Annotated in this window: 52 protein-coding genes and 1 pseudogene (2 of these 53 running past the window's edge); 23 read left to right on the forward strand and 30 right to left on the reverse strand. The window is 74.3% G+C overall.

The features are described 5' to 3' along the window. Together AMK24_RS01445 and AMK24_RS01450 are read left to right on the forward strand one after the other, a co-directional pair. A protein-coding gene (locus AMK24_RS01445; protein ID WP_073764121.1) for a lysylphosphatidylglycerol synthase domain-containing protein crosses the window boundary here: on the forward strand, positions 1-801 show its end. Its footprint begins 2103 nt before the window's first position; the window shows 801 of its 2904 coding nt (coding positions 2104-2904); its start codon lies off the left edge, out of view; the stop codon is at positions 799-801. A 154-nt stretch (positions 802-955) separates the two neighbouring features. After that, complete coding sequence (locus AMK24_RS01450; RefSeq protein ID WP_073765585.1) at positions 956-2548, forward strand: alpha/beta hydrolase; 1593 nt, start codon at positions 956-958, stop codon at positions 2546-2548. A gap of 156 nt (positions 2549-2704) precedes the next feature. On the opposite strand, the gene moeZ is transcribed toward AMK24_RS01450, so the two are convergent. From moeZ to AMK24_RS01490, 7 genes are all read right to left on the reverse strand, one after another. Further along, positions 2705-3883, reverse strand: coding sequence for an adenylyltransferase/sulfurtransferase MoeZ (moeZ, locus tag AMK24_RS01455; protein WP_073764123.1), 1179 nt, complete (start codon positions 3881-3883; stop codon positions 2705-2707). A 99-nt stretch (positions 3884-3982) separates the two neighbouring features. After that, complete coding sequence (locus AMK24_RS01460) at positions 3983-4807, reverse strand: spherulation-specific family 4 protein (protein WP_073764125.1); 825 nt, start codon at positions 4805-4807, stop codon at positions 3983-3985. After that, complete coding sequence (locus tag AMK24_RS01465; protein WP_030277704.1) at positions 4795-5760, reverse strand: NAD-dependent epimerase/dehydratase family protein; 966 nt, start codon at positions 5758-5760, stop codon at positions 4795-4797. Before AMK24_RS01465 ends, AMK24_RS01460 begins: the two co-directional genes overlap by 13 nt. Positions 5761-5994: 234 nt before the next feature. Next, positions 5995-7209, reverse strand: coding sequence for a hypothetical protein (locus tag AMK24_RS01470; protein WP_242434880.1), 1215 nt, complete (start codon positions 7207-7209; stop codon positions 5995-5997). A 235-nt stretch (positions 7210-7444) separates the two neighbouring features. Continuing rightward, positions 7445-9361, reverse strand: a complete 1917-nt coding sequence (locus tag AMK24_RS01475) for a DUF3492 domain-containing protein (protein ID WP_073764127.1) — start codon at positions 9359-9361, stop codon at positions 7445-7447. A 467-nt stretch (positions 9362-9828) separates the two neighbouring features. Beyond that, positions 9829-11328 carry a DUF3152 domain-containing protein gene (locus AMK24_RS01485; RefSeq protein ID WP_073764131.1) on the reverse strand — a complete coding sequence of 500 codons (1500 nt, stop codon included), beginning with the start codon at positions 11326-11328 and terminating at the stop codon, positions 9829-9831. Positions 11329-11336: 8 nt separating this feature from the next. Beyond that, positions 11337-12302: an alpha/beta fold hydrolase gene (locus AMK24_RS01490; protein WP_073764133.1), complete on the reverse strand. Its 966-nt coding sequence runs from the start codon at positions 12300-12302 to the stop codon at positions 11337-11339. Positions 12303-12420: 118 nt separating this feature from the next. Here AMK24_RS01490 and AMK24_RS01495 point away from each other — a divergent pair, with 118 nt between their 5' ends. The 4 genes from AMK24_RS01495 to AMK24_RS01510 all read left to right on the forward strand — a co-directional run bounded on the left by AMK24_RS01495 (position 12421) and on the right by AMK24_RS01510 (position 14338). Continuing rightward, a complete protein-coding gene (locus AMK24_RS01495; protein WP_073764135.1) occupies positions 12421-12636 on the forward strand; it encodes a hypothetical protein in 216 nt (71 codons plus the stop codon). A 169-nt stretch (positions 12637-12805) separates the two neighbouring features. After that, positions 12806-13447 carry a TetR/AcrR family transcriptional regulator gene (locus AMK24_RS01500; protein WP_073764137.1) on the forward strand — a complete coding sequence of 214 codons (642 nt, stop codon included), beginning with the start codon at positions 12806-12808 and terminating at the stop codon, positions 13445-13447. A 138-nt stretch (positions 13448-13585) separates the two neighbouring features. Then, the gene (locus AMK24_RS01505; protein WP_010061602.1) at positions 13586-13813 is read left to right on the forward strand and encodes a DUF3107 domain-containing protein; all 228 of its coding nucleotides are present in this window, start codon (positions 13586-13588) and stop codon (positions 13811-13813) included. 255 nt (positions 13814-14068) lie between these two features. Beyond that, a complete protein-coding gene (locus tag AMK24_RS01510) occupies positions 14069-14338 on the forward strand; it encodes a hypothetical protein (protein ID WP_073764139.1) in 270 nt (89 codons plus the stop codon). A gap of 8 nt (positions 14339-14346) precedes the next feature. Here AMK24_RS01510 and AMK24_RS01515 read toward each other — a convergent pair whose 3' ends face one another. Then, positions 14347-15093 carry a ferritin-like fold-containing protein gene (locus AMK24_RS01515; protein WP_073764141.1) on the reverse strand — a complete coding sequence of 249 codons (747 nt, stop codon included), beginning with the start codon at positions 15091-15093 and terminating at the stop codon, positions 14347-14349. A gap of 313 nt (positions 15094-15406) precedes the next feature. Between AMK24_RS01515 and AMK24_RS01520 the strand changes: the two genes are divergently transcribed. Then, entirely contained in the window at positions 15407-17857 is a 2451-nt protein-coding gene (locus AMK24_RS01520) for a DEAD/DEAH box helicase (RefSeq protein WP_242434881.1), read from the forward strand. 113 nt (positions 17858-17970) lie between these two features. Beyond that, complete coding sequence (locus AMK24_RS01525) at positions 17971-18831, forward strand: alpha/beta fold hydrolase (protein WP_073764143.1); 861 nt, start codon at positions 17971-17973, stop codon at positions 18829-18831. A gap of 49 nt (positions 18832-18880) precedes the next feature. Here the strand turns inward: AMK24_RS01525 and AMK24_RS01530 are convergent, their stop codons facing one another. Next, positions 18881-19792 (reverse strand): NYN domain-containing protein, encoded by a 912-nt coding sequence (locus AMK24_RS01530; RefSeq protein WP_073764145.1) that lies wholly within the window; start codon positions 19790-19792, stop codon positions 18881-18883. Positions 19793-19999: 207 nt separating this feature from the next. Here AMK24_RS01530 and AMK24_RS34130 point away from each other — a divergent pair, with 207 nt between their 5' ends. Further along, the gene (locus tag AMK24_RS34130; RefSeq protein WP_199876345.1) at positions 20000-20152 is read left to right on the forward strand and encodes a hypothetical protein; all 153 of its coding nucleotides are present in this window, start codon (positions 20000-20002) and stop codon (positions 20150-20152) included. A gap of 135 nt (positions 20153-20287) precedes the next feature. On the opposite strand, the gene AMK24_RS01535 is transcribed toward AMK24_RS34130, so the two are convergent. From AMK24_RS01535 to AMK24_RS01545, 3 genes are all read right to left on the reverse strand, one after another. After that, the gene (locus AMK24_RS01535) at positions 20288-20893 is read right to left on the reverse strand and encodes a MarC family protein (protein WP_073764147.1); all 606 of its coding nucleotides are present in this window, start codon (positions 20891-20893) and stop codon (positions 20288-20290) included. A 130-nt stretch (positions 20894-21023) separates the two neighbouring features. After that, entirely contained in the window at positions 21024-21890 is an 867-nt protein-coding gene (locus AMK24_RS01540) for a PHP domain-containing protein (RefSeq protein ID WP_073764149.1), read from the reverse strand. Between the two features lie 270 nt (positions 21891-22160). Next, positions 22161-22838 (reverse strand): DUF6758 family protein, encoded by a 678-nt coding sequence (locus tag AMK24_RS01545; protein ID WP_073764151.1) that lies wholly within the window; start codon positions 22836-22838, stop codon positions 22161-22163. Between the two features lie 166 nt (positions 22839-23004). Here AMK24_RS01545 and AMK24_RS01550 point away from each other — a divergent pair, with 166 nt between their 5' ends. Beyond that, on the forward strand, positions 23005-24243 hold the full coding sequence (locus tag AMK24_RS01550; protein ID WP_073764153.1) for an MFS transporter: 1239 nt from the start codon (positions 23005-23007) through the stop codon (positions 24241-24243). Between the two features lie 91 nt (positions 24244-24334). Here AMK24_RS01550 and AMK24_RS01555 read toward each other — a convergent pair whose 3' ends face one another. Then, on the reverse strand, positions 24335-24919 hold the full coding sequence (locus AMK24_RS01555; protein ID WP_073764155.1) for a suppressor of fused domain protein: 585 nt from the start codon (positions 24917-24919) through the stop codon (positions 24335-24337). A 463-nt stretch (positions 24920-25382) separates the two neighbouring features. On the opposite strand from AMK24_RS01555, the gene AMK24_RS01560 reads away from it, so the two are divergent. Together AMK24_RS01560 and AMK24_RS01565 are read left to right on the forward strand one after the other, a co-directional pair. Beyond that, positions 25383-26513 carry a magnesium and cobalt transport protein CorA gene (locus AMK24_RS01560; RefSeq protein WP_073764157.1) on the forward strand — a complete coding sequence of 377 codons (1131 nt, stop codon included), beginning with the start codon at positions 25383-25385 and terminating at the stop codon, positions 26511-26513. 29 nt (positions 26514-26542) lie between these two features. Then, positions 26543-27061 carry a hypothetical protein gene (locus tag AMK24_RS01565; RefSeq protein ID WP_073764159.1) on the forward strand — a complete coding sequence of 173 codons (519 nt, stop codon included), beginning with the start codon at positions 26543-26545 and terminating at the stop codon, positions 27059-27061. A 51-nt stretch (positions 27062-27112) separates the two neighbouring features. On the opposite strand, the gene AMK24_RS01570 is transcribed toward AMK24_RS01565, so the two are convergent. Then, complete coding sequence (locus AMK24_RS01570) at positions 27113-27880, reverse strand: hypothetical protein (protein ID WP_073764161.1); 768 nt, start codon at positions 27878-27880, stop codon at positions 27113-27115. Between the two features lie 236 nt (positions 27881-28116). Between AMK24_RS01570 and AMK24_RS01575 the strand changes: the two genes are divergently transcribed. The 3 genes from AMK24_RS01575 to AMK24_RS01585 are packed head-to-tail and all read left to right on the forward strand — an operon-like array spanning position 28117 to position 31130. Beyond that, a complete protein-coding gene (locus AMK24_RS01575) occupies positions 28117-29406 on the forward strand; it encodes a magnesium transporter MgtE N-terminal domain-containing protein (protein ID WP_073764163.1) in 1290 nt (429 codons plus the stop codon). Beyond that, positions 29393-29953 carry a DUF1003 domain-containing protein gene (locus AMK24_RS01580; RefSeq protein ID WP_073764165.1) on the forward strand — a complete coding sequence of 187 codons (561 nt, stop codon included), beginning with the start codon at positions 29393-29395 and terminating at the stop codon, positions 29951-29953. Before AMK24_RS01575 ends, AMK24_RS01580 begins: the two co-directional genes overlap by 14 nt. Positions 29954-29996: 43 nt before the next feature. Continuing rightward, the gene (locus tag AMK24_RS01585) at positions 29997-31130 is read left to right on the forward strand and encodes an Mrp/NBP35 family ATP-binding protein (RefSeq protein WP_073764167.1); all 1134 of its coding nucleotides are present in this window, start codon (positions 29997-29999) and stop codon (positions 31128-31130) included. Positions 31131-31242: 112 nt separating this feature from the next. Here AMK24_RS01585 and AMK24_RS01590 read toward each other — a convergent pair whose 3' ends face one another. The 5 genes from AMK24_RS01590 to sigE form a co-directional block, all read right to left on the reverse strand. After that, complete coding sequence (locus AMK24_RS01590) at positions 31243-31917, reverse strand: hypothetical protein (protein WP_079190392.1); 675 nt, start codon at positions 31915-31917, stop codon at positions 31243-31245. A gap of 125 nt (positions 31918-32042) precedes the next feature. Next, the gene (locus tag AMK24_RS01595) at positions 32043-32522 is read right to left on the reverse strand and encodes a sec-independent translocase (RefSeq protein WP_073764169.1); all 480 of its coding nucleotides are present in this window, start codon (positions 32520-32522) and stop codon (positions 32043-32045) included. A gap of 170 nt (positions 32523-32692) precedes the next feature. Then, positions 32693-34546 (reverse strand): S1C family serine protease, encoded by a 1854-nt coding sequence (locus tag AMK24_RS01600; protein ID WP_073764171.1) that lies wholly within the window; start codon positions 34544-34546, stop codon positions 32693-32695. An 88-nt stretch (positions 34547-34634) separates the two neighbouring features. After that, positions 34635-35687 (reverse strand): anti-sigma factor family protein, encoded by a 1053-nt coding sequence (locus AMK24_RS01605; protein ID WP_073764173.1) that lies wholly within the window; start codon positions 35685-35687, stop codon positions 34635-34637. Next, positions 35684-36445, reverse strand: a complete 762-nt coding sequence (gene sigE, locus AMK24_RS01610) for an RNA polymerase sigma factor SigE (RefSeq protein ID WP_432755882.1) — start codon at positions 36443-36445, stop codon at positions 35684-35686. The genes AMK24_RS01605 and sigE overlap by 4 nt, the downstream gene beginning before the upstream one ends. A gap of 177 nt (positions 36446-36622) precedes the next feature. Here sigE and AMK24_RS01615 point away from each other — a divergent pair, with 177 nt between their 5' ends. Then, on the forward strand, positions 36623-37288 hold the full coding sequence (locus AMK24_RS01615; protein ID WP_073764177.1) for an O-methyltransferase: 666 nt from the start codon (positions 36623-36625) through the stop codon (positions 37286-37288). Between the two features lie 203 nt (positions 37289-37491). Here the strand turns inward: AMK24_RS01615 and AMK24_RS01620 are convergent, their stop codons facing one another. Continuing rightward, entirely contained in the window at positions 37492-37659 is a 168-nt protein-coding gene (locus AMK24_RS01620) for a DUF3117 domain-containing protein (protein ID WP_003966491.1), read from the reverse strand. 316 nt (positions 37660-37975) lie between these two features. Here AMK24_RS01620 and AMK24_RS01625 point away from each other — a divergent pair, with 316 nt between their 5' ends. Next, a complete protein-coding gene (locus tag AMK24_RS01625) occupies positions 37976-38788 on the forward strand; it encodes an enoyl-CoA hydratase/isomerase family protein (RefSeq protein WP_073764182.1) in 813 nt (270 codons plus the stop codon). A 56-nt stretch (positions 38789-38844) separates the two neighbouring features. Here the strand turns inward: AMK24_RS01625 and AMK24_RS01630 are convergent. After that, a pseudogene (locus tag AMK24_RS01630) lies at positions 38845-39429 on the reverse strand (DNA-3-methyladenine glycosylase I); the annotation flags it as partial. After that, positions 39426-39914, reverse strand: a complete 489-nt coding sequence (locus AMK24_RS01635; protein ID WP_079190433.1) for a DivIVA domain-containing protein — start codon at positions 39912-39914, stop codon at positions 39426-39428. The pseudogene AMK24_RS01630 and the gene AMK24_RS01635, both read right to left, overlap by 4 nt. 124 nt (positions 39915-40038) lie before the next feature. Here AMK24_RS01635 and folP point away from each other — a divergent pair, with 124 nt between their 5' ends. After that, complete coding sequence (gene folP / locus AMK24_RS01640) at positions 40039-40911, forward strand: dihydropteroate synthase (RefSeq protein ID WP_073764186.1); 873 nt, start codon at positions 40039-40041, stop codon at positions 40909-40911. Between the two features lie 72 nt (positions 40912-40983). On the opposite strand, the gene AMK24_RS01645 is transcribed toward folP, so the two are convergent. Further along, positions 40984-41769 (reverse strand): TIGR00730 family Rossman fold protein, encoded by a 786-nt coding sequence (locus AMK24_RS01645; RefSeq protein WP_073764188.1) that lies wholly within the window; start codon positions 41767-41769, stop codon positions 40984-40986. A 103-nt stretch (positions 41770-41872) separates the two neighbouring features. Beyond that, positions 41873-42952, reverse strand: a complete 1080-nt coding sequence (gene dapE, locus AMK24_RS01650) for a succinyl-diaminopimelate desuccinylase (protein WP_073764190.1) — start codon at positions 42950-42952, stop codon at positions 41873-41875. Between the two features lie 61 nt (positions 42953-43013). Between dapE and AMK24_RS01655 the strand changes: the two genes are divergently transcribed. Both AMK24_RS01655 and AMK24_RS01660 read left to right on the forward strand, forming a co-directional pair. Beyond that, complete coding sequence (locus AMK24_RS01655) at positions 43014-43940, forward strand: hypothetical protein (protein WP_199876346.1); 927 nt, start codon at positions 43014-43016, stop codon at positions 43938-43940. A 290-nt stretch (positions 43941-44230) separates the two neighbouring features. Continuing rightward, entirely contained in the window at positions 44231-44671 is a 441-nt protein-coding gene (locus AMK24_RS01660; protein WP_073764194.1) for an ATP-binding protein, read from the forward strand. A gap of 66 nt (positions 44672-44737) precedes the next feature. On the opposite strand, the gene dapC is transcribed toward AMK24_RS01660, so the two are convergent. After that, positions 44738-45832 (reverse strand): succinyldiaminopimelate transaminase, encoded by a 1095-nt coding sequence (gene dapC / locus AMK24_RS01665; RefSeq protein ID WP_073764196.1) that lies wholly within the window; start codon positions 45830-45832, stop codon positions 44738-44740. A gap of 142 nt (positions 45833-45974) precedes the next feature. Beyond that, a complete protein-coding gene (fdxA, locus tag AMK24_RS01670) occupies positions 45975-46295 on the reverse strand; it encodes a ferredoxin (RefSeq protein ID WP_018956287.1) in 321 nt (106 codons plus the stop codon). A 117-nt stretch (positions 46296-46412) separates the two neighbouring features. On the opposite strand from fdxA, the gene AMK24_RS01675 reads away from it, so the two are divergent. The 3 genes from AMK24_RS01675 (at position 46413) to AMK24_RS01685 (ending at position 49409) form a co-directional block, all read left to right on the forward strand. Then, positions 46413-47408 (forward strand): GNAT family N-acetyltransferase, encoded by a 996-nt coding sequence (locus AMK24_RS01675; protein WP_073764198.1) that lies wholly within the window; start codon positions 46413-46415, stop codon positions 47406-47408. Between the two features lie 222 nt (positions 47409-47630). Continuing rightward, on the forward strand, positions 47631-48512 hold the full coding sequence (locus tag AMK24_RS01680; RefSeq protein WP_073764200.1) for a transglutaminase-like domain-containing protein: 882 nt from the start codon (positions 47631-47633) through the stop codon (positions 48510-48512). Positions 48513-48803: 291 nt separating this feature from the next. Further along, positions 48804-49409, forward strand: coding sequence for a response regulator transcription factor (locus AMK24_RS01685; RefSeq protein ID WP_073764202.1), 606 nt, complete (start codon positions 48804-48806; stop codon positions 49407-49409). On the opposite strand, the gene AMK24_RS01690 is transcribed toward AMK24_RS01685, so the two are convergent. The 4 genes from AMK24_RS01690 to lanKC all read right to left on the reverse strand — a co-directional run. Further along, the gene (locus AMK24_RS01690; RefSeq protein ID WP_242434883.1) at positions 49378-51576 is read right to left on the reverse strand and encodes an ATP-binding cassette domain-containing protein; all 2199 of its coding nucleotides are present in this window, start codon (positions 51574-51576) and stop codon (positions 49378-49380) included. The genes AMK24_RS01685 and AMK24_RS01690 overlap by 32 nt on opposite strands. After that, positions 51573-53318: an ATP-binding cassette domain-containing protein gene (locus AMK24_RS01695; RefSeq protein ID WP_073764204.1), complete on the reverse strand. Its 1746-nt coding sequence runs from the start codon at positions 53316-53318 to the stop codon at positions 51573-51575. Before AMK24_RS01695 ends, AMK24_RS01690 begins: the two co-directional genes overlap by 4 nt. A gap of 173 nt (positions 53319-53491) precedes the next feature. Next, positions 53492-53623, reverse strand: a complete 132-nt coding sequence (locus AMK24_RS01700; RefSeq protein ID WP_003966507.1) for a SapB/AmfS family lanthipeptide — start codon at positions 53621-53623, stop codon at positions 53492-53494. A gap of 43 nt (positions 53624-53666) precedes the next feature. Further along, on the reverse strand, positions 53667-56105 hold the 3' portion of the coding sequence (lanKC, locus tag AMK24_RS01705) for a class III lanthionine synthetase LanKC (RefSeq protein WP_073764206.1). The gene runs 285 nt beyond the window's last position; the window shows 2439 of its 2724 coding nt (coding positions 286-2724); its start codon lies off the right edge, out of view; it ends in the stop codon at positions 53667-53669.

Consider the following 56105-nt stretch of genomic DNA (forward strand, 5'->3'; position numbering starts at 1 on the left):
GGCTTCTCCGCCCTCAGCTACGTGGCGGCGGCGATGAGCCTGCTGGGCTTCGTGCCGGAACGGGTGTCGTTCCTGAAGACGGTGCAGGCGCAGGTGGCCGGCTCGTTCGTGAAGATCGTGGCGCCCGCCGCGGTCGGGGGCGTGGCGCTGAACACCCGCTTCCTCCAGCGCGCCGGGGTGCGCCCCGGGCTCGCGGTGGCCAGCGTCGGGGCCTCGCAGTTGTTCGGGCTCGGCGCCCACATCCTGCTGCTGGCGCTGTTCGGCTACCTCACCGGGACGGAGAAGACCCCGGACTCGCTGACCCCGTCCCGTACGGTCATCGCCGGTCTGCTCACGGTCGCGGTGCTGGTGCTGGTGGTGACGGCGATCCCGTTCCTGCGCAAGTTCGTGGTGACCCGGGTGCGGTCGCTGTTCGCCGGGGTCGTGCCGCGCATGCTGGACGTGGTGCAGCGGCCGCAGAAGCTGCTCACCGGCATCGGCGGCATGCTGCTGCTCACCGGCCTGTTCGTGCTCTGCCTGGACGCCTCGATCCGGGCGTTCAGCGGCCCGGACGTCCCCCAGCTGAGCTACGCGAGCATCGCCGTGGTCTTCCTCGCCGGGAACGCGCTCGGCTCGGCCGCCCCGACGCCGGGCGGCATGGGCGCGGTCGAGGGGGCGCTGACGCTGGGACTGATCGCGGTCGGACTGCCGAAGGAGGTCGCGGCGCCCGCGGTGCTGCTGTACCGCGTGATGACCCTGTGGCTGCCGGTGCTGCCGGGATGGCTCGCCTTCAACCAGCTCACCCGCAAGGGCGAGCTGTGAGCCGGCCGGGGGGCCGGGGGCGGTAGGCCGTACCGCCCCCGGGGAGGCGTGCGGCCCGGCGCGCGCCTGCCGAGGGCGGTGGGCCGTCCGTACCGCCACCCGCATGGACCGCGCCCGGCCGCGCTCCCCGGCGGCCCGCCCCACGATGGGGGGCATGAGGACTTCCCCCGCCCTGCGCGCCGCCGCCCTCGCCGCCACCGCCACCGCGCTGCTGTCGTTGGCCGCCTGTTCGGACGACGGCGACGGGGGCGGGTCCTCGACACCGACCGCGGCCTCGACCGCCTCCCCCTCCTCCACCGCCGGCGACCTGGCGTCGCAGAAGCTCGACTGGTCCCGGTGCCCGCCCCCGAACGCCTCCCAGGGCGGCGGCGAGTCCCCGTCCCCGCTGCCCGGCGGCGCGGTCTGGGAGTGCGCCTTCATGGACGTCCCCCTCGACTACGCGAAGCCGGACGGCCGCACGATCGAGCTGGCGCTGGTACGGGCGAAGGCCAAGGACCAGAAGCGGCGGATCGGCTCGCTGGTGTTCAACTTCGGCGGTCCCGGAGCGTCGGGCGTCGCGACGCTGCCGGCCTTCGGCACCGAGTACGACAAGCTCCGCACCCGGTACGACCTGGTGAGCTTCGACCCGCGCGGGGTGGGCCGCAGCGAGGGCGTGGAGTGCGCGGACGACGCCCAGCTGGACGCCTTCTACCAGGAGGACTCCACCCCGGACGACGCGGCCGAGGAGAAGCGGTTCGTCCGGGGCCAGAAGGACTACATCGCGGACTGCGAGGAGAACTCCGGGGAGGAACTCCCCTTCGTGGGCACGACGAACGCCGCCCGCGACATGGACCTGATGCGCACGGTGCTCGGCGACGGGAAACTGCACTACTTCGGTATCTCCTACGGCACCGAGCTGGGCGGCGTGTACGCCCACCTCTTCCCGGACAAGGTCGGCCGGGCCGTCTTCGACGCGGTGGTCGATCCCACGAAGAACGCCGAGCAGTCGGCCCTCGGCCAGGCCGAGGGGTTCCAGCTCGCCCTGGACAACTTCACGGAGGACTGCGCGGAACGCGACGACTGCGCCCTGCCCGGGGCCACCGGGCAGGAGGTCGAGCAGGGCATCGCCGATCTGCTGGACGCGTTGGAGGAGCAGCCGATCGACGGGCTCGGGGACCGGGCGCTGACGCAGACGCTGGCCACCACCGGCATCGCCTCCGCGCTCTACTCCAAGGAGACCTGGCCGCTGCTGGAACAGGGCCTGGACGAGGCGGGCGGCAAGAACGGCGGGCTGCTGCTGGCGCTGGCCGACTCGCTCAACGGCCGCTCCGAGGACGGGCGATACGACAACTCCAACGCCGCCAACATCGCCATCAACTGCGCGGACGGCAAGGAGCGCTTCTCCCTGGAGCAGACGAAGGCGGCGCTGCCCGCCTTCCGCAAGGCGTCCCCGCTGTTCGGGGACTACCTGGGCTGGGGCCTGATGGGCTGCACCGGCTGGCCGGTCGCGGGCGCCTGGCAGACCCCGGACGTCAGCGCCGAGGGCTCCGCCCCGATCCTGGTCATCGGCAACACCGGCGACCCGGCGACCCCGTACGCGGGCGCGAAGGCGATGGTGGAGAAGCTGGGCAAGGGCGTCGGCGTCGAGCTGACCTACAGGGGTGAGGGGCACGGCGCCTACAACAGCAAGGACGCGTGCGTGCAACGCGCGGTGGACGGCTACCTGTTGGACGGGAAGACACCCGGGTCCGGCACCGTCTGCGACTGATCCGCGCGCAGGCGCGGCCCGCGGCCGACGCGGGGACGGCCGCCGGGTACGCCGAAGGGGCCCGGCCCGCACGCTGCGGGCCGGGCCCCTTCCGTACTGCTCGGCCGCCCCAGGGGTATCGAGCCGCAGCGTTGACAATGCCGCGAGTCAGTACACCTAGTACACCGGCTTCTCGGGCTCGATCTGGTTGACCCAGCCGATCACGCCGCCGCCCACGTGCACCGCGTCGGCGAAGCCCGCGGACTTGAGGACCGCGAGGACCTCGGCGCTGCGGACGCCCGTCTTGCAGTGCAGGACGATGCGCCGGTCCTGCGGGAGGTCCTGGAGGGCGGTGCCCATGAGGAACTCGTTCTTCGGGATCAGCTTCGCGCCCGGGATCGAGACGATCTCGTACTCGTTCGGCTCGCGGACGTCGATGATCTCGATCTTCTCGTCGCCGTCGATCCACTCCTTGAGCTGCTTGGGAGTGATCGTGGCTCCGGCCGCCGCCTCCTGGGCCTCCTCGGACACGACGCCGCAGAAGGCCTCGTAGTCGATGAGCTCGGTGACGGTGGGGTTCTCGCCGCAAATCGCGCAGTCGGGGTCCTTGCGGACCTTGACCTGGCGGTACTGCATCTCCAGGGCGTCGTAGATCATCAGGCGGCCGACCAGCGGGTCGCCCACGCCGGCGAGCAGCTTGATGGCCTCGGTGACCTGGATGGAGCCGACCGACGCGCAGAGCACGCCCAGCACGCCGCCCTCGGCGCAGGAGGGGACCATGCCCGGCGGCGGGGGCTCGGGGTAGAGGCAGCGGTAGCAGGGGCCGTGCTCGGACCAGAACACGGAGGCCTGGCCGTCGAACCGGTAGATCGACCCCCACACGTACGGCTTGTTGAGCAGCACCGCCGCGTCGTTGACGAGATAGCGGGTGGCGAAGTTGTCCGTGCCGTCCACGATCAGGTCGTACTGCGCGAAGATCTCCAGCACGTTGTCGGCTTCGAGCCGCGTCTCGTGGAGGACCACGTTCACGTACGGGTTGATGCCGAGCACCGAGTCCTTGGCGGACTGCGCCTTGGAGCGGCCGATGTCGGCCTGGCTGTGGATGATCTGGCGCTGCAGGTTCGACTCGTCGACCTCGTCGAACTCGATGATGCCCAGCGTGCCGACTCCGGCCGCGGCCAGGTACATCAGGGCCGGCGAGCCGAGGCCGCCGGCGCCGACGCACAGCACCTTGGCGTTCTTCAGACGCTTCTGCCCGTCCATCCCGACATCCGGGATGATCAGGTGGCGGGAGTACCTGCGGACCTCGTCGACGGTGAGCTCAGCAGCTGGCTCGACCAGGGGTGGCAGCGACACAGGAACCTCAACAATGCAGGTGGTCGGAGTTTACGCGGACCGGCCTCTTACGGTCGGCTACGTACGGTTGTTCTCCCCGTAACACTGCCACGCCCCTTCTCATTCCGAGATACCCGGTCCGATCCGCGAGACGATTTCGTCCCAGTACCTGGGCAGGGTCGCGAAAGGGTCGCTTTGTCCGTTCCGGCCGTCCCGGTCCGTGAAGAAGATCGTCCCGGCCCCCTGCCAGCGGGCGACGCGCATGGCCTCCTCCAGATGGGTGCGCGGAACCCCGTGGACGAAGTGGGCGAACCGCTCCGGCGGGTAGTCGGCCGTCCACTCGGCCACCTGCGACCAGCGGTAGTCGGTCCAGGGGCCCCGGAAGGTGACCAGCTGGTCGGCCGCCTCCGCGTAGCCGGGGTAGGGCTGGAAGCCGTGCCCCAGCACCAGGCGCCCCCCGCCGTCCGCGCTGTCGCTCTCCGCGAGCAGGGCGTGGAGCGTGCCGGTGAGACGGCGGACGGCGGGCAGCCCGGTCCGCTCCCCGGGACAGCGGGCGAGGTAGAAGCCGCCGACCCGGTACCAGTCGATGAACGACCGGGCGTCCGCGACGAGTTCGTCGAAGGGCCGCTCGCCGTGGGCCAGGTCGAGGTGGCCGAGCAGCCTGCCGCCGGAGGCCCGGACGGTGTCGCCCGGGACCTCCCCGTGCAGGGCCCGCTCGCGGGCGTTGCGCAGTCGGCCCGCCGCCTCCAGGCAGTGCGGGTCGGGCCGGGAGCCGGGGCCGTTCGCGATGTTGAGGACGGCCCAGTGCAGCGGGGTGCCGGGGCGGGCCAGCTCGGCCCATTCGGCGGGGGCGAGCAGCGGGTGGGCGTAACCGGGGACGCCGAAGCCGAGCTGTTCGCCGCCCGCGGTCCTGCGGGCGTCGGCGGGAGCGGTCAGATACGGCACGCCGCCTCCATCCAGATGTCCGCGAGCGACTCCTCCAGGTTGATCCGGGGCCGCCAGCCGAGCCGGTCCCGGGCGGTGCGGACGTCGGCCTGCTGCCAGGCTCCGCAGCCGTCCGGGTACGGGGACGGGGTGGCGGAGAGGTGTTCCATGACGGACTCGGCGGAGGTCCGCGGGGCCCCGATGGGCAGGCGCGGGGGCGGTCCGTCCAACTCGTGGAGCGCGCCCGCGTACCCGGCGACCCGGGCCAGGACGGCGGCGGCGTCGCGGAGCCGGACGGCCCGCCCGGTGCCGATGTTGACGACGCCCTGCGCGGCGGAGAGCGAAGCGGCGTGGACGGCCCGCGCCACGTCCCGTACGTCGACGAAGTCCCGCTGCACGCCGAGGCCGCTGAGCTTCAGCTCGCCGTCGCCCGCCTGCATGGCCCGGCGCATCGCCTCGGCGAGCCGGCCGAGCGGGGAGCCCGCCGGGGTGCCGGGGCCGACCGGGGAGAAGACCCGCAGCACGACGGCGTCGAGACCGGAGCCGAGGACGAGTTCGGTGGCGGCGAGCTTGCTGACGCCGTACGGGCCGCCGGGGCGCGGTACCGCGTCCTCGGCGGTGGAGGACCCGGGCTGGGAGGGGCCGTACTCCGAGGCGCAGCCGACCTGGACGAGCCGGGCCCCGCAGCCGCTGCGGCGCAGCGCCTCGCAGACGGTGGCGACGGCGACGGTGTTGTGACGGGTGAGGTCCCGGGCGCCGCCGCGGGTGGCGCCCGCGCAGTTGACGACGACTCCGGGGTGGACGGCGTCCAGGAAGCGGGTGAGCGCCCCCGGGCTGCCGCCCGCGAGGTCGAACCGGACGTCGGCGTCGTCGCCGCGGCCGAGCGCCGTGAGGTGGACGGCGGGGTCGGCGAGCAGCCGGTCGGCGACGAAGCGGCCGAGGAATCCGTTGGCTCCGAGCAGCAGCACCCTCATCGCGCACCGCCTCGGTGCCGACGGCTCACTGCCGGTGCGGGGGATTGGGGGGTCATGGCGGGTGTCTCCTAGGTCAGTCGGTCTACGGGCGGGGAAGACCCGCGGCGTCGGCTCCGCGGGGGTGAAGCGGGTGAAGCGGGTGAAGGAGCGGGTCGGGTGGGGGTGGTGCGTGTCGTGGGGGGTGCGTGTCGTGGGGGGGCTCAGGGGTTTCCGGTACGCCGGTCCGTCGGCGGCTCAGCTCCGGGTGCGGGTATGGGCGGAGGCCCGGGAGAGCGCGGGGAAGGCGTACAGCAGCAGGCCGAGCGCGGCCGCGCCGCAGGCGAGGGCGGCCACGGCGCCCGTCCCGCCTGCTGAGACAAGGGCGTTCACGGGCCGGGCGACGGGTTCGAGTCCGGGCAGCCGGGCGGAGAGGACGAGGGCGGGGGCGGCGGCCTCGACGGCGCAGGCGGCGGCGAGCGCGACCGTGCCGGGCTCCGGCAGTCCGTGCGCGGCGAGCAGCCGGGCCACGAAGAACAGGACCCCGAGGGCGACGGCTCCGACCGTCGCGCCGCCTCCGGCGAAGCCGGCCAGGTGCAGCAGGGGCAGCAGCGCACCGAGGAAGAGGGCGACGGCGGCGAGCAGCAGAGGGCGCACGCCCGCGCCGAACTCCTCCAGGGCGCGGCTGCCGGCCAGTTTGCGGTGGGCCCGGACGGTGAAGAGGTGGGCGCACCAGGCGGCCGGGGCGACGGCGGCGGCGAGGCCGAGCAGCGGGGCGGGGGTACCGTTCCACGGCCCGTCCGGGCCACCCGTCATGACCTGGTCGAGCAGTCCCTCGCCGTACACCGCGTAGCTCAGCAGCCAGCAGCCGTACAGGCCCGCGCGTCCCGCTCCCCCGGGGGCGCGCAGGGGCCCGCGCCCCAGGCAGGCGCGCAGCGCCAGGCAGGCCAGCAGGGCGCCGAGGACGGTGACGAGGGAGCGCGCCCCGTCGTCGAGGACGCCCTCGGTGGCCCGCAGCGCTCCGGCGGTCGCCAGGCAGACGGCGCCGGGGAGCAGCGCGAGCAGCGTCCAGGCGGCCCGGTCCCCGGTGTCGGGGCCGGGCGGCGCGGCCGACGGGCCGCCGGGCGCGGGCCGGTGCGCCCGGGGAGGCATGCGGGCGTACAGCTCCTCTGCGAGGGCGAAGACGTCCCGGTGGCGGTAGCGGGCGACGGTGCGGTCGGTGAGGCCGTGCGCCTCCAGACCGGCGGCGATCTCCAGCGGGTCCACGGCCCGTTCGCACAGGTCGCGGTGGTGGCGCAGCAGGGACGTCACGGGGTCGGCCGGTCCGCGACGGCCTCCTGCGGAGGGCCGCCGCGCCGGGGTGCGGGCCGCGATCTCCGCGGGCCGCTCGGGGGCGGGCGCGGGCCGCTCAGGTGCGGGCGCGGGCCGCTCAGGTGCGGCGGCAGGGGCCGCCGGGTCGTCCGGACGGGTCATCGAACGGTCTCCGTGATCGGGGCGGGCCGGGTGGCCGCGGTGGGCCGCGTGCGGGGTACGGGGGCGGGCGCCGGGGCCCGGCCCGCGCCCCGTGGCCGGGCCCTTCCGGCGGGCGGGGCCGCCCCCGCGGACCGGGTCGCCCGCGCGGCCGGAGTCGGCCGGGCGAGGGGAATCGGCCCGGCGGACGGGGCCGCCCCCCGGCTCCGGGTCGGCGGGGCGGTCGCCGGGCGGGTGGTCACGCATCGCCGCTCCCCACCGGTCCCACCGCGATCGCGCAGAGGCCCTCGGGCTCCGGCTCCCGCGTGTGCTGCGGCTCGGGCTCGCCGGGCCGGTCCGGCGACCGGATCCCGTCCGTCGCGGCCTGCCGGCACGCGGCGGGGAGCGCCGCCGGGCCCCGGGCCGCCCCCGCCCCGACCTCGCGCAGGTGTGCCCCGGGCCGGGCCCACGGGCCGGGGAGCCGCGCCTCCAGGGGAATGGCGAAGGGCAGGGGGTCGCCGTGGGCGTCCACCGTGTCCGCTTCCCGGCGCACCGGGGCGTGCGACATCAGCTCCAGGTAAATGCCGCGAAATGCCGCGAGGTTCTGTTCGACGGTGAAGAGTTCGCGTGCGCGGGCGTGCGCCGCCGCGCCCAGGCGTGCACGGCGCGCGGGGTCGCGCAGCAGTGCCACACAGGCGTCCGCGAGCGCCCCGGGGTTGCGCGGGGGCACCACCAGGCCGGTGCCGCCGATGACCTCGGCGACCGCGCCCACGTCGGTGGAGACGGTGCCCCGGCCGCAGAACATGGCTTCCACCAGGCCGACCGGGAAGCCCTCGACGGTGCTGGACAGCACGATCACGCCGCCCGCCCCGTACGCCTCCGCCAGGCCGGGGCCGTGCGGCCCGCCGACCTCCTCGAAGGTGACGGCCCGGGCGCCCTCGGCGCCGGACGCCCCGCTCCCGTCCGCACCGGGGCCCCCGCCCGGGAAGAGCCGGGCGGCCAGGTCCTTGCAGCGGGCGAGGTGGGCGGCCTCGTCGCCGTCCACCGGGGCGCCGAAGATCCGCAGCCGGGCGTCCGGTTCGGCGCGGCGGACCTCGACGAAGGCGCGCAGGAGGGTGCCCAGGTCCTTGGCGGGTTCGATCCGGCCGACCCAGACCAGGGTGTCCGGGCCGCCCGGCCCCGCGCCCTCGCCCGTGGCGGCCGGGCGCTCGGCCTCCTCACCGACCGGGTCGAACCGCTCGGCGGCCATGCCGGGGTAGACGGTGCGCTGCTTGGCGGGGTCGGCTCCGCACCGCCGCTGCCAGCGGCGCACGTGGGTGTTGCCGGAGGTGACGAGCGCGGCCTGCCGGTAGGTCTCGGCGGCGAGGCGGCGGTGGAAACCGGCGAGGAGGGCGCGCACAGGCGCCCCGTACCCGCTGTCGGAGGCGGTCAGATAGTGGGCGCGCAGCGGTACGCCGTACTCGGTGACCAGCAGCGGCACCCCGAAGAAGCGTTTGGCCAGGAGCCCCGGGAGGGCCGCCGCCCCGCCGGAGGCGGCGTGGCAGAGGTCGACCGCGCCCAGGCTCTCCTCGTCGTACCAGTCCAGTGAGAGCGGGCGCAGCGCGCGCTCCAGTTCCGCGGCGAAGGCGAGCAGGTCGGGGACGGTGGCGCTCCGCACGGTGCGGCCGGCGCCCCGGGCCAGGGACGCGGCCTCCAGGAGGCGGACGGCGGTCTCGGAGCGCAGCGCGGAGTGGAGTCCGCCGCGTTCGCGGGCCAGCTCGGCGAGGCCGTACAGCCCTTCGGCGAACAGCTCCGCTCCGGGGCCCGCGCCCGCTTGCGCGCCGGGCTCGTCGGGGGCGCAGACCGCGGCGGCCAGGGCGGCGAGACACCCGGCGAAGCGTCGGCGGTCGCGCCGCCCGTAGGCCTGCTCGCCCCCCGTCACCAGCCGGGCCAGCAGGCCGCGTTCGCCACTGCCGCGCAGGGCGCCGTCGTCGGGGGCCCACAGCGGCGCGGTGCGCACGCGGCTGACCTGGTGCGGCAGCCGGACCCAGCCCTGGTCCTCCTGGTGGGCGGAGCGGCTCAGCGCGAACAGGTCGAACGCGTGCTGCGGCAGCCCGCGCACCAGCCGGTCGCACCAGAGCCCGGAATCACCGGCGGCATACGGGTAACCACCGTCGGTGAGCAGTCCGATCCGCACGAATACACCCCCGATCTCCCTTGTGGGCGGCCACCGTTGCCTGGCGACTCGCAGCGGGACGACCGTAAGCGGATACCTCGGTGGTGCGCCGGACGGTTGTCCGTCGCACCACCGAAAGGGGTGAACCGTCGTAACTTTCCCGCCCCGGTCGCGTTCCGTCGCGATACAGCGGCCTGCCGTTACGGAGAGTCAGGCTCGGGCCAGCCCCATCCGGGGCGCCGCGAGCAGGGGCGCGAGGGCGCGCGCCAGCGCCGGAAGCTGCCGCGGATACGGGGCCTGGGGCCTCCGGCCACCTCGTCGACCCCGCCCCGCTCGACGGCCACGCCCCGGCGCACCACCGCGAGCAGGGCGGCGGGCCGCGGCCGGGCCGGGGCGCCGAAGACCGGGCCGATGGCCGCCTTCCGCCGCAGCTCCGCGAGCGGGCGAGGACCCGGAGGCGGCCACCCGGTCACGGGGACCGGATCAGCTCAACCCTCGGGGTACACCCAGGGGTTGGGCTTGCACGTGACGCCTTCCAGCTCAAGGGTTTTGGTCTGCTGCTGCATGACCGGAGCGAGGGCGCCCGGGGTGCGGCAGTTCACATGGTTGTGGCCGAGGCGATGGCCGACCTCGTGGTTGATGAGCATCTGGCGGTACGCCAGCAACTTGTCCGGACCGAAGGTGGCCGCGCCCTGGGCCCAGCGGTAGGCGTTGATCATGACACGGTCGGTCGCGGCGGAGTCGCAGGAGACATTGTCGACCGTGGTGTCCAGACCGGATTTGGCACACCAGTCGCCGGTGGTGCCGGGGCTGGCGAGCGTGATCACGAATTCCGGGGTGCCCGACGAGATCCGTTCGAAGGTCATCGCGCCGTTGTGCGCCCAACTCCGGTCGTCGTTCAGCGTCTTCTGCACGGCTTCGGCGAACAGCCCCGCATCGAGGCCGAGCCCCTTCTCCACGTCGATCCGGTACGTGCGCTTCTGCCCCTTCCCGGGGGCCTTAGCCAGGCCGGGCACCGCCTCGAACTCGCCGCTCCCCCGGAGATCGGCGGTCAGCGGAAACGGCTGCGCCATCTTGGCCGCGTACGAGAGGGGTTTGACCTGGGGCTTGGGCGAGGCATGGTTCGGGGTCGGGCGGTTGTCGGAGCGCGACGCCTCATCGCCCGGGCCCGGCCGCTCCAGGCCGGCGGCGCGCGCGGCGGCCGCGCGGCCGGCGGAGTCCTCGGCGACCTGGCCGGCGACCACGACGGCGAGCACGGTGGTCACCGCGGCGGCGGCGATTCCGGTGCACGTCCGCCCGCGGCTGCTCCGGAGGCCGGGACTTTCGTCGGGCTCCGGGGCCTGCGGCCCGGCCCCCTCGGCGCCGTCCGGGGCTGCGGGCGGCGGCGCGGCGGGCGTGCTCGCCGGGTCACCGGCGTCGAAGGCCTCCAGGAACTCCCGGCGCGGACCGGGCACCGCGGGCCCGTCGGGCGTCGGCTGCCGCCGGCCCGTCCGGCCGTCCGCGACCCGCTGGGCCGCGCGCTGGGCGGAGATCTGGCGGGCCACGGCCTGCTGCCGGGCGTCGCCGCCCTGGGCCACGGGGCCGCCGGGGTGCGGCCGGTCGTCGCCGGGGTGCGGCCGGTCGTCGCCGGGGTGCGGCCGGTCGTCGCCGGGGCGGCGGTCCGGGCCGGGGCGCCGGCGGGGCGGGTCCACGTGCGGCGCGGGGGCTTCGTACCCCTGGCCGGGACGGACGGCCGGGCCGGTCCCCCAGCCGCCGCCCCGCTCGTGCTGTTCGGGGTGGCCGCCGCGCACCTGCGGGGCGTCGGAGGCGGACGGGCCGTGGCCGTCGCCGGTCAGCGGGGAGAACACGTCCCGCCGGTCGCCCGGCGGCGCGGGCCGCCGGCGTCGACCGGTGCCGGACGCGGGAGGCGCCGCGGCGCGCTCGCCGCCCGGTTCTTCCGTCGCGTCCGGGCGGATCGCCCCGGAGCCCTTTCGACTGTGTCGTCCCACGCCCCGGATCAGCTCCCGCCGCTCTCGTCCAGCAGTTCCCGGAACGCCTGGGCGACCGCCTCCGGGTACTCCATCATCGCCACGTGCCCGGCGTCGGGCAGCGTCAGCAGCCGGGCGCCGCGGAAGGCCGCGGACGCCCTGCGCGCCATCCGGTACGAGACGAGCTGGTCCCGTCCGCCGTACACGAGCTGGGTCGGTGCGAGCACCCGCTCGGCCTGGCGCCACAGTCCCTGCTGGCCGCCCAGGGTGTACGCGTCCACGATGCCCCGGGCCGAACGCGTCATCGCGTCCCAGAAGTACGGCAGTTCCAGTCGGCGCTCCATCTCGGCCACCGCATGGCGAAAGGCTTCCTCGGAGACCCGTGCCGGATCGCCGTAACAGAGTGCCATGACTCCGCGCGTCCGCTGTTCCGCGGTCCAGTCCTTCGTCAGCCGGGCGAACAGGGATGCGACCCCCGGGACCGCCAGCAGACCGGTCGGGACGGCGGGGCGCTGCACCCGCCACTCCGGCAGGGCGGGCGAGATCAGGGTGAGGGTGCGCACCAGGTCGGGGCGGACGGCGGCGACCCGGGTGGCGACCGCACCGCCCAGCGAGTTGCCGAACAGGTGCACCGGGCCCCGGCTTTCCGCGTCCAGCAGCCGGATCACCGCGCGCGCGTGCCCCGTCACCGAGTAGTTGCCGTCGTCCGGCGGGGGCGAGTCCCCGAATCCGGGCAGGTCGACGGCTTCCCCGTCGACCACGTCGGACAGCAGCGGCATCAGCGCGGACCAGTTCTGCGACGAGCCGCCGAGCCCGTGCACGTACAGCGCGGGGGGCAGTCCGGGCAGGTCGCCCGGCCGGCAGCGGATGTGGAGGCCGATCCCCGGCAGGGACACGGTGCGCACCCGTTCGCCCTCGGCGATCCGGACGGCGCTGACCGTGGGGGCCACCGCCGCGGCGGCGGCCTGGACGCCCGGCAGCTCGGTCGAAGACATGGGGCAATGTTACGAGAAGATCACGCCATGAATCATGTGTTCGCCGTCACAAAGCCGTATCGCGGGGTAGACGGGTAACTCCTACGCTTCATGGGGAACGACAAGAAGGGAGCGGCACATGACGGTCGACCCGAGCGACCCGGACACCTTCGAGGGCGTCCAGCCGGACGGTCCGGGGCCCGAGGCCCCCGAGGCGGACGCCGCCGAGCAGCGGGCGGAGGTCCGGCCCGAGGACGACGAGCGGGTGGAGGACGTCGACCCGGCCGTCGCCAACGAGGCGGATGTGGCGGAACAGAGCCGGGTGATCCCGCTGGACGAGGACGATTACCGGTAGTACGCCCCGCTTTGCTCCCGCGTACGGAAAGAACTGTGGCTTCCGCAGCCGTCCGGTCCGTGAAATTCTGCGTCCGCGCCGCGCACAGCCGGGTTACCCAAAAGTACGATGGCTGTACGGCGCAGCGCGCACGGACCGGCTGTGCCGGAACACATATTTGGGAGGCGGCGTGACAGCCATCGAGCAGACAGAGGCGGCGCGCCCGCGGGGCACCCGCCTGCCCCGCCGCGCCCGACGCAATCAGCTGCTGGGCGCCGCGCAGGAGGTCTTCGTCGCGCAGGGCTACCACTCCGCGGCGATGGACGACATCGCGGAGCGGGCCGGTGTCAGCAAGCCGGTGCTCTACCAGCACTTTCCCGGAAAGCTGGAGCTCTACCTGGCCCTGCTCGACCAGCACTGCGAGTCGCTGCTCCAGGCCGTGCGCACGGCGCTGGCCTCGACGACCGACAACAAGCTGCGCGTCGAGGCGACGATGGACGCCTACTTCGCGTACGTACAGGACGAGGGCGGCGCGTTCCGGCTGGTCTTCGAGTCCGACCTGACCAACGAGCCCGCGGTGCGCGAGCGGGTCGACCGGGTCTCCCTCCAGTGCGCGGAGGCCATCTCCGACGTGATCGCCGGGGACACGGGCCTGTCCAAGGACGAGTCCATGCTGCTGGCGGTGGGGCTCGGCGGCGTCTCCCAGGTGGTGGCGCGCTACTGGCTCTCCAGCCAGTCGCCCGTCCCCCGCGACACCGCCGTCCAGCTCCTCACCTCGCTGGCCTGGCGGGGCATCGCGGGCTTCCCGCTGCACGGCGCCGAGCAGCACTGAGCCCCCGCGGGGCCGCGCCCGGCCCCGTGTTCGCTGCGGGCGTTGCCGGTCGGGCCTGAGCGTCCCTTCCGCCGGGCTAATGTGGCTGCGTACGGCGCGGTTCGCCGCGCGAGGACTGACCGTCGGAGGGACATAGCCGTGGAGGTCAAGATCGGGGTGCAGCACACGCCCCGCGAGATCGTGCTGGAGAGCGGGCTTTCCGCCGAGGACGTCGAGAGCGCGGTCGCCGCGGCACTGGGCGGCAAGGCGGAGCTGCTCAGCCTCACGGACGACAAGGGCCGCAAGGTCCTGGTGCCGGCCGACCGCATCGCGTATGTGGAGATCGGCGAGCCGACCACCCGGCGGGTGGGGTTCGGGGCGCTGTAGTCCACCGGACGCGACGACCACGGGAGCGGCCCGGCGGGAAGAGATTCCCGCCGGGCCGCTCCCGTGGTGTGTGCGGGTCTTCCGCCGCCCGGGCGCACGGGCCCTCCTCGCACCGGGCCGACGGCTTCCACAGCAGGTCGGGGCCCGGTTCCGTACGCGTGGGGGCGCCCGCGGGAGGGTTGCCGGGCGTGGGCAGGGGGTAGGACCGCTACGACCGTTTCGCCCGCCCCGCACACCCCCGCGAGGTGATCCTCTGTGATCTGGGAATCCTTCGGCGCCGCCGCACTCGGACTGGCCCTGTCCTGGGCGGCGCTGCGATCACTGTCCCACCGGCTCCCGTCCGGCCGTGCGGTGTACCTCACCGGTCCGCTGGGCGCCCTGTTCGGGGCATGTCTGACGCATGCCGCCCTGGGGCCCGGACACGTGGTGGCGACACTGATCGGCGCCGTGTCCGTCGGGGCGGTGACGCTGTCGCTCCTGATCCGGCCCCGCCGCCGCCTCACCCGGTCGGCGGCGGCCCAGTAGCACGGCGGTTACGCGGCCAGTCCCAGCGCGGCCATCCGCTTGGTGTGGGCCTCGGTGATCCGGGAGAACATCCGGCCCACCTCGGCCAGGTCGAAGCCGTCCGCGACGCCGCCGACGAGCATCGTCGAGAGGGCGTCGCGGTCGGCGACCACCCGCTGCGCCTGCGAGAGCGCTTCGCCCATCAGGCGGCGTGCCCACAGCGCGAGACGGCCGCCGACCCGCGGGTCGGCCTCGATGGCGGCGCGCACCTTCTCCACGGCGAAGTTCCCGTGGCCCGTGTCGTCGAGCACGGACAGCACGAGGGCGCGGGTGTCGGTGTCCAGCCGGGCCGCGACCTCGCGGTAGAAGTCGCTCGCGATCGAGTCGCCGACGTACGCCTTGACCAGGCCCTCCAGCCAGTCGGACGGAGCGGTCTGGCGGTGGAAGTCGTCGAGCGCCTTGGCGAACGGCTCCATCGCGGCGGTGGGGTCCTCCTCCACGGCGGTCAGCCGGCGGCTGAGCTGCTCGAAGTGGTGGAACTCGGCGGCGGCCATCTTCGCCAGCTCCGCCTTGTCCGCGAGGGTCGGGGCGAGCTTCGCGTCCTCCGCCAGCCGCTCGAAGGCCGCCAGCTCTCCGTAGGCGAGGGCGCCGAGCAGGTCCACGACGGCTGCGCGGTACTGCGGGTCGGCGGCCGCGGTGGCCCAGTCCTGGGCGGCGATCCCGGTGGCTCCGGCGGGGTCTGCGGGGGTATCGGTGGCGTGGTCTGGCGTCTCCATGAACGGAACGATAGCCCTCTCCGCTCAGGGCGGAAGGGGCTGGTCAGCCGGGGCTCCCCACCCTTCCGATGAATTCATCCAACACACATGCGCGAATCCGGGGTACAGTGGTATTGCGCTTACTGAGCACTGTGCTGTGCCAGGGGCGCGCCCTTGAATGAGGATGCCCGGTCGGTGGCCCGATCGGCTCCGACCCGACAGCCCTCCACGCGGTGCGTACGACACGTACGACGGCAGATGAGGGGCCCCCTCAGCGGCACGAGCGCTCGAGCGACGGCAGTGGTCCCGCGCCACCCGGCCCTTAACCGGCCGGATGACCAACCCGGCACGGTACGACCCCCAGCGTTCGCCTCGGACCGCGTCTCACAGAAGAGGCAGCACCCTGACTACGTTCCGAGACCTCGGCATTCTTCCCGAGACGGCCGAAGCCCTTGAGGCGGTCGGCATCACGTCCCCCTTCCCCATCCAGGAGCTGACGCTCCCCGTAGCCCTCTCCGGCTCCGACGTCATCGGCCAGGCCAAGACCGGCACCGGCAAGACGCTCGGCTTCGGCCTTCCGCTCCTGGAGCGCGTGACCGTCCCCGCCGACGTCGAGGCCGGCCGCGCCAAGCCCGAACAGCTGACCGACGCCCCGCAGGCGCTCGTCGTCGTCCCCACCCGCGAGCTGTGCCAGCAGGTCACCAACGACCTGCTCACGGCCGGCAAGGTCCGTAACGTCCGCGTTCTCGCGATCTACGGCGGCCGGGCGTACGAGCCCCAGGTCGAGGCCCTCAAGAAGGGCGTCGACGTGATCGTCGGCACCCCGGGCCGCCTGCTGGACCTGGCGGGCCAGCGCAAGCTGGACCTCTCCCACATCCGCGGGCTCGTCCTCGACGAGGCCGACGAGATGCTGGACCTGGGCTTCCTGCCCGACGTCGAGCGCATCATCACGATGCTGCCGCCCAAGCGCCAGACGATGCTGTTCTCGGCGACCATGCCGGGCGCCGTCATCAGCCTGGCCCGGCGCTACATGTCGCAGCCGACGCACATCAACGCCACGTCGCCCGACGACGAGGGCACGACCGTCAAGAACACGGTCCAGCACGTCTACCGCGCCCACAACATGGACAAGCCGGAGATGCTCGCCCGCATCCTCCAGGCCGAGGGCCGCGGGCTCGCGATGATCTTCTGCCGCACGAAGCGCACGGCGGCCGACATCGCCGAGCAGCTGGAGAAGCGCGGCTTCGCCTCCGGCGCGGTCCACGGCGACCTCGGCCAGGGCGCCCGCGAGCAGGCGCTGCGCGCCTTCCGCAACGGCAAGGTCGACGTCCTGGTCTGCACCGACGTCGCCGCCCGCGGCATCGACGTCGAGGGCGTGACCCACGTCGTGAACTACCAGTCGCCGGAGGACGAGAAGACCTACCTCCACCGCATCGGCCGCACCGGCCGCGCGGGCGCCAAGGGCATCGCGATCACGCTGGTCGACTGGGACGACATCCCGCGCTGGCAGCTGATCAACAAGGCGCTGGACCTGAAGTTCCCGGACCCGCCGGAGACGTACTCCACCTCGCCGCACCTCTTCGAGGAGCTGGGCATCCCGGCGGGCACCAAGGGCGTGCTGCCGCGCGCCGAGCGGACCCGGGCCGGCCTGCGCGCCGAGGAGGTCGAGGACCTGGGCGAGACGGGCGGCCGCGGCCGCAAGTCCGCCGCCCCCGCTCCGGCGCGCGAGGAGCGCGAGGAGCGCACCCGTACGCCGCGCCAGCGCCGCCGCACCCGTGGCGGGACCGGTGCGGAGGGGGACGCCGTGACCGTGCCCGCCCCCTCCCAGGAGGCGGCTCCGGCAGCCCCGGCCGAGGAGGGCGGCGCGTCCGACGCGCCGCGCACCCCGCGTCGTCGCCGCCGCACCCGCGTCAACGCCACCGAGGCGGCCGTGGCGGTCGCCGAGGCCCCGACAGTGCCCGCACCGGTGACCGAAGCCGCCCCGGTGGCCGAGGCCGCACCGGTCGCACAGCCCGTGGCCGAGCCGGTCGCGCAGACCGTGGCCGAGTCGGCCGAGCCGGTCGCGCAGACCGGGGTCGAGGCCGTCGCGGAGACGAAGCCGCGCCGTCGTCGCAGCCGCGCCGCGAAGCCGGTGGCGGAGGAGACGGCCGCGCCCGTCGCCGCCGCTCCGGTCGTGTCGGCCCCGGCCGAGTTCCAGACCGTGGCGGGCGCCGCGGGCATCACGGAGCCGGCCCCCGAGCCGAAGGCCCGGCCGCGCCGCCGTGCCCGGATCGCGAAGCCGGCCGACGAGGTCGACTTCCAGATCGCCCCGGCCGCCGAGCCGGAGCCCGAGACGAAGACGCGCCGCCGCCCGGCCCGCGCCACGTCGAGGCCGAAGACGGAGTCGAAGGCGAAGGCCGAGCCGAAGGTGAAGGCCGAGTCCCGGACGAAGGCCGAGCCGCAGGGCGACGCCACCGCCGCCGAGTCCGCTCCGGCCGAGCCGAAGGCCCGGACGACCAGGGCGACGAAGTCCCGCGCCAAGGCGGAGACGGTGTCGGAGTCCGCGGAGAAGACCGCCGCGAAGACCCCGTCGAAGGCCGTCTCCGAGGCGGTCGCCGCCGAGGCGGAGGCCAAGCCGCGCCGCCGCCGGGCCACCCGCACCGTCACCTCGACCGCGGCCCCGGAAGCCGCCGTGGTCTCCGCCGCCGAGGCCGTGGTGAGCGAGGCCGCCGCCGCGCCGAAGACGCGCCGCCGTCGGGCCACCCGTCCGGCGGGCGCCGCGACGGGGACGAGCACCGAGAGCTGAGGCACCCGGCGACACCGCACGACGAACGGCCCCGGCCCCGCATCCGCGGGGGCCGGGGCCGTTCCCGCTTCCCGGGTGCGGCGGCTGCCGGGCGGCGGGGTTAGCCTCGCCGTATGAGCCGCCCGCCCACCTTCACCCCGCCGCCCTGCGCCCGCTCCCGCGTCCTTCGCACCGAGCGCGGCGACTTCGCCGTCCTGGAGGCCGTACCGCGTACCCCGGCGCGGGCCACCGCCCTGCTGCTGCCCGGGTACACCGGAAGCAAGGAGGACTTCGTCGCCCTGCTCGAACCGCTGTGCGCGGCGGGCTACCGGGTGCTCGCCGTGGACGGCCGGGGCCAGTACGCTTCGCGGGGGACGGGCCGCCAGGAGAGCTACGCCCAGGTCGAACTGGCCCGGGACGTGCTCGCCCAGGCGGCGGCCTCGGAGGCCGGCCCGGGGGAGCTGCACCTGCTCGGGCACTCGCTCGGCGGCCAGATCGCCCGCGCCGCCGTCCTGCTGGACGCCACCCCGTTCCGCTCGCTGACGCTCATGTCCTCGGGCCCCGCCGAGGTCGTCGCCGCCCAGCGGGACAAGGTGAAGATGCTGAGCGACGCGCTGGCCGTCCTGTCCATGGACGAGGTGTGGGAGGCGATGCGGGCGCTGGACCCCCCGCAGGACGCGGACACCGGCGACGGCGCGGACCTGCGCCGCCGCTGGCTCGCCCACGACCCGGCCCAGTTGATCGCCACCGGGGCCCAGCTGGCCTCCGAACCGGACCGGGTGGACGAGCTGGCCGCCGTGGGACTGCCCGTCCACGTGCTGTCCGGGGAGCGCGACGACGTCTGGCCGGTGGAGCTGTTCGACGCCATGGCGCGGCGACTCGGCGCCCGTCGGACCACGATCGCCGGGGCCGAGCACTCCCCCAACACCGCCCGCCCGCAGGAGACCGCGCGGGCCCTGGCGGCGTTCTGGGACGGCCTGGGGCCGTCCGCCTGACAGCCCCGGCCCGCGGGACGCCCTGATCCTGTACCCGGGCCCCGGAGGGTCAGTACTGCGCCTGCAGGTGCTGCCAGAAGCCGTCGCGGAGCGCCCGCCGCAGGTGGGCGTGGCCGCGCAACGAGCACTGGAGCAGGCGTTCCGCCTCGACCAGGAGGTCCTGGTCGATGGAGCCGGGCAGGTAGGGGTGGCCGGGCAGCAGGTCGGCCAGGGATTCCCGGCCCCGGGCCGCGAGCCAGGCCGCGGCGATCTGCGCGCCGACGAAGCGGACGTCCTCCCGGGAGGGGGCCGGGGTGTCGTCCTCGTACATGGTGACGGGCCGCCGGGTGACGTAGGGGCGGCAGAAGTCGAGGTCGAAGGTGCGCTGGCTGTCGACCTCCCACAGCAGTGGTTCGGCCTGGTTGCGCCCCTCGGCCGCCTCGATGCCCCAGAGGTGCACACGCGCCCCGTACCCCTGGGCCGCCTCGACCGCCGAGACCAGGTCCTCGTCGCCTCCGACGAGGGCCGCGTCGCTGATGGCGCGGTGGCGGGCGAGGGATTCGAGGTCGGTGCGGATGAGCGAGTCGACGCCTTTCTGCTGGTTGTTGGCGTTGAGGTTGCCGAGCCGCACCTTGACGTCGGGCAGTTCGGCGATGGCCTGCTGCTCGGTGGTGTGGATGCGGCGCCGGGCCCCGTCGTACCAGTAGACGCGCAGCAGCCGGCTGTCCGCGAAGATCGTGCGGGCCTTGTCGATGAAGGCGTCGATCAGCCCTTCGGCGTCGAGGTCGAAGGAGCGCCGGTCCTCGGTGCCGGTGACGAGCAGTCCGGCCGCGGCGTACACGTAACCGGCGTCCACGAAGATGGCGTGCGTCGAGGGGGTCTTGGCGACCTCGACGAGCATGCGCTGGAGCAGCTCGTTGGTGCGGTCCAGGCGGGCGCCCAGATCGGCTCCCGCCCCGAACCGCGGATCCGCCTCGTTCATGCGGGCCTCGTGGTCTGTGGTGGTGCGGATACCCGCGGGTACTTAGACATCCAAAAAATTTCCTTAGCGTAGGGAATGTTTGCAGGGGGCATCTCGTTATCACTGGTGTGGAACGCGGGGAAAGCCTCGCGTTCTCCCTCTTGCCGGTGGGACGTCCCACCGGCCCCAGCAGTTCTCCAGCAGGAGGATCAGACGAAGGGAAGCCCTATGCGCTTCGAGATCATGCGCCTCGACGACGTCGACGGTACCGCCGTGGACAGCTCCGTCGTGGACGCCGCCTCCGTCAACCGGATCGTGCAGCAGGCCGCGGCGACGGGCCAGCGCCTCTACATCCGGCCGGCCGACAGTTCGGCTTCGTGACGCACGACGGACCGATGGCGTCCGAGGAGGCCCCGGGTCTCGCCGCATCGCGCCGTTGAAGACGAAGCGCCCCCGCACGGAAGGTCCGTGCGGGGGCGCAGTGGTGTCCGGCGGAGGTGCGCACGTCCGGCCGGATCAGGAGTTCTGGATGACCTGGGTGACGCCGTTGATGATCTGCTGGACGGCGATGGCGGAGAGCATCATGCCGGCGAGCCGGGTGACCAGCACCACGCCGCCGTCCTTGATCACCCGGATGATGACGAGCGAGTAGCGCATGGCCAGCCAGAGCACCACGTGCATGGCGAGGATCGCGGACCACACCGAGAGCTGGCCGCCCAGGCCGTCGGCGTGCTGCACCGCGAGGATGACCGAGACGATGGCGCCGGGCCCGGCGAGCAACGGCATGCCCAGCGGTACGAGCGCCACGTTGACGTCCTTGGTCTGCGTCGGTTCGTCCGTCTTGCCGGTCAGCAGGTCGAGCGCGATGAGCAGCAGGAGAAGCCCTCCCGCGATCATCAGCGCGGGCACGGAGACGTGCAGGTAGTCGAGGATCTGCTGACCGAGCACCCCGAAGACGGCGATCACGCCGAAGGCGACCATGACCGCCTGGAGCGCCATCCTGCGCTGCACCTTGGCGGGGCGGCCCGCCGTGAGGGCGAGGAAGATCGGCGTGATCCCGGGCGGGTCCATGATCACAAATAGGGTGAGAAAAAGGGATCCGAAGACAGCGACGTCGAACACAGTGAGCCTTGCGAGAGAAGAGGGGTGGTACGGGGCCGCACGGGCCCGCGCAGGGGCCGTCGCGGTGCGTCGGGCACGCGACGGTGCGCACGGGTGCGCGGTGGGAGAGGGGGTGGTGCGGTAGGGGGGACTAGCGGCGGACGGCTCCACCGGCGCCCGGCACGGGGAAGGCTCCCGTGGCGCGCCGGGTGATCTCGCCGTAGATCTCGGGGTCGGTGGTGAACGCACCGAGCTCGATGGCCTTCCGGCTGCCGTGGTAGTCGCTGGAGCCGGTCGTCAGCAGGTCCAGTTCGCGGGCGAGGCCGCGCAGCCGGGCCCGGGTGGGCCCGTCGTGGTCCATGTGGTCGACCTCGACGCCGTCGAGACCGGCGGCGGCGAGCGCGGCGATGGTGGACTCGGGGACCACCGCGCCGCGTTTCGCGGCGGCCGGGTGGGCGAAGACGGTGACGCCGCCCGCGGCCTTCACCAGGCGGACGGCGTCGAAGGGGTCGAGCTCGTGCTTCTTCGCGGACGCCCGTCCCCCGTGGCCCAGCCACTCCGGCGTGAAGGCGTCGGAGACGGTGGGGACGACGCCGAGTTCGACGAGGGCGGCGGCGACGTGCGGACGGCCGACCGAGCCGTCCCCGGCGATGCGGGCGACCCGCTCCCAGGTGATGGGGACGTCGAGGGCGCGCAGCTTGCGGATCATCTCCCGGGCGCGCGGCACCCGGTCGTCGCGGACGCGTTCCCGGGCCTGCGCCAACTCGGCGTCGGCCGGGTCGAAGAGGTACGCCAGCAGGTGCATGCTCACGCCGTCCACCCGGCAGGACAGCTCGGCCCCGGTGACGAGGGTGAGCCCCTCGGGCAGCGCGTCGAGGGCCTCGCGGTGGCCGCCCACCGTGTCGTGGTCGGTGAGCGCGACGACGTCCAGCCCCGCGGCGGCGGCGTTCGCGACCAGCTGGGCGGGGGTGTCCGTGCCGTCCGAAGCGGTGGAGTGGGTGTGCAGGTCGATGCGCACGACGCGTGACTCCGGGGCTCGCGGGCGGACGGGGGACCGCTCAAGGATAACCGCCGCGCGCCGGGGCCCCGGCCGCGCTCGGGGCGGGAGGGCCGGGCGGACGCGCTCGGGACCGGGCGGACGGGCTCGGGGCGCGTCCGGGCCCGCGCGTCCGGCCGCGCCGCGCGCCCGCCGGCCCGCACACCGGACCGCGCGGGCCGGACCGTGCCCGTGCGCGCCGCGGCACGCGCCGTCCCGCCGCGTACGCCGCCCCCGCCGGGCAGGCCGCCCCTACCGCTCCCCCGTCGCCTGTCGCGGCGGCGTCTCGGGGGCGGTGAGCAGCCGGGGGGTGAGCGCGCCGCAGGGGACCAGGTCCACCTCTCCCCCGGCGTCCCGCAGGTCGGTCAGGACCAGTTCGTCGTACATCAGGAGCCCCGACTGCTCCGGCCACAGGATCGCCCAGAGCCACAGCCCGCGCGCCTCGCCGGCGAAGACGGCCCGGTCCTCCGGGGCGTTCCGGACGTGCCAGAGCGGGGTGGGGCGGCCGGCGGCGTGGACCTTGGCGTCGGGGGCGGAGTCGACGTTCAGGTGGGGGCCGGGGTCCAGGCCCTCGATCCCGGCGTACCGGGCGCCGAGTCCGACGCCCAGCTCCTCGGCGACGAGCAGCAGCTCGCCCATTCCGCCCAGCGGGCCGGGTCCGGAGCAGGCCACCGCGGTCGCACGGCCGCCGCTGCGGTCGTCGCCCGCGCTGGCGACGCCGGTGAACAGCCAGCCCACGGGGAGCGGCCAGGGCATCCAGACGGGAACGCGGGCGCGGTGCACCACGACGCCGAGCGCCTCGACGCTCGGCGGGATGACCGGTTGCAGCGGGTGGACCTGGCCGTGCGCGGAGCACTGCCAGGCGTCGGCGAAGAGACCGGGCGCCCTGACCCGGCCACCGCACTTCGGGCAACTGGGTTCGCCCCTCATAACCCCCAACCGTCCTCCCCGCCGGACGTCCCGTCAAGGACGATCACCCGTCCGCAGCGTGGCCCCGACCGGGAAAAATAGATGTAGCTTGCATTTATTAGATTGTCTAACTTATTCTGTGCATGACGCATCGATCCGGTGGGACCGGAGGAGAAGGAGAGAGTCCATGCGCGGAGAGGATCCGTTCGACGAAGGGGCGACGGGGGCCGGGCTCCTGCGCCAGCCGAAGGCCGTCTGGGCGACGGCGGGCGCGTCGGTGGTGGCCTTCATGGGGATCGGCCTGGTGGACCCGATCCTGCCGTCCATCGCCAAGGGACTGGAGGCGTCACCGAGCCAGGTGTCGCTGCTGTTCACCTCGTACTTCCTGATCACCGCCTTCGCGATGCTGGTCACCGGCTTCGTCTCCAGCCGCATCGGCGGCCGCAGGACCCTGCTGGCCGGTCTCGCGCTCGTGGTCGTCTTCGCCGCGCTCTCGGGGACCTCGTCCTCCGTCGGCGAGCTGGTCGGCTTCCGGGCCGGCTGGGGCCTGGGCAACGCCCTCTTCGTCTCCACCGCCCTGGCGGTGATCGTCGGAGCGGCGGCGGGCGGCAGCGCGGCGGCGATCCTGCTGTACGAGTCGGCGCTCGGCCTCGGCATGGCGTGCGGACCGCTGCTCGGCGCGCTGCTGGGCGACGCGAGCTGGCGCTACCCGTTCTTCGGGACGGCGGCGCTGATGGCGATCGGCCTCCTCTGCATCGCGGCCTTCCTCAAGGAGCAGCCGAAGCCCGCCCGCAAGACCTCCCTGCTCGACCCGGTGAAGGCGCTGGGACACGGCGGTCTGGCCTCGGTGGCGGCCTCGGCGTTCTTCTACAACTACGCCTTCTTCACGGTCCTGGCGTTCACGCCGTTCGTGCTGGACATGACCCCGTACAAGTCGGGGGCGGTCTTCTTCGGCTGGGGTCTGCTGCTCGCCGTCTTCTCCGTGCTGGTCGCCCCGCGCCTCCAGCGCCGCTTCGGCTCGCTCCGGGTGCTCGGGGCCTCCCTCGTGCTGCTCGCCGCCGACCTGCTGGTCCTCGGGTACGGCAGCCACACCACGGCGATCGTCGCCACGGTCGTCTCCGGCGCGTTCATCGGCATGAACAACACCGTCTACACCGAGCTGGCCCTCGGGGTCTCGGACGCGCCGCGCCCGGTGGCGAGCGCCGGGTACAACTTCGTCCGCTGGTTCGCCGCGGCGGCGGCTCCCTTCCTGGCCCCGAAGATCGAGGAGTGGACCGACGTGCACGTCCCGTTCGTGGTGGCCGCGCTCGCCGCCGTCGCCGGAGCGGTCGTCGTGGGCGTCCGGCGTACGGCGCTGACCCACGAGGCGGAGGAGCTGGAACCGGTCCACGCCCGGGAGGACGGCGTCGCGGTCTTCGCCGACTGACGGCCCGTGACGCCGGCCGGGCCCGGGCGCCGGACCGGACCCGGCGGGTCCGGCCCGGCGGTACGGCCGCCGCCCCCGGCCCCGGCCGGGCTCAGTCCAGCGGTACGGACGTGCGCAGCGGATCGCGCAGGTCCGTACCGTGCGTCAGCCACCGCTCCTGGAGCTCCTGCGCTCCGCGCACCCGCTTCCAGGCGGCCTCGTTGGGCGTCATCGGCAGCAGCGGCAGGAAGCGCACCGGGTCCATCGGCTCGTCCAGCTCCAGGTCCTCCACCAGACCGCCGGACTCCGCGACCAGGACGGAGGTGAACGGGGCCCGGGGCCACAGCGGTTCGCCCACGTCCAGCGAGGCGCCCGGCGCCACGATCACCCCCTCGACCTGCGGCGAGGCGGCCAGCACGGCGAGCGGGCGCAGCACTTGGTCGGTGTCGGCGAGCCCGCCCCGTACGGAGAGGACCAGCTCGGCGCGGGGGCCCTTCACCGGGTCGGCGAGGGGGGAGGTCGGGTCGGCCATCGGCGCACCCGACATGCCGAGCGTCGCGTACCGCACGATGTCGCCGTCGAGGAAGCGCAGCACCTGGATGCGGTCCGTGCCGAGGAACGTCACATCGGCGCGGGCTTCCGGCTCCCCGAGGGCGGAGACGAGCCGGGCCTCGACCAGCGCGAGAATTTCTGCCATGCCGCGAGCATAGATCGCGTAGCGAATGGGCAAAGTACGGGATTGGGCCTTGGACGGCTGATAGCCTGGCCGCCGGTCGGGACAGCACGCAGAAGCGTCGCTCTTCTTCGTCCCGACGACACGTCGTCCCCCACGGGGGACCGGCCGGAGGAGGTGGGGACTGCCATGGATCCAAGTCGACCGTGCAGTACCGACCGCTCCTCCGCCCCTCGCCTTTCCCGCTGATCCGACGCCTCGTCGGCCGCCCGGGCCGACACCGCCGTCGCCGCCGGACAACCCACGACAGCGGTTCGCGTGACGGAAGAGCCCTTCGTTTCTGCCTGCCTGCAACGAATTTTGCCTGTCTGTAGCGAACGCCGTCATCGCGCCCGCGCGGTGCCGCCCGCTTTGCGGACGTGAGCGCACGTCCCCATTCCGGGCTGTTCCACGCCCTCGCCGACGGCCCTCCGTGAAGGAGCCAGCCATGTCGATGATCCGTGACCTGCGCGCCGCCGTGCGCCCGTCCCTGCGCCCGTCCTTCCGCAAGAGCGGCGGCGCCCCGTACAACGCGTACGACGCCACCCGCGACCCCTCCGCCTCCAGCGCCGTCGTCGACTGCGCCGTCTACCGCGACGGCAGCCGGCTGGCGGCGCCCGCCGCTCCGACGCCGCACGAGGCCATGCTCCAGGTGCGGGAGGAGGGCGGCTTCGCGTGGATCGGCCTGCACGAGCCGACCGAGGCCGAATTCGCGGGCATCGCCCGGGAGTTCGGGCTGCACCCGCTGGCCGTCGAGGACGCCGTCCACGCCCATCAGCGGCCCAAGCTGGAGCGGTACGACGACACGCTGTTCACCGTCTTCAAGACGATCCACTACGTGGAGCACGCCGAACTGACCGCGACCAGCGAGGTCGTGGAGACCGGCGAGGTGATGTGCTTCACCGGCCGGGACTTCGTCATCACCGTCCGGCACGGCGGCAAGGGCTCCCTGCGCGCCCTGCGCCACCGCCTCCAGGACGACCCCGAGCTGCTGGCCAAGGGCCCCTCCGCCGTGCTGCACTCCATCGCCGACCATGTCGTGGACGGGTACATCGCGGTGGCCGAGGCGGTGCAGGACGACATCGACGAGGTGGAGATCGACGTCTTCTCCACCCCGGTCAAGGGCGGCCGGCGCGGTTCGGACGCGGGCCGCATCTACCAGCTCAAGCGCGAGGTGCTGGAGTTCAAGCGGGCCGTCTCCCCCCTACTGCGCCCCATGCAGTTGCTGAGCGAGCGCCCGATGCGGCTGATCGACCCCGACATCCAGAAGTACTTCCGCGACGTCGCCGACCACCTCGCCCGGGTCCAGGAGGAGGTGCTCGGCTTCGACGAACTGCTGAACTCGATCCTCCAGGCCAATCTGGCGCAGGCCACCGTCACGCAGAACGAGGACATGCGCAAGATCACCTCCTGGGCGGCGATCATCGCCGTGCCGACGATGATCTGCGGCGTCTACGGCATGAACTTCGACTACATGCCGGAGCTGGAGTGGAAGTACGGCTATCCGCTGGTGCTCGGCGTCATCGGGGCGGTCTGCTTCTCCATCCACCGCATCCTCAAGCGCAACGGCTGGCTCTGAGCGGCGGGGGCCGGTCTAAGCTCGCGCCCATGACTGACGCTGCCGCCGACCTGTTGGAGAGGGCCCTCGCCGAGGAGGCCACGAAGAAGTCCGGTCTGGTCTGGGTGCGGGCCTCCGGACCCGCCCGGGCCGTCTGGCACGTCTGGCACGAGGGCGCGGCCCTCCTGGTCGGCGGCCCCGGCGAGCAGCCGCTGCCGGAGGGCCTGGCCGACGGGGGCCGCGCCGAGGTGACCGTGCGCAGCAAGGACAAGGGCGGCCGGATCGTCGCCTGGAGCGCGGCCGTGCGTTTCCTGGCGCCGCGCTCCGAGGAGTGGGAGGCGGCGGTCGCCGAGCTGAAGGGCAAGCGGCTGAACGCGCCGGACGCCGAGGCGATGCCCGAGCGGTGGGCCCGCACGTGCACGGTGGCGCGGCTGACGCCCGAGGCGGTGGGTACCGCGCTCCCGGACACCTCCCTGGCCGCCGCACCGCTGCCGACCCCGGCCACCACCCGGGAGCCCGTGCCGCCGGCGCTCCCCCGGCTGCTGCTGAAGCGCCGCCGCAAGGGCTGACGGCGCGTCCGCAGCCCGGCGGCGGGCGCCGCCTCCCCGGCGGACGTGCCCTCAGCCCGCGGACTTGGGGAGCTGGCCGCCGTAGTCGACCGTGTCGCTCTCCTCGGGGGCCTCCAGGGGGAACGCCTCCCCCCAGTCGGCCAGCGAGACCGTGCCCCCACCGCCGCCGCGGGCCACCCGCACCGGGTACGGCCGGTCCTCCAGCGAGACGTCGAAGGCCCCGCCCTCGCCCTTGCCGCCCAGGAGCTGGATGGTGCGGTGCCCGGCGACCGTACCCCGGTCGCCCTTGTTGACCTTGCCGTGCAGCGCGAGGAGCCCGTCGAGCAGGACCTTCTTGTCGGTGAAGCCGCGCAGCCGCTGGTAGCTGGGGTCGTCCTCGGGGACCTTCACGTACTTGCCGCCCAGCTTGTCGGCGGCCGCCACGTCGGCCGGGCCGCCCTCGTCGCCGCCGTCCTCGTGGGACCAGAACTCGGCGGGCGCCTTGAGGAACAGTTCGTCGTCGATCCGCAGCAGCGCGAAGCTCTGCTTCTTCGAACTCACCGAGCCCATGCCGCCCTGCGCGTTGAGCTTCATGTCCAGCCGGTAGGCGCCGCCCTTGCTGACCAGGGTGCCCGACAGCCGTACGGCGCTCGCCGCGTCCGCCGCCGCTCTGGCCTTCTCGTCGATCTCGGCGGCGGAGAGTTTCGCGACGCCGTTGGTCCCCTTGTCCGGGTCCTCCTCCGTGCCGCAGGCGGCCAGGGCCGCGGTGAGCCCTCCGCACAGCACCAGGGCGAGGGCGGTCCGGCGATGGTTCCGCACGGCCGGGGCAAAAGAGGTCACGGGCGCACTGCCTCTCCACTGCGATCGGGGGTAGCAGACGGCAGCGTACCCGGGGAGCGCGCACCGTCCGGCAGCCAGCCGTACGGACGGGTCCGCCGGGGCGCGGTGCGGTGGTACGGGCTAGCCTGATCACGGTGTACCGGCGAAACACGCTGGTCGGCGCGGTCCGGGTCACACCGGTCGGTGCGGGCCGGGCGGGGAAGCACACCGACACGGACGGACGAGGGAGGCGGCGGATGGCTGCGGTCACGCACAGGGTCTTCGTCTCCCACCTGTCCGGGGTACCCGTGTTCGACCCGAACGGGGACCAGGTCGGCCGGGTCCGCGACCTGGTGGCGATGCTGCGGGTCGGCGGACGCCCGCCGCGCATCCTGGGCCTGGTGGTCGAGGTGATCAGCCGCCGGCGGATCTTCCTGCCGATGACCCGGGTGACGGGCGTCGAGTCCGGCCAGGTCATCACCACCGGGGTCGTCAACATGCGGCGCTTCGAACAGCGGCCCACCGAGCGGCTCGTCCTCGGCGAGTTCCTGGACCGCCGGGTGCGGCTGGTGGACGGCCCCGGCCAGGAGGGCGAGGAGGTCACCGTCCTGGACGTGGCCATCCAGCAGCTGCCCGCCCGCCGCGACTGGGAGATCGACAAGTACTTCGTCCGCAAGGGGCGCGGCGGTGCGCTGCGCCGCAAGGGCGAGACCCTGACGGTGGAGTGGTCGGCGGTCAGCGGCTTCTCCCTGGACGAGCACGGCCAGGGCGCGGAGAGCCTGGTCGCCACGTTCGAGCGGCTGCGCCCCACGGATGTGGCCAACGCCCTGCACCACCTCTCGCCCAAACGGCGGGCGGAGGTCGCGGCGGCCCTGGACGACGACCGGCTCGCCGACGTCCTGGAGGAGCTGCCCGAGGACGACCAGGTGGAGATCATCGGCAAGCTCGCCGAGGAGCGGGCCGCCGACGTCCTGGAGGCGATGGACCCCGACGACGCGGCCGACCTGCTCTCCGAGCTGCCCGAGGAGGACAAGGAGCGGCTGCTGGCGCTGATGCGGCCCGACGACGCGGCGGACGTGCGGCGGCTGCTGTCCTACGAGGAGCGGACGGCGGGCGGTCTGATGACGACCGAGCCGATCGTGCTGCGGCCGGACGCCACGGTGGCCGACGCGCTGGCCCGGGTGCGCCAGCAGGACCTGTCGCCGGCGCTGGCCGCCCAGGTGTACGTGTGCCGCTCCCCCGACGAGACCCCCACCGGCAAGTACCTGGGCACGGTGCACTTCCAACGGCTGCTGCGCGATCCGCCGTTCACCCTGGTCAGCTCGATCGTCGACAGCGATCTGGTGCCGCTGTCGCCGGACACCCCGCTGCCGACCGTCACCAGCTATCTGGCGGCGTACAACATGGTCTCGGCGCCCGTCGTGGACGAGAGCGGTTCGCTGCTGGGCGCGGTGACCGTGGACGACGTCCTGGACCACCTGCTGCCGGACGACTGGCGCGAGACGGATCTGCACGGCGAGGAGGGGATCGGGCATGGCGGGCGATGAGCGGACGAAGACGGCCCCCGCCGGTTCCTCGGGTCTGGTGCGGCCCCCGCGCACCCGGCTGGACCAGCCGAGGGCCCCGCGGCGCAGGCTGCTGCCGGAGTACGACCCGGAGGCGTTCGGCCGGTTCTCGGAGCGGATCGCCCGCTTCCTGGGGACGGGGCGTTTCATCGTCTGGATGACGCTGATCATCATCGTCTGGGTGCTGTGGAACATCTTCGCGCCCAAGGACCTGCGCTTCGACCAGTACCCGTTCATCTTCCTGACGCTGATGCTCTCGCTCCAGGCGTCCTACGCGGCGCCGCTCATCCTCCTCGCGCAGAACCGGCAGGACGACCGCGACCGGGTCACCCACGAGCAGGACCGCAAGCAGAACGAGCGCTCCATCGCCGACACCGAGTACCTGACGCGGGAGATCGCGGCGCTGCGCATGGGCCTGGGCGAGGTCGCCACCCGCGACTGGATCCGCTCGGAACTCCAGGACATGGTGAAGGACATGGAGGAGCGCCGGTGGGTGTTCCCGGCCGAGAGTGACGAAGGCGACCGCTGAAGGGCTACCCGCGCGTAGGCCCCCGCGCCGTAACATCGTCGGTATGGCTACGGAAGACGCGGTGCTTGAGGCACTGGCGACAGTGAACGACCCGGAGATCCACCGCCCGATCACCGAGCTGGGCATGGTGAAATCGGTCGAGATCGATCCTGACGGTGTAGTCGCTGTCACGGTGTATCTCACGGTCTCCGGCTGTCCGATGCGCGAGACGATCACCCGGAACGTGACCGAGGCGGTCGCCCGGGTGGAGGGCGTGTCGCGGGTCGAGGTGACCCTCGACGTCATGAGCGACGAACAGCGCAAGGACCTGGCGAGCTCGCTGCGCGGTTCCACCGCCGAGCGGGAGGTGCCCTTCGCCCAGCCCGGTTCGCTGACCCGGGTGTACGCGGTCGCCTCCGGCAAGGGCGGCGTCGGCAAGTCCTCGGTGACGGTGAACCTCGCCGCGGCGATGGCGGCGGACGGGCTGAAGGTCGGCGTCGTGGACGCGGACATCTACGGGCACAGCGTGCCCCGGATGCTCGGCGCGGACGGCAAGCCCACCCAGGTCGAGAACATGATCATGCCGCCGTCCTCGCACGGCGTGAAGGTCATCTCCATCGGCATGTTCACCCCGGGCAACGCGCCCGTGGTGTGGCGCGGCCCGATGCTGCACCGGGCGCTCCAGCAGTTCCTCGCCGATGTGTACTGGGGCGACCTGGACGTCCTGCTGCTCGACCTGCCGCCGGGCACCGGCGACATCGCGATCTCGGTGGCGCAGCTCGTGCCGAACGCGGAGATCCTGGTCGTCACCACCCCGCAGCAGGCGGCGGCCGAGGTGGCCGAGCGGGCCGGTTCGATCGCCGTGCAGACCCATCAGAAGATCGTCGGCGTGGTGGAGAACATGTCGGGCATGCCGTGCCCGCACTGCGACGAGATGGTCGACGTGTTCGGTTCGGGCGGCGGCGCGCGGGTCGCCGAGGGGCTGACGCGCACGGTCGGCGCCGAGGTGCCGGTGCTCGGCTCGATCCCGATCGACGTACGGCTGCGGGAGGGCGGCGACGAGGGCAAGCCGGTCGTCCTGTCCGACCCGGACTCCCCGGCCGGGAGCGCGCTGCGCGAGATCGCGCGGAAGCTGGGCGGCCGTCAGCGCGGCCTGTCGGGCATGTCGCTGGGGATCACCCCGCGCAACAAGTTCTGAGCCCGGCGAGGCCGCCCGACGGCGTTCGGACGGCGCACGGCACACGACGGGGCGGGCCGGTGGTCACCGGCCCGCCCCGTCGTGTGCCCGCCGCCGTGCGCGTACGCCGCCGTTACGCGTAGGTCTCGATGTCCTTGATGGCCGCGAAGCCGAGACCGTACGCGCTCATCCCCCGCCCGTACGCCCCGATGTGGACGCCCTCGTGGGCGGAGCCGGCGAGGACCCACCCGAACTCGGACTCCCGGTAGTGGAACTCCACCGGAACCCCGTCCACCGGCAGCGAGAGCGTCGTCCAGGGCGCGCCGGCGAGGTCGTCGGCGAGGGTGAACGCCGTCTCGGTCTGCTGGTCCAGCCAGTCGTCGCGCAGGGTGTGGTCCATCTGGGCCGGCCAGGTGTACGCCAGCAGGCCGGAGCCCGCGAGCCAGGCGGCCGAGGACACCGTGGTGGCGTCCAGCACTCCCGTACCGTCGCCGCTGCGCCGCACCGGGCTGGCGGCCACGGTGACGACCGCCGCGAACCGCTCCTTGTCGGCCGAGGCCCCGTCCGTCTTCACCGACGGCTCGTCGCCGTGGCCCGTCGCACCGTGCTGCACCGTGCCGTCCGCGGCGGTGCCGACCTGCATCAGCCAGCGCGGACCGGTGAACGCCTCGTCCAGCCCGTACCAGGGAAAGGTCGCCTTCAGATAGCCCTCGACGGACCGCCGGGCGGCCGGGGCCTCCCGCTCCGCCTCCCCACCCGTGGCCGTGCCCGGGACACCGTCCGTATCAATCCGACTCGTCGTCTCCATCTGCGCGGCCGCCTCCTCGATCAGTCATGATCCGGAGCGGCCCGCCCCCCGCGGGCTCGGGCGTCCTCGCAACCGGACAGATGGAGAATAGCCATACCGTCCCGACGAGCCGGGATTGACCGGGGTCAGGTGGCGTCTGCGTCGAACGGCGGACGCTCCGGCCGGTCCTGCTGCGGGGTCTTCTTCAGCAGGTCAGGGGAGGTGTCGCCGGTCTTGGCGAGCCGCGTGGAGGAAGTGCCGTCCGCCGCACTGTTGGCGGTATCGGAGGCGGCCGGGGTGCGGCCGTTGACCGCGTCGGTGACCTCTGCCAGGTCCTTGCGCAGATCGAAGCTCTCGCGGATCTCCTTCAGCCCCAGGTCGTCGTTGCCGTCCATGAGCTGCTTGCGGACGAACGTCTTGGGGTTGAGGTCCTCGAACTCGAAGTCCTTGAACTGCGGGCCCAGCTCGGAGCGGATGTCTTCCTTGGCGCTGTCCGAGAACTCGCGGACCTTGCGGATGGTGCGGGTGACGTCCTGGATCAGCTTGGGCAGCTTGTCGGGGCCGAAGACCAGCACGGCCAGCACTCCGAGCGTCAGCAGCTCCAGTGCGCCGATGTCATTGAACACCTTGTTGCTCCTCGTGTTCTCCGCGTGGTCCCCGTGCGATCCCGGCCGGGCTCCCCGCCGCCCGGACCGCTCAAAGGTACCTGTCGAAGGTGTCCGGGCGGTACCTCGCGGTGGACGGCGGGGGCCGATCCGGTCCGGCCTCCCGGGCGCCCCTGGGTCGTGTTCCGGCCCTAGCCTCCGCTCGCGGAGCCGAGTCTCAGGGTCACGGTCCGTTCCGCGCCCCCGCGGGTCAGCTTGAGGTCGAGTTCGTCGCCGGGGCGGTGGGCCCGGATCTTCACGATCAGCTCCTCGCCGTTGTGCACCCGCTGGCCCTCGACGTGGGTGATGACGTCGCCGGACCTGATGCCCGCCTCGGCCGCCGGGCCGTCCTTGGCGACGGCGGGCCCGCCGGAGGCGTCCTTGGCGCCGACCTTGGCCCCGTCGCCGGTGTACTTCATGTCCAGCGTGACGCCGATGACCGGGTGCGTGGCCTTGCCGGTGCTGATCAGCTCCTCGGCGACGCGCTTGCCCTGGTTGATCGGGATGGCGAAGCCGAGGCCGATGGAGCCGGACTGGCCGCCGGACTCGGGTCCGCGTCCGCTGTCGGCCGCGCGGATGGCGCTGTTGATGCCGATGACGTGGGCCCGGCTGTCGACCAGGGGGCCGCCGGAGTTGCCCGGGTTGATCGGGGCGTCGGTCTGGAGGGCGTCGACGTAGCTGATGTCGCTGCCGTCGCCCTTCTCGCCGCCCGCGGTGATCGGCCGCTGCTTGGCGCTGATGATGCCCGACGTCACCGTGTTGGACAGGTCGAAGGGCGCGCCGATGGCCACCACCGGGTCGCCGACCCGGACGTTGTCGGAGTTGCCCAGGGGCAGGGGCTTAAGTCCGGAGACGCCGCGCACCTTGACCACGGCGAGGTCGTATCCGCTGTCCTTGCCGACGAGTTCGGCGGAGGCCGTCTCACCGGTGCTGAACGTCACGGTGATGTCCCCGCCGCTCCCGGCCGGGGCGACGACGTGGTTGTTGGTGAGGATGTGCCCCTGGCCGTCGAGGACGAAGCCGGTGCCCGTACCGGACTCGGCGGCGCCGCTGACGTGCAGGGTGACCACGCTGGGCAGGGCGCTGGCGGCGATGCCCGCGACGCTCTCGGGGGCCCGGTCTCCGTTGTCGCGGCCCGCCTGGGGCAGCTCGACGGTGGTCAGGCCGCCGTTGCGCTCGACGTAGGCGCCGACGCCGCCGCCGAGCGCTCCGGCGACCAGGGCCAGCAGGAGCGCCCCCGCGAACGCTCCGCCCCGCCGCTTCTTCCGCGGCCCGGGCTCCCCGCCCTCGGGGCCGGGCCGGGTCAGCGGCTGCCCCGGAGCACCCCAGGGGTCGTACTGGAGCCACTGCGTCTGCTGGGGCGGGACCGGTGCGTGCCCCGGGGCCGGGCGGGGCCCCTGCTGCTCGGGGGCTCCGTGCGCCGGCTGCGGGACGTGGTTCGTCTGCGGGACCTGGCCCGCGTGGGGCGGGTGGGGCGCCGGGCTCGCGGGGGTGGCCGTGTGGGGCGTCTGCGGGGCGTGCGCCCCGGGCTGTGGGGGCGGGAGCGGGAAGCCGTCGACGGAGGCGGGGGCGGCGGGCGGGGTCGCGCCGCCGTTCGCCGCCCCGTACTGCGGGCCGGGCCCCTCGGTTCCCGGCGGTACGACGGTGCCGTGCGCGGGGGTCGGCCGCTGCACGGGCGGGGCCGGCGCCCACGGACCGGGGTCGCCGTAGGGCGGGGTGCTGTACTCGTCGGGCTCGTGCAGGGGCTGCCCCGCCGCCCGGGGACGCGGAACGTCGGGGCCGGACGCCGGAGCCGGGGCGGGCCGGGTCTCCGCCGCCGGGCCCTGGTCCACCGCCGCCGAGGCCTGGTCCACCCTCGCCGAGGGCGGGGCCTCCGGCGCGGGGGCCGGGGCGGCCGGCACGGCCGCCGGGGCCGGGTCGGCGGCCCCTTCCGGGCGGTCGGCGCGCCGCGCCGTGGGGCGGCTCCACCACTTCGCCTGCGGCCCGGTGGGCTTCCCGTCGTCCATGCTCTCCCCGCAACTGGCCTCTGGACGCCCCCCGGAGGCGTCCCTCACGGAATTCAACCAGGTTTGCGAATCTCCGCGCAGGGTCCGGTCAGGGCCGGGGGGAAAGCGGGCTCGCCAGATCGTTGGCGGGCACGCCGGGGAGCGGGGCCGAGGGGGCCGCCTTCGGCTTCGCCCCGCTGCCGAGCGCCGTCAGCAGCGGGGCGCCGGAGCCGGCCGGGCGCACCAGCGGCGGCACGGGCACGTTCAGCACGGGGAGCACGAAGGGGTGCCCTCCCGTCGCCGGGCCGGCGAACAACCGCGGCATCGGCTGCGCCTGCCGGTTCACCGGCGGGGTCAGGACCGGAACCTTCGGGCTCGCCCCGGTGAGCGCCGGAGGCACGCTGTTCATGCCGGTCGGCGCCGTGCCGGAGGACCGCCCCGTCGCGAGGGCGCCACCGCCGGCCGCGGCGAGCGCACCGCCGCCCCGGCGGCTGACCGCCTGGGCGCCGTTCTCCGCACGGGTCTCCGCGTCGAGCGGAGAAACGTTGTTCCCGGCGCCCTCGGCGCGCAGGGAGGGCTCCGGACCGGAGTCGAGCGGCAGGCTGCCGCCCAGCGCGATGGCCGCGAGGGAGACGGCGCCGGCCGCGGCGAACGCGAAGCGCCGCCCGCGCCAGGACGAGCGGTCCGTGTCGCGGGCCGCCTCGTGTATGCGGAAGACCGACCCGGAAGCGGGCCCCCCGGGCAGCACGGCGGTGGAGCCGTGCGCGGCGGGAACGTACCCGAAGCCGCTCAGCGGAGAGGGCGCCGCGTCCGCGCGGGTGGTGCCGCCGGGCGGCCGCAGCGCGGGGAAGAACTCGTCGGCGAAGGGGCCTCGGCCGCCGAACGGCGCGTCGGAACCGGTCCCGTCACCGCCGGGGCCGCCGGGAAGGCCCTGGAGGCGGGCCAGGAACCCTTCGGAGGGCGACGGTGCGGCGGACATGGCGAAGGCGCTCTTCAGGCGGCGCTGGGCGTCGGCCTCGGCCTTGCACCGGGCGCAGGTCGCCAGGTGGGCCAGGACCCGCTCGCGGGCGTCGTGCTTCAGCTCGCCGTCGACCAGTGCGGCGAGCCGGTCCCCCAGGTGCGCCTCGGCAGGGGTGGGACCGGTCGGACCTGTGCCGCTCACGCCAGTCCGCCCTCCCCCGCAAGGATCGCGTCGGCCAGGGAGCGCTGCTCCGCGCGGGCCTCGGGCGAACGGTGCTTGAGCGCCTTGCGCAGATGCGAGCGGCCCCGGTGGATACGGCTGCGGACGGTGCCGAGCTTAACCCCGAGGGTCGCCGCGATCTCCTCGTAGCTGAGGCCCTCGATGTCGCAGAGGACGACGGCGGCGCGGAACTCGGGCGCGAGGGTGTCCAGCGCCTGCTGCACGTCGGCGTCGAAGTGGGTGTCGTTGAACACCTGCTGCGGGGAGGGCTCGCGGCTGGGCAGCCGTTCGGCCGCGTCGTCACCGAGGGAGTCGAAGCGGATGCGCTGCTTGCGCCGGACCATGTCCAGGAAGAGATTGGTCGTGATGCGGTGCAGCCAGCCCTCGAAGGTGCCGGGCGTGTACGTCGACAGGGAGCGGAACACCCGGACGAAGACCTCCTGGGTCAAGTCCTCGGCGTCGTGCTGGTTTCCCGTCAGCCGGTAGGCAAGGCGGTACACGCGACCGCTGTGCGTGCTGACGATCTCTTCCCATGAGGGCGGGGTCCACGCCTGAGAATCCGCATCAGAGGCGAAGGTCGCGGTCGGTGCGGAGTCTTCGGAAGAACGGTCAGCAATGTCGGTCACGGATTTCGGCTCACCGGCCGACCCGAGAAGGCGCCGCAGCATCCCTCCCCGGCCCACAGGCGCAGCCGCACCTCCCCTATCGGCTCTGGTGGTGTCCAGTGGAGCCCCTACCATAGCCACCTCGCCCGTTAGCTCCGGATAAGCCTTTTCCCTGATGGGGCCGGGCGTCGCCCGGGTCTTCGGCTCAGCTCGGCGGCCCGCTCCGCGGGCCCGGTCGCTGCGCTTTCCCCACTCCTTGCACAACGCCCGGTCCCATCTGCGGGTTCCCGGGTCCAGCGGATACAGTCACCGTTGCGCCAACTACGGGGACAGGAGAGGGTCATTACCGCCAACCGGCAGACGAGCTGGGCGTTCGCCGACGCCTTTGTCGCCGAGGACGAAGCACTGCACGTGGCCCGGGAGCGGGCTCACGAGCTGGGGCTTCGCCCGGTGTCACCGGGCACCGGCGCCGCGCTGCGCCTGCTGGCGTCCGCCGCGGACGCCAAAGCGGTGGCGGAGATCGGCACTGGCACGGGCGTGTCCGGCATGTATCTCCTGCACGGCATGCGGCCGGACGGGGTGCTGACCACCGTGGACCCCGAGCCCGAGCGGCAGCAGTTCGCCCGGGAGGCGTTCCGCGAGGCGGGTTTCGCCACCAACCGGGCCCGCTTCATCCCCGGCCGCGCCCTGGACGTCCTGCCCCGGCTCGCGGACGGCGGTTACGACCTCGTCTTCTGCGACGGCGACCGGCTGGAGAGCCTCGACGTGCTCGCTGAATCGTTGCGCCTGCTGCGCCCCGGCGGCCTGGTCTGCTTCGAGGGCGTCTTCGCGGACGGCCGCACCGTCGACTCCGCGGCCCAGCCGGCCGAGGTGCTGCGGGTGCGGGAACTGCTGCGCGCCGTGCGGGAGAGCCAGGAGCTGATGTCGACCCTGCTGCCGGTCGGCGACGGCCTGCTCTGCGCGGTCCGGCGCGGCTGACCCCGGCCCCGTCGGCCCGTTCCGGCGCGGCGCGTCCCGCGCCCGTGGCCGCCCGCCCCGGCCGGTCCCGGCGGGCCGGGAGAAGCGCGTACGCCCGGGGGACCCGGGAACACACCGTGAGCCGCACCGGGCTCCCGGACGCACCGCTGCCCCGGTACGGAGTTCCGTACCGGGGCAGCGGTGAAGGTGATGAGCGTTCCGCGTCAGCCGACGACCTTCTTCAGCGCGTCGCCGAGGGCATCGGCCTCGTCCGGAGTCAGCTCGACAACAAGCCGACCGCCGCCTTCGAGCGGAACGCGCATGACGATGCCCCGCCCCTCCTTGGTCACCTCGAGCGGGCCGTCGCCCGTCCGCGGCTTCATGGCCGCCATGCTCGTTCCCCTTCCTGAAACCAGCTCAATCGCAACCGGCGGCCCCATGACAGGCGCTGCCTCACCGGCATCGAACAGATTGCTTCTTCGCCATTATCCCGCATCAACGACCCGGATGACCAACATCGGTCCGCATCGCTTGCGCAACGCGCGCGCGCAAAACCGCCCAATTCGGCGATCCGGCTGCGATACTGCGCCGCTCCGGGCCCCCGGGTGAGGGCCAATCGTTAGACGCAGGTCACATATCTGCCCCGCTCCGGATCGGCCATGCTTGCCTCCTGGGGCAACGATGCCCGACCAGCGAGGGGATACCGGAATGACCGACGAGCCGGGGAACACCGTCCTGTACGACGTGAGCGAGGGGCTCGCGACGATCACGCTCAACCGACCCGACGCGATGAACGCGCTGAACACCGCGGCGAAGGTCGCGCTGCGGGACGCACTGCTCACGGCGTCGGCGGACGCGGGCGTCCGGGCCGTTCTGCTCACGGCCACCGGCCGCGCCTTCTGCGTCGGCCAGGATCTCAAGGAGCACGTCGCCACCCTCGCGGCCACCCGCGAGGCGGGCGGGGGGAACGCGCTGAGCACGGTCCGGGAGCACTACAACCCGATCGTGCGGGCGATCACCGAGATGGCGAAGCCGGTCGTGGCCGGGGTGAACGGCGTCGCGGCCGGCGCCGGATTCGGTTTCGCGCTGGCGGCCGACTACCGGGTCGTCGCCGACACCGCCTCCTTCAACACCTCGTTCGCGGGCGTCGCCCTCACCGCCGACTCGGGCGTGTCCTGGACCCTGCCCCGGCTGATCGGACAGACCCGCGCCGCGGATCTGCTCTTCTTCCCCCGCTCGGTCTCCGCCCAGGACGCGCTGGAGCTGGGCATCGTCAACCGGGTCGTCCCGGCCGCGGAGCTGGCCGGGCAGGCGGCGGCGGTGGCCCGCGCCCTGGCCGCCGGCCCCACGGTGGCGTACGCGGCGCTGAAGGAGTCGATGGCGTACGGCGCCGGGCACACGCTCGCCGAGGCGCTGGAGAAGGAGGACGAACTCCAGACCCGGGCGGGCGCGTCGCAGGACCACGCCATCGCGGTGGAGGCGTTCCTGGCCAAGGAGAAGCCGGTCTACCTCGGGAGGTAGCCGCCCGCCCCGGGGGTTCCGCCGGCCCGGCGGAACCGGACGGGCCAGCCCCGCGCCCTGCCGCCGCCTCGCGCCACGCAGTCCGCGAGGTGGTCGTCGACCAGTCCGCACGCCTGCATCAGCGCGTAGGCGGTGGTGGGGCCGACGAAGCGGATCGAGCGCTTCTTCAGCTCCTTGGCGAGGGCGGTGGACTCGGGCGTGACCGCCGGGACGTCGGCGAGGGTGCGCGGGGCGGGCCGGGTTGCGGAGTCGGGGGCGTAGGACCAGATCAGCTCGTCCAGCTCTCCGGCCGCCCATCCGGCGAGCACCTCGGCGTTGGCGAGGGTCGCGTCGACCTTGGCCTTGTTGCGGATGATGCCCGGGTCGGCCAGGAGCCGTTCCCGGTCGGCGTCGGTGAACGCCGCGACGGCCTGGATCCGGAATCCCTCGAAGGCGGTACGGAAGGTCTCCCGGCGGCGCAGGATCGTGAGCCAGGAGAGCCCGGACTGGAACGCCTCCAGAGAGAGGCGTTCGAACAGGGCGTCGTCGCCGTGGACCGCCCGGCCCCACTCGGTGTCGTGGTAGGCGAGGTAGTCGTCGGTGGCCAGGCCCCACGGGCAGCGCGGCTCCCCGTCCGGGGCGGGCAGGGCTCCGCCGCTCATCGGCCGTCCTCCTCGGCGCCGTCCCGGCCGTCCGTCCGCTCGACGGGCCCGACAGGCCGGTCCTCCGGCTCGGCGGGGCGGTCCTCCGGTTCGGCGGGCCGGTCGAAGGGTTCGGCAGTACGGTCGTGGGGTTCGGCAGTGCGGTCGCCCGGCCCTTCGAAGAGGTCGGCGCCCGTGGTCACCGCCGCCGCCCGGTCCCCGGCCAGGGCGGATTCCAGCTCGGCGATCCGGGCGTCGCGCTCGGCCAGTTCCGCACCCAGCCGGGCCAGCGCCTCGTCGACGTCGGCCATCCGGTAGCCGCGGAGGGCCATCGGCAGGCGCAGGGCGTCGATGTCCGCCCGGCCGACCGGGCGGGCGGCGGGCAGCGGATCGGTGAACCGCTCGGGCGGTACGTCCTGGAGCACCGCGCTCCCGCCGCCGCCGACCACCGCGAGGGTGACCGCGGTGACGACCACGACCATCGTGAGCAGCAAGAACCAGAACACGCGCATCTCCCCGGGGGCGGCAAACCTCGTCCGGGTCCGATCGTGCCATGCGGCGCCGACGGGTCGGGGCCGGCCACGAAAGGCCGTAGGGTCGCAGCCGGACTATCTGAGGAGGAGAGACGGGATGCCGAGCGGTGCACTCAGGCTGGGGCGGCGGGAATTCGGTCCGCACGAGCCGGTGGTCATGGCGATCGTGAACCGGACCCCGGACTCCTTCTACGACCAGGGCGCCACCTTCCGCGACGAGCCGGCGCTGGCGCGGGTCGAGCGGGCGGTGGCCGAAGGCGCCGCGATCATCGACATCGGCGGGGTGAAGGCCGGCCCCGGCGAAGAGGTGACCGCCGAGGAGGAGGCGCGGCGCACGGTCGGCTTCGTCGCCGAGGTCCGCCGCCGCCACCCGGACGTGGTGATCAGCGTGGACACCTGGCGGCACGAGGTGGGCGAGGCGGTCTGCGAGGCCGGGGCGGACGTGCTGAACGACGCGTGGGGCGGGGTCGATCCGAAGCTGGCGGAGGTCGCCGCGCGGTACGGGGCGGGTCTGGTGTGCACGCACGCGGGCGGCGCGGAGCCGCGGACCCGGCCGCACCGGATCGCGTACGAGGACGTGATGGCGGACATCCTGCGGGTCACGCTGGGGCTGGCGGAGCGGGCGGTGGAGTTGGGGGTGCGGCCGGACGGGATCATGATCGACCCGGGCCACGACTTCGGGAAGAACACCCGGCACTCGCTGGAGGCGACGCGGCGGCTGGAGGAGATGGCGGAGACCGGGTGGCCGGTGCTGGTGTCGCTGTCCAACAAGGACTTCGTCGGGGAGACGCTGGACCGGCCCGTGAAGGAACGGGTCATCGGCACGCTGGCGACGACGGCGGTCTCGGCGTGGCTGGGGGCGCGGGTCTACCGGGTGCACGAGGTCGCGGAGACGCGGCAGGTGCTGGACATGGTGGCGTCGATCGCCGGGCACCGGGCCCCGGCGGTGGCGCGCCGGGGGCTGGCGTAGGGCGCCCGCGCCCGGCGGGGGCCGGGGCGACGGCCCCGGTCCCCGCTCCTCGGGGCGCGGGAGGACGGGGGCTCAGCGCCCGACCTCCTTGGTCACCAGTCTCACCGCTTCCTCCACGTCGTCCGTCACGTGGAACAGCAGCAGGTCCTTCTCCGACGCCTTGCCCTGGGCGACCACCGTCTCGCGGAGCCAGTCGACCAGACCGCCCCAGTAGGCCGTGCCGAACAGGACGATCGGGAAGCGGGTGACCTTGCCGGTCTGGACGAGGGTGAGCGCCTCGAAGAGTTCGTCGAGGGTGCCGAGGCCGCCGGGCAGGACCACGAAGCCCTGGGCGTACTTCACGAACATCGTCTTGCGGACGAAGAAGTAGCGGAAGTTGACGCCGATGTCGACGTGCGGGTTGAGGCCCGACTCGAAGGGCAGCTCGATGCCGAGGCCGACCGAGACGCCCTTGGCCTCCCGGGCGCCCTTGTTGGCGGCCTCCATCGCGCCCGGCCCGCCGCCGGTGATCACCGCGAAGCCCGCCTCGACCAGGGCCGTGCCGATCGCCACCCCGGCCTCGTACTCGGGCGATCCGGCCGGGGTGCGAGCGGAGCCGAAGACGCTGATCGCGCTCGGCAGTTCGGCGAGCGCGCCGAAGCCCTCGACGAACTCCGACTGGATGCGCATCACCCGCCAGGGGTCGGTGTGCACCCACTCGGAGTCGTCCTCGGAGTCCAGCAGCCGCTGGTCGGTCGTGCCGGGCTGGACCTGCTCCCTGCGGCGCAGGACCGGGCCGAGCCACTGCTCCTCGGGGCTGACCGCGCCCTCGGGGACCTCCGCGCCGTCGGGAATCCGTGCGTCCTCGGCGTTGCCCATGTTCCGCTCCCTCCACCGACCTGCGTCGTGCTGGGTCGTACGTGTCGTGCTGCGTACGGCCAGCGTAGATCGGCGGAGGTTGCGTACGGGGGAATGCCGTGCGTCAGCTGGTCAACCAGGAGCGCAGCCGCTCCTCGCAGTGGGTGATCCGCTCGACGGCCACGTGTTCGTCGCGCTTGTGGGCGTACATGGGGTCGCCGGGACCGTAGTTCACGGCGGGGACGCCGAGGGCGCCGAAGCGGGAGACGTCGGTCCAGCCGAACTTGGGCCGGGCGGTGCCGCCGACCGCGGTCATGAACGCCTGGGCGGCGGGGTGGGAGAGGCCGGGCATGGCGGCTCCGGAGTGGTCGTCGACGACCATCTCGTCGACCCCGCAGTCCGCGAAGACCTCGCGGACGTGGGCGATCGCCTCCTCCTCGGTGCGGTCGGGGGCGTAGCGGTAGTTGACGACGACGGTGCAGGCGTCCGGGATGACGTTGGTGGCGACGCCGCCCTCGATGCCCACCGCGTTGAGGCCCTCGTGGTATTCGAGGCCGTCGATGACCGGGCGGCGGGGCTCGTACGCGGCGAGCTTCGCCAGGATCGGGGCGGCGGCGTGGACGGCGTTGGACCCCATCCAGCCGCGCGCGGAGTGGGCCCGCTCGCCCGTGGTGCGCAGGTGGACCCGGAGCGTGCCCTGGCAGCCGCCCTCGACCTCGCCGTCGGAGGGCTCCAGCAGGACGGCGAAGTCCCCGGCGAGCCAGTCGGGGCGGGCGTCGGCGATGTGGCCGAGGCCGTTGAGGTGGGCGGCGACCTCTTCGTTGTCGTAGAAGACGAAGGTCAGGTCGCGGTTGGGGGCGGGGACCGTGGCGGCGATCCGCAGCTGGACGGCGACGCCGGACTTCATGTCGGAGGTGCCGCAGCCCCAGAGGATCCCGTCGCCGTCGAGACGGGAGGGGACGTTGTCGGCGATCGGCACGGTGTCGATGTGCCCGGCGAGGACGACGCGCTCGGCGCGGCCCAGGTCCGTGCGGGCGACGACGTTGTCGCCGTGGCGGTCGACGGTGAGGTGGGGCAGGGTGCGCAGGGCCGATTCGATCGCGTCGGCGAGTACCTTCTCCTCCCCGCTGACCGAGGGGATGTCGACGAGCCGGGCGGTGAGCGCCGGCCCGTCCAGGGTGAGGTCAAGGGTGCTGTCGGCCATGGCCACGACCCTAAGGGACCGAGATCTCGGCTCCGGCCGTACCCTCCAGTACGGTGGGCGCGTGCCCAGGACAGCCAGCCCTCGACGACGACGCCTCCTCCGCTGCGGGGTCGCCTTCGCCGTGCTCGCGGCGCTCGGCGGCTATCTGGCCGTGCAGTACGACTCCTCCGGTTCGAGGAATCCGCCCCGCTGTGTGGTGGAGGCGGGGGACGGCGGCGGGGGCGGGAAGCAGCGGTACGAGATGAGCCTCGCGCAGGCCGTGAACGCCGCGACGATCTCCGCGGTGGGCACCACCCGGGGCATGCCGGAGCGGGCGGTGACGATCGCGCTGGCCACCGCGTTGCAGGAGTCCGCGCTCCGCAACATCGACTACGGCGACCGGGACTCGGTGGGCTTGTTCCAGCAGCGGCCCTCGCAGGGCTGGGGCAGCGCGGAGCAGATCATGGACCCGGTCTACTCGTCCGAGAAGTTCTACGAGGGCCTGGCCGAGATCCCCGGCTATTCGCGGCTCCCGCTGACCGTGGCCGCGCAGCGCGTGCAGCGCAGCGGGTTCCCGCAGGCGTACGCGAAGCACGAGCCGGACGCCGCACTGCTGGCCGCCGCCCTGACCGGCCGCAGGCCCACCGCACTGGACTGCACCCCCTCCACCGCCACGGCGGACGGCCCCGGGGACGCGGGGCGGGTGCGGGCCGAACTGGTGCGCGTCTTCGGCAAGGGCGTGCTGCCCACCGCGAAGGCCGCGGGGCCCGCCGCCGCCTCGACCGTCTCCGTACCCGTACCGGCGGCCTCGGCGAAGGCCGGCGACGAGGGCGTGCCGCGGCGCGGCTGGGAGCTGGCGCACTGGGCGGTGGCGCAGTCCGAGGCGCTGCGGATCGATCGCGTGAGCTACGCGGACCGGGTCTGGGAGGCCGGCCGGGGTTGGCGGACAGAAAGCGCGAAGGGTTCGGAAACGGGCACGGCGACGGTCGGCATCCGGGTCGCTCAGTAGTACGTCCCGTCCCTCGTACGGGCCCCGGAGGCCCTGGTCCCGGACGTCTTCCGCGCCCCCTGCCCCGGACGTGCGGGCTCGTCCCGATTCTCTTGCGGCACAAGAGGAGTGACGGTTCATCGGGGCGCGGCGGTATGGATTGTTTGCCCGGGTTCCAGCGCTGCGGATAATCGGACGCATTACCCAGTCTTTACCTTTGCGTACCGCAACCTCCCCCGCCCCCGCGGCGGTTGTCAGGGCGTCCGCTCACCGGACGGACGCATTCCTGCACAACCCGCTGAAGGAGCATCATGTCCCTCCCCCTGACCCGTCGGATCGCCCGTGCCGCGCTGCTGATCGCCGCAGGCGCGGCCCCCGCGGTCGGTGCGGCCGGCGCCGCGAGCGCCGCAGAGCTCCCGCAGACCACGGACCTGGGCGGTCTGACCTCGCTGGACGGCGCGAGCGTCGGCGACACCCTCGACAGCACCGCCCGCCAGGGCACCGAGGCGGCCGGCCAGACCGGCGGCCGGCTCGTGGGCACCGCGCTCCCCGCCGCGGGCAAGGCCGTCGGCGGCTCCGCCAAGGTGGCCGTCCCCGCCGCCCAGGAGACCGCCGGCCGGACCGCGGGCAGCGCGGGCGAGGCCGTGGGCGGGCTGGCCGAGGCCGCCGGGGGCGGTCTCCCCACCGACTCCCTCACCCAGGGCGGTCTGCCCACCGACGCCCTGCCGCTGAACGGCCTGCCGATCGGCTGATCCGCCGCCGCACGCGTGGGAGGGCCCGGGGAGTGCGCACTCCCCGGGCCCTCCCACGCGTGCGGGTCAGGACAGGCGCTTGACCGCCGCAGCCACCCGTTCGTCGGTCGCGGTGAACGCCACCCGGACGAAGCGCGCGCCCGCCGGGCCGTAGAAGTCGCCGGGCGCGACCAGGATGCCCCGCTCCGCGAGGTACGCCACGGTGTCCCAGCACGGCTCGTCGCGGGTCGCCCACAGGTAGAGGCTGGCCTCGCTGTGCTCGATCCGGAAGCCGTGCGCCTCCAGGGCCGCGCGCAGGGCGAGGCGCCGGTCGGCGTACCGGGCGCGCTGCTCGGAGACGTGCGCGTCGTCGCCGAGGGCGGCGACGGTGGCCGCCTGGACGGGGGCGGCCGTCATCATCCCGCCGTGCTTGCGGATCAGCAGCAGCTCACCGAGGACGGCGGCGTCGCCCGCGATGAACGCGGCCCGGTATCCGGCCAGGTTGGAGCGCTTGGAGAGCGAGTGGACCGCGACGACGCCGTCGTAGTGGCCGCCGCAGACGTCGGGGTGGAGCACCGAGACCGGGTCGGCGTCCCAGCCCAGCTCCAGGTAGCACTCGTCGCTGAAGACCAGGACGCCGTGCTCGCGCGCCCAGGCCACGATCCGGGTCAGCTCCTCCTTGGACAGCACCTTGCCGGTCGGGTTGGAGGGCGAGTTGAGCCAGAGCAGCTTCAGCCCGGCCGGGTCCAGCTCGGTCGGGTCGTCGTAGACCACGGGCTCCGCGCCGCAGAGCCGCGCGCCGACCTCGTACGTCGGGTAGGCGAGCCGGGGGTGGGCCACCTTGTCGCCCGCGCCGAGCCCGAGCTGGGTCGGGAGCCAGGCCACCAGTTCCTTGGAGCCGACGACCGGCAGCACGTTGGCGTGCGTGACGCCGACCGCGCCGAGGCGGCGCCCGACCCACCCGGTGAGCGCGTCCCGGAGCTCCTCGGTGCCCCACACCGTCGGATAGCCGGGGCTGTCCGACGCGGCCTCCAGCGCCCGCCGGATCAGATCGGGGACCGGGTCGACCGGGGTGCCGACCGACAGGTCCACGATGCCGTCCGGGTGGGCCCCGGCCGTCGACTTGTAGGGCGCGAGCCTGTCCCAGGGGAAGACCGGGAGGCGGGAGGAGACTGCGGACACGGGGCTCTGCTTTCTCGTGCTGATCTCGTACGGTGCGTTCTCGTACGGCCTGGGCCGTACGAGGTGTTCCGACGCGGGAAACACCTCGGTCCCGTACGGGGACGAGCCGTACGGGACCGGGCCGCGCGTGTGGTGCCGCCGCTTACTGGTTCTGCGGGGGCAGTGCGGCGATGAACGCGTGGTCGCGCTCGATGAGACCGAGCTTGGAAGCACCGCCCGGCGAGCCGAGGTCGTCGAAGAACTCGACGTTCGCCTTGTAGTAGTCCTTCCACTCCTCCGGAGTGTCGTCCTCGTAGAAGATGGCCTCGACCGGGCAGACCGGCTCACACGCTCCACAGTCGACGCACTCGTCCGGGTGGATGTACAAGGACCGCTGGCCCTCGTAGATGCAGTCGACGGGGCACTCTTCGATGCAGGCCTTGTCCTTCACGTCGACACAAGGCTGCGCGATGACGTAGGTCACGCTGTCGTTCCTCCTCGGTAGGGCGTTGGCTCTCGCGCGGGAGCGCGGCGTCGTCGATGCCCACCCCTAGTATCTCCGTTCTCGGGCACGATCCGAACAGGAGGGGCGGACAGACCTGTGGAATTCACGATCGGCGGACGGCTGGACGTTCGCATCACCCGCGCTGACGTGGGCAAACGCGTGTCCGTGCGACGCCGGAGGGATATCGGCGGCACGGGCGCGGAGTTCACCGACACGGTCGGGGTGCTCACATCATGGACCGACGGTGTGCTCTCGATCACACGAAAGAGCGGGGAGTCCGTCCGGATCGTGGAATCCTCCCTCGTCGCGGGGAAGGTCGTGCCCGCCGCGCCGGCCCGCCGACGCGGTCCCGCCGCCTCCTTCGGGGAACTGGCCGCCGTCACGGCGCGCGCCTGGCAGCCCGTGGAGAGCGAGGCGCTGGGCGAGTGGCGGCTGCGCGCCGCCGCCGGTTTCACCCGGCGCGCCAACTCCGTGCTGCCGCTCGGCGATCCGGGGCTCCCGGTCGGTGAGGCGCTCGGGCGGGTGCGCGCCTGGTACGCGGAGCGGGGGCTGCCCCCGTACGTCCAGACGGCGACCGGGGCCGCGGGCACGCAGGAGGTCCTGTGCGCGGAGCTGGAGCGGCACGGCTGGCGGCGCGAGGTCTCGGCCCAGGTGCGAATCGCCGCGCTGGCCCCGGTCGGTGACGGGGAGCCGGACGGTACGGCGGTCCGGCTGACCCGAGAGCCGGACGCGGCATGGCTCTCCCGCTATCAGCGGTTCTCCGTCCCCGGGCCGCAGGTGCTGCCCGTGCTGAGGAGCGGCCCTTCGGTCTGGTTCGCCGCGGTCGCGGGGGACGGCGACGCGCCGGACGCGATCGGACGGTGCGTGGTGGACGGCCGGTGGGCGGGGTTCATGGCCGTCGAGGTGGCCCCGGAGCGGCGGCGGCGCGGACTCGCGACCGCCGTGATGACCGCGCTGGCCCGCCGCGCCCTGGACGAGGGCGCTTCGGCGGCGTGGCTCCAGGTCGAGGAGGACAACGACGGGGCGCGGGCGCTGTACGACGGCATGGGCTTCGCGCTCCACCACCGCTACCACCACTACCGCCCGGCGTGACGGAACGCGCGGGGCTCCCGGAACCGGCTGCGGGGCGGGCCCTCGGGCAGACCGGCGGACGGCTGCTGGGGCAGGCGCCGGTGGCGGCCCCTCGGCGTACCCGCGGAGCGACGCACATGAGCGGAGTCGGAGACGGGCACACGGGCGGTCGGCGCCCGTGAGCGGGGCCGGAGGCGGGGCCCGGGACGGAGACGGGGACGAGGACGAGGGCAGGGGTCGGACATGAACGCGCTGGATTCCGGGGCGGCCGAGCGACGGCGGCGGTTCGCCGAGGAGGCCCGGTCGCAGCGGCCGGACCTCGCCCTGCTGTGCCTGCTGCTGGGGGCGGAGGCCGGGCCGGTCGGCCCGGCCGAGGTCCGCCCGGTGGTCCCCGGGGAGGCCGATCCCGACCCGTACGGCATCGACGCCGCGCAGATCGAACTGGACCGGCTGGCGGGCCTGCTGCCGTACGGCTCCCGCTCCCCCGCCGACTGGGCCTCGGCGCTGGCCGGACTGCTGGGCGAGCGCTGCGGTTTCGGCGGCTCGTCGGCCGACTACCAGCGGCTGGACTCCTCGTTGCTCCAGCAGGTACTGCGCCGCCGCCGGGGCTTGCCGATCCTGCTGTCCGTGGTCTGGATCGAGGTCGCCAGGAGGGCGGGCGCGCCGGTGTACGGGGTGGCGCTGCCCGGCCACTTCGTGGTCGGTTTCGGCGACCCGGAGCATCCGGTGCTGGCCGACCCGTTCGCCGGGGGCGCGCCGCTGACCGGCCAGGACGCGGAGCTGCTGGTCACGAGCGCGACCGGGGCGGCGCTCGACCTGGCGGCGATGACGCCCGCGCGCCCGCTGGAGATCGTGCTGCGCATCCTGAACAACGTCCGGGCGTGGGCGGCGGCCCGGCCGGAGCGCACCGACGTGGCGCTGTGGGCGGTGGAGTTGTCCCTGCTGCTGCCCTCGCGTCCGGCGCGGCTGCGCTACGAGCACGCCCAGCTCCTGGTCCAGCGCGGCGAGTTCCTGCGCGGGGCGGCGGAGATGGAGGAGTACGCGGAACTCCTCGACGGCATCGAGCCGACGACGGCCGAGAACATCCGGCGCAAAGCCCACGCAGCGCGCGCCCTCCTCAACTGATTCCCCGCCGAACCGGCCGTCCGGCGGGGAATCACCCGGCGCCCGGCCCGTCGGCGGACGGCCACGGGTGCCCGAATACCCAGGAAACAGCGGGACAGACGGGTCGGTGAGGGCTGTGCGCTCCCGATTTGCATCCGAACGCCCCCTTCCGCGCCCAACGGGGACACTATTCGGCCCGTTTGTCGGCGTACGTGAAGGCTCATGCGCTCAACTGGAACCGTCACCGGACGCACACGACCCGTCGCGTTCCGCGTCGGACGGGCCGCAAGAGGAAGACTGAGGGCAGATTCCATGACAACCGTGCTGCTGGTCCACACCGTGCCGTTGTGGCGCGCTTCGCTGGCCTCGCTGCTCTGCGCGGGACCGGGCATAGAGGTCCGGACCGCCGAACGCGACGCGATACGCGACGCCTTGGGCCGTTCCGGTCCGGACGTGCTCCTCACCGACCTCGACTGTCCGGGCGCACTGGACGTCCTCGACGAGGTGAAGACGGTGACGGCCCCGCACGGCGGCCCGTACCCGCTCGCCGTGCTCACCCGCAGCGACCGGCCGCGCGGCCTGCGGCGGGCGTACGAGGCGGGGGCGCTCGGCTACATCGACAAGTACCGGCCGGTGGACGACCTGTCGGAGGTGATGCACAAGCTGGCGGACGGCGGACGGCACATCGACGAGTCGTTGGCGTTCAGCCTGTTGCAGGTGGCCGACATGCCGTTATCCCCCCGCGAGTTGAGCGTGCTCTCGATGGCCGAGGGGGGTGACACCGTGGCCGGGATCGCCGCTCGGCTCCACCTGACGCCGGGAACGGTGCGCAACTATCTGGCCGCCGCCATCCGCAAGTCCGGGGCGCGCAACCGGCTCGACGCGATCAGACGGGCGAAGGAGGCGGGCTGGATCTGACGCCGGGCTCCTCGTCCGGTGCGACGGCCTCGCCCGGCCCCCCCCGACCGGTGGCGGCCGTGGTCTCCCGGCCGGAGCCGATCGACGCGCCCTGCCCCGTACCGACCGTCCCGTGCCGACCGGCGACGGCCACCGCGTCCCTCACCTCCTCCGGCCCCTGTGCTCCCCTCGCCCCCTCCGTCTCCGGCAGGGGGGCTCCGTCCGGCGCGTCCGCCTCCTCCGGCTCCCAGAGGCCGGCCAGGTCGCGGTAGAGGGCGCTGGAGAGCAGGAGTTCGCCGGGGGTGCCGCACCGGGTGCGCGGGCCGTCCATCACCAGGGTCCGCCCGGCGCGGCGGGCCGAGCTGAGCCGGTGGGCGACGACGACCAGGGCGCCCGGCAGGGCGGCGCACGCCAGCTCGGCCCGCGTCTCGGCGGCCGGGTCGAGCCGGCTGGTGGCCTCGTCCAGGATCAGCAGGGGCGGCGCGGCGAGGTAGGCCCGGCCCAGGGCGACGAGTTGCCGTTCGCCCTGGGAGAGCCGGCCCGGTTCGACCTCCGCGTCGAGGGAGCCGAGCCGGGAGAGCAGCGCCTCCAGGCCGATCGCGTCCGCCATGGCCGCGATCTCCCGGTCGCGGGCGTCGGGGCGGAGGTAGCGGAGGTTGTCCCGCAGGGTGCCGCTGAACACATAGGCGTGCTGGGGCAGCAGCACCCGTACGGAGGTGGCGTCGGCCTGCCGCACCGGCCGCCCCCGCCAGCGCACCGCTCCCCCGGTGGGCCGTTCGACCCCGGCGAGGACGGCGGCCAGGGTGGACTTGCCGCTGCCGCTCGGTCCGACGACCGCCAGGTGCTCCCCCTCCCCGATCGTCAGGGAGAGCCGGTCCAGGACCGGGTGGGCGCGGGGGCCGTACGCGAAGGTGACCTCGTGGAGTTCGGCGACCGGGGCCCCGCGGGACGGCGGGGGGACGGCGGCGGGTGCGGACGGCGGGTCGTCGGCGGGCGGGGGCGGCGCGTCCGTGAAGCGGTCCAGGACGACGACGAGGCGGCCCCCGGCCGTGCCCAGCATCGTCATGAGCGCCTGGACGGCGGGGGCGAGCGCCTGGGTGAGGTAGGTCAGCGCGCCGACGAGCGCGCCCGGGGTCAGCCCGTTCCGCAGCAGCCAGGGCGCCGCCAGGAGCAGCAGGAGCGGGGGGAACCGGCCGCAGACGGCGAGCGCCAGCACCCGTACGGCCGACCAGCGGGCCAGCGACCGGGAGGCGGCGAGCTGCGCGGCGGCGAGGCCCCGGGACTCCTCCACGGTCCGCTCGGCGGCCCCGGCGGCGGCGATGTCGCGCACGGAGGCGGCCAGCTCGCCCGCGTGCGCCGCGTACGCCTCGTCGGCCGCGAGGTAGGCGCGCTGGCGGGCGGCCATGGGCGGCAGGGTGCCGAGGAACAGCGCGGTCCCCAGCACCAGCGGCGGCGCGACGACCAGGAGGAGGGCGGGCGAGAGCGCGAGCAGGCCGGTGACGGCCCCGGCGGCGGTGAACGCGAACGAGCGCAGCGTCAGGACGAGTCCGGCCCAGCCGTCCCGGGCGATCTCACTCTGATGAGTGACCTGGGAGAGGGACCGGGTGCTGACGTCGCCGGAGCGGCCGAGTGCGCCGGACAGCGCCCGGGACACGGCGCGCCGGACCAGTCCGTCGCGCAGCGGCTCCACCAGGTCCGCGAGCCGGCCGAACACCCCGCGGGCGGCGAGCACGGAGGGCAGGACGGCGACCGCGGCGAGGGCCAGCCAGAGGAGGCCGGCCGCCGGGCGGCCGGCCAGGAAGCCGTCGTCGAGCGCCCGGGCGACCCCGTACCCGCTGAGGAAGGTCTGCGCGAACTCCAGCAGGGACCAGCCGGCCAGCCGCAGGACCGCCCCGGCGCGCGCCCGCAGGAAGGGCCGGGCCTCACGGCTGACGCGGCGCAGGGCGGTGTCGCGCCGGGGCGGCGTCACCCCGGCGTGCACGCCCTCGCCCCGCACGGTGTCGGCCCGCCCGGGGCGGCGCCGCACGCCCCGGCGCCCGGGGTGCGCCGTGGGGTCGGGCACGCGCTCCCCCGGGGGGCGCGGTGCGTCGTCCCGCGCGCCCCTGCCCGGCGCGGTGTCGCGCCCGGCGCGCGGTGCCGCGTCCTTCCCGGCGCCGTCCCCGCCGCCGTGCTCCCCCGTCGGGTTCATCGGGCCGCCTCCGCTCCGGTCTGCTCCGGGTGTGCGTCCGGGGGGTCGCCGCGGAAGACCGCCCGGTAGTCCGGGTCCGCCCACAGCTCGTCGTGGCGGCCGGTCGCGCGGAGCCGTCCGTCCTCCAGCCAGGCGACCCGGTCCGCCCGCGCGGCCGAGGACAGCCGGTGGGCGACGATGATCCGGGTGCAGCTCCCGGCCCGTGCGTCGAGGGCGCGGCGGACGTGGTGCTCGGTCACGGTGTCGAGGCTCGACAGCGCGTCGTCGAGGATCAGCAGTCGGCCCGGGTGGGCGAACGCGCGTGCCAGGCCAAGCCGTTGGCGTTCGCCGCCGGAGAGCGGGGCGTCGGCGGCCGGGGTGGCGTAGCCGTCCGGGAGCAGGGCCACGAACCCGTCGGCGCGGGCCGCGCGGGCCGCTTCGCGCACCGCGTCGGGCGGGGCGGTCCAGGGTCCGTAGGCGATCGTGTCCTCGACGGTGGTCCCGGGGAGGGCGGGCCGGGCGAAGGCGTACGCCACCTCACGGCGCAGGCGGGCCGGTTCCATGCCGTCCATCGGGACGCCGTCCAGCAGCACGGCGCCGGTGTCCGGGTCCAGCAGCCGCCCGGCGACCGCGGCCAGCTGCGACTTGCCGGAACCGGAGCGTCCGACGACGGCCAGGGACGTGCCGCCGGGCACGGTCAGGTGGACGCCGCTCAGCAGTGGTTCGCCGTCCTGTTCCACGCCGACGTCCCGGAGTTCGAGGTGGCCGGGGGCGTGGGGGACCGGTCCGAGGCCCCGGTGCGGGAGCGGGGCGAGGGCGAGGAGGGGTTCGAGGGCGTCGGCGGCGGCGCGGCTGCGGGCCAGGGCGCCGAGCGCGCCGGTCAGGGAGCCGATACCGACCGCGAGGCTCGCGTAGCGGGAGGCGGCGACCAGGTCCCCGACGCCGATCGCGCCCGCCCCGAGGCGGAGTCCGGCGGCCGCCAGGACCAGCAGCATGAGCAGGGGCAGCAGGAGTCCGCTGCGGCCGACCGCCCGCCCGTACACCTCCCAGGTGCGTCTGCCGTGTTGGGCGAGGGTGGTCAGGGGTTCCAGGACGCGGCGGTGTTCGCGGGCGGCGGTGCGGGCGGCACGGATGGTGTCGGCGCCTTCCAGCGCCTCGGTGAGCCGGTGGGCGATGAGCGACTGGGCGCGCTGGTAGTCGGCTCCGGCGTCGGCGGTGCCCCGGGTGAAGGCGCGCAGGAGGAGGACGAGGAGGGGCGCGCCCACCAGGAGGGCGGCGGCCGTCCACACGTCGATGAGGAGGAGGCCGACGAGCGCGCCGAGGGGGAGCAGGACGCCCGCGACGGCTCCGGCGGCGGTGGCGGGCGCGGAGGCGGCGTCGGCGGTGCGCGCGGTGAGCCGGGCGGTGAGGTCGCCGGTGGGCAGGGCGAGGGCGCGGCGTGGCTCGGCGGCCAGGAGGCGGGCGGCGGTATGGGTGCGCAGGGACGCGGTGAGCTTGGCGGTGGTGGTCGTGCCGGTCACGGCGGCCGCCGCGTCGAAGCCGGTCTCGGCGAGGGTCAGCGCGGCGCAGAGCAGCAGCCAGGACCAGGGCGCGGGCCCGCCCGAGACGAGCCGGTCGACGGTGTGGCCGAGGGCGGCGGGCAGGGCGAGGGCGGCGAGCGCGCCGCCGGTGGAGCAGAGGAACAGCCAGGTGAGGGCGGCCGGATGCCGCCGGGCGAGCCGCCGGACGCCGGATGCCCGGCCCGGACGGGGACGCAGCGGCACGGGGTCGCCTTTCCGGTCGGCGGGACGGCTTGGGGGCTTCCCCGTCGCCTTCGGGCCGTCGGGAGGCCCTGGCGGGGGCCCGGCGCCGCCGTACCGGGCGGCGGGACGGCCCCTGGGGGCACGTGGCCGGCCGGCCCATCGGCGGACATCGCCGATGGGCCGGCCGGGATGGGTCACGGGGTGCAGAGGACCACGCTGAGGGAGCTGTACTCACAGACCAGCAGCGAGACCTGGCTGCCCGTGGCGAGCTCGCCGAACGAGTCCTCGGCCGGGGTGTCCATCGCCTGAAGGTCGAGAAGCGCCATGATGATGTCCTTTCGGGGACGGTTGTCGTACAGAACGGTGTTGCTACGACCCCTGGAGGGGCCGGTCCGTGGGGCCGCTGACGCGGCCGGGGTGCGCCGCCGGGGCGGCGGGCAGGAAGGGAAGTCCGACGGGGACGCCGTGCGCGGCGGCCAGGGCGAGGAGCACGCCGGCGGTCCCGGTGGCCAGGTCCATCGACAGGCGCATCAACTGCTCGCCGGGGAAGGCGGTTCCGCCGCCGTACGCCAGCGCGTGGCTGTCCAGCAGGTCGAGGTGGCGGTCGATCGCCCGCCGCCGGTCGGCCGCCTCGCAGAGCGGGGTGGTCGCGATGTGGGCGAGGAGCCCGGCGGAGCCCCGGAACAGTCCCGGCTGCACGTAGAAAGCGGAGCGGGCGGCCGGCAGGAGGGCGCGGCCCGCCTCTTCGAGCGCGGGGTCCGGGCGCTGGGCCAGGTAGGCGTCGATGACGGCCGCGATGCCGGCGCTGCCCGAACCGAGGTACGGCATCAGCCGCTTGCCCTCGACGACCAGGAGGGCGCCGTCGTCCCCGGCCCGGCACCGCTCCAGGTCGCGGTGGAGCGCGGCGGCGGCCAGGTCGAGGAGGGCGCCGTCGCCGGTGGTCGCGTACCGGCGCACCAGCAGCAGGGCGACGCCGCTCGCGCCGTGCAGCAGCCCGGTGCGGGGCGAGGGCGGTCCCTCGGTGAGCGCGCGGGCGGCGAGGGCGGTGCAGCGGTCCGCCGCGGCCGAGAGCGCCGGGGCGTCGGCGGCGGGGGCGGTGCGGGCCAGGTCGTCGAGGGCGAGGCCGATGCCCGCGTACCCGTTGTGCAGACCGGGCGCCAGGCCCTCCAGCGGCTGGTCGAGGATGATCCGGAGGAGGTCGGCGGCCTCGGCGGTGCGGCCGATGCGGTGCAGGGTCCAGGCGATGCCGGTGAGCCCGTCGTAGAAGCCGAGGGGGCTGCCGGACGCCGGGGCCTTGGCGTGCCGCAGGAGCCAGTCCTCGGCCTCCGTACACGGCGGGGCGCCGGTCTCGTGGAGGGCGTAGAGCACCCCGGCCGCCCCGTAGGCGAAGGACTGGCCGCCGGTGGCCGTGGCGAACTGGGCGATGTCGCCGGGGAAGCAGCGGTCCTCGCGCTCCGGCGTGCTGGAGGCGGTGATGGCCCGTACCAGGGCGTCCCGGCCGCGCGGCCAGTCCCGGAGGCCGGAGGCGGGGAGGCCGGAGGCGGGGAGGCCGGAGGCTGAAGGGCCGGGAACGGGAGCAGGAGCAGGAGCGGGGTGGCCGGGGGCGGGACCGGACGCGGCGGTCGGGTCCGGGGCCGAAGCGTCCCGGCCGTCCGTCTCCCGCGTCCCGCGCAGGATCTCCTCGACCGCGGGCCTCAGCGCTTCCCCGCTGACCGGGAAGACGCGGGCGATGTCCTGGGCGAGCCCGGCCGCCTTGGTGCGGTCGATGCCGAACAGGGTGGTGAGCGGCAGGTACAGCGCCAGCCGCAGACAGGCCAGCGCGTACCGGTCGATGTCGGCGCCCCGCCGGTCGGCCGGGGCGACGAAGGCCGGGTTGGCGACGATCTGGCGGCGGCGGTCGGCCGCCGGGAAGGCCGCCTCGAAGTCGAGCAGGGCGATCCGGGAGTTCTCCTCGTCCACCATGACGTTGCTCATGTGCAGGTCGCTGATGACGATGCCCCGGGCGTGCACCGCCTCGACGGCGCGCTCGACCTGCCCGTAGACCTCCTCGGCCCACGCCGCGTGTTCGGCGAGCAGCTCGGGCGACGGGTGCTGCCGGGCGAGCGGGAAGCGGCGGGCGAAGACGGTGTTGAGGGTGGCCCCGGGCATGTACTGCAAGACCAGGAAGTGGTGGTCGCCGACCTCGAACACGTCCCGGACCGCCGGTACGCACTCCAGCCCCGCCAGCTGCTCCAGGGCGGTCCGCTCACGGTCCAGCCGGGCGACGGCGTCCGCCCCGTCGGCGGCCAGGCCGGCGTACGGACGGGCCTCCTTGAGGACGACCTGCTCGTCGGTGCGGGTGTCGCGTCCGAGGTAGACCCCGCCGCCGTTGGAGAAGTGCAGCGCCTTCTCCACGGTGTACGGGAGGCCGGCGAGGCCCACGGCGGCACGGGCTTCGAGGTGCGGGGCCAGGAACCCGGGCGGGGTCACCCAGGACGGGATGCGGAAGGCGGGCCCCCGGTCGTCCGGGACGAGCCGGCCCCGGGGGTCGGCGACGGCGGGCACGGGACGGCCGTCCGGGCCGGAGCAGAAGCGGGCGGCGAACGCCCCGTACCGGGTGTGCACGGGGCCGTTCCCGCACCGCAGGTCGCTCAGGATGTACGGGCCGTGCTCGCCCTCCAGCAGCTGCATCAGGGCGGTGCACACCTCGGGGAACGCCTCGTCGGACGGCGGGTACACGGTGATGAACTTCCCGCTCCCCGCCCGGTCCGCGTACTTGGCGTTCCGCAGCGCCAACAGGCCGGGGCCGGGCACGCACTTGAAGGCCAG

Source organism: Streptomyces sp. CB02366, from assembly GCF_001905905.1.
In the GTDB taxonomy this organism is placed as follows: domain Bacteria; phylum Actinomycetota; class Actinomycetes; order Streptomycetales; family Streptomycetaceae; genus Streptomyces.

What these genes read in the sequence shown, in the direction of transcription:
- AMK24_RS01530 (WP_073764145.1), bottom strand. Translation starts at nt 19,792, where the DNA reads ATGAACGAGGCGGATCCGCGGTTCGGGGCGGGAGCCGATCTGGGCGCC.
- AMK24_RS01680 (WP_073764200.1), top strand. Translation starts at nt 47,631, where the DNA reads ATGAACGCGCTGGATTCCGGGGCGGCCGAGCGACGGCGGCGGTTCGCC.
- dapE (WP_073764190.1), bottom strand. Translation starts at nt 42,952, where the DNA reads ATGGCCGACAGCACCCTTGACCTCACCCTGGACGGGCCGGCGCTCACC.
- AMK24_RS01465 (WP_030277704.1), bottom strand. Translation starts at nt 5,760, where the DNA reads ATGAGGGTGCTGCTGCTCGGAGCCAACGGATTCCTCGGCCGCTTCGTC.
- AMK24_RS01620 (WP_003966491.1), bottom strand. Translation starts at nt 37,659, where the DNA reads ATGGCGGCCATGAAGCCGCGGACGGGCGACGGCCCGCTCGAGGTGACC.
- AMK24_RS01550 (WP_073764153.1), top strand. Translation starts at nt 23,005, where the DNA reads ATGCGCGGAGAGGATCCGTTCGACGAAGGGGCGACGGGGGCCGGGCTC.
- AMK24_RS01520 (WP_242434881.1), top strand. Translation starts at nt 15,407, where the DNA reads ATGACCAACCCGGCACGGTACGACCCCCAGCGTTCGCCTCGGACCGCG.
- AMK24_RS01450 (WP_073765585.1), top strand. Translation starts at nt 956, where the DNA reads ATGAGGACTTCCCCCGCCCTGCGCGCCGCCGCCCTCGCCGCCACCGCC.
- AMK24_RS01560 (WP_073764157.1), top strand. Translation starts at nt 25,383, where the DNA reads ATGTCGATGATCCGTGACCTGCGCGCCGCCGTGCGCCCGTCCCTGCGC.
- AMK24_RS01580 (WP_073764165.1), top strand. Translation starts at nt 29,393, where the DNA reads ATGGCGGGCGATGAGCGGACGAAGACGGCCCCCGCCGGTTCCTCGGGT.
- AMK24_RS01625 (WP_073764182.1), top strand. Translation starts at nt 37,976, where the DNA reads ATGACCGACGAGCCGGGGAACACCGTCCTGTACGACGTGAGCGAGGGG.
- AMK24_RS01515 (WP_073764141.1), bottom strand. Translation starts at nt 15,093, where the DNA reads ATGGAGACGCCAGACCACGCCACCGATACCCCCGCAGACCCCGCCGGA.
- folP (WP_073764186.1), top strand. Translation starts at nt 40,039, where the DNA reads ATGCCGAGCGGTGCACTCAGGCTGGGGCGGCGGGAATTCGGTCCGCAC.
- AMK24_RS01700 (WP_003966507.1), bottom strand. Translation starts at nt 53,623, where the DNA reads ATGGCGCTTCTCGACCTTCAGGCGATGGACACCCCGGCCGAGGACTCG.
- AMK24_RS01660 (WP_073764194.1), top strand. Translation starts at nt 44,231, where the DNA reads ATGTCCCTCCCCCTGACCCGTCGGATCGCCCGTGCCGCGCTGCTGATC.
- AMK24_RS01495 (WP_073764135.1), top strand. Translation starts at nt 12,421, where the DNA reads ATGACGGTCGACCCGAGCGACCCGGACACCTTCGAGGGCGTCCAGCCG.
- AMK24_RS01645 (WP_073764188.1), bottom strand. Translation starts at nt 41,769, where the DNA reads ATGGGCAACGCCGAGGACGCACGGATTCCCGACGGCGCGGAGGTCCCC.
- AMK24_RS01685 (WP_073764202.1), top strand. Translation starts at nt 48,804, where the DNA reads ATGACAACCGTGCTGCTGGTCCACACCGTGCCGTTGTGGCGCGCTTCG.
- AMK24_RS01525 (WP_073764143.1), top strand. Translation starts at nt 17,971, where the DNA reads ATGAGCCGCCCGCCCACCTTCACCCCGCCGCCCTGCGCCCGCTCCCGC.
- AMK24_RS01590 (WP_079190392.1), bottom strand. Translation starts at nt 31,917, where the DNA reads ATGGAGACGACGAGTCGGATTGATACGGACGGTGTCCCGGGCACGGCC.
- AMK24_RS34130 (WP_199876345.1), top strand. Translation starts at nt 20,000, where the DNA reads ATGCGCTTCGAGATCATGCGCCTCGACGACGTCGACGGTACCGCCGTG.
- AMK24_RS01490 (WP_073764133.1), bottom strand. Translation starts at nt 12,302, where the DNA reads ATGTCTTCGACCGAGCTGCCGGGCGTCCAGGCCGCCGCCGCGGCGGTG.
- sigE (WP_432755882.1), bottom strand. Translation starts at nt 36,445, where the DNA reads ATGGTAGGGGCTCCACTGGACACCACCAGAGCCGATAGGGGAGGTGCG.
- AMK24_RS01690 (WP_242434883.1), bottom strand. Translation starts at nt 51,576, where the DNA reads ATGAACCCGACGGGGGAGCACGGCGGCGGGGACGGCGCCGGGAAGGAC.
- AMK24_RS01585 (WP_073764167.1), top strand. Translation starts at nt 29,997, where the DNA reads ATGGCTACGGAAGACGCGGTGCTTGAGGCACTGGCGACAGTGAACGAC.
- AMK24_RS01470 (WP_242434880.1), bottom strand. Translation starts at nt 7,209, where the DNA reads ATGACCCGTCCGGACGACCCGGCGGCCCCTGCCGCCGCACCTGAGCGG.
- AMK24_RS01545 (WP_073764151.1), bottom strand. Translation starts at nt 22,838, where the DNA reads ATGAGGGGCGAACCCAGTTGCCCGAAGTGCGGTGGCCGGGTCAGGGCG.
- AMK24_RS01575 (WP_073764163.1), top strand. Translation starts at nt 28,117, where the DNA reads ATGGCTGCGGTCACGCACAGGGTCTTCGTCTCCCACCTGTCCGGGGTA.
- AMK24_RS01565 (WP_073764159.1), top strand. Translation starts at nt 26,543, where the DNA reads ATGACTGACGCTGCCGCCGACCTGTTGGAGAGGGCCCTCGCCGAGGAG.
- AMK24_RS01600 (WP_073764171.1), bottom strand. Translation starts at nt 34,546, where the DNA reads ATGGACGACGGGAAGCCCACCGGGCCGCAGGCGAAGTGGTGGAGCCGC.
- AMK24_RS01555 (WP_073764155.1), bottom strand. Translation starts at nt 24,919, where the DNA reads ATGGCAGAAATTCTCGCGCTGGTCGAGGCCCGGCTCGTCTCCGCCCTC.